Genomic DNA, 55666 nt, shown 5'->3' with positions numbered 1-55666 from the left:
ACCAAATCCGCGCGCGCGGATCACATCGACATGAAGCTCGAAGTCGTCGTCATTCCCGTGTCCGACGTCGATCGCGCCAAGTCCTTCTACACCGGCCTTGGCTGGAGGCTCGACGCCGACGTCTCTGGCAAGGACGGTTTTCGCGTCGTGCAGGTGACCCCTCCAGGCTCGCCTTGCTCCACGATTTTCGGATCGAATGTGACGGCCGCCTCACCCGGTTCCGCTCAAGGCCTCCACTTGGTCGTTACCGACATCGAGATGGCGCACGCGGCTCTTGCCTCCCGCGGCGCCGAGATGAGCGGCGTCTTTCACGACGCCGGCGGCGTCTTCCATCACAAGGGCGCCGACCAGCGGCTGCCAGGACCACATCCCTCCCGGTCGAGCTACGGTTCTTTCGCCTCCTTCTCCGACCCGGACGGAAACGGCTGGCTCCTACAGGAAGTCACGGCGAGACTTCCTGGTCGCATCGACACCAAAGGTGCAGCGTTCACATCCGCCGGCGACCTCGCAGAGGCGCTGCGCAGGGCCGCGGCCGCCCATGGCGAGCATGAGAAGCGCGACGGCGGCAAGCACGACGAGGCGTGGCCAGAATGGTACGCCGACTATCTGGTCAAAGAGCAGTCTGGCCAAACCCTGCCGACGTGACCTCCTGAACGAAAGCCTGCGCCCCAGGCAACCATCTCCGCCCCGAGCATTTCGCAAGAACGCCGGTCCTCTCGGGCCGGCGTTCCCGCTGGCTACCAGCGACACTCGTCCGTCCGCCTCGGTTGACGAGCACCGAGCCGGTGCCGAGCTCATCACCGTGACTAGGAGGTTAGCTGGGAAGGACGGCGCGGAGAACCGTCGCTTGCCTGCAGGCAGCCAACCGCGTTTCGGCACAATTATTCGAGGCTTCCGGATTCCGCGGCGATGCGTCCAAGTTCCGAACGTAGACGCGGAACTGCAAAGTCGATGAAGGTTCGAACTTTCGGAACGGCTGCGCGTCCTTGAGGGGTCAGGATGTGAACTGGCAGCGCAGGTGGCTCCGCCTGATGAAGAACGACTCTTAGGCGACCGTCGCGGACATATTCTGCGACGTGATACGAATAGAGCCGCGTCACGCCCATTCCTTCGGCGGCCGATGCCGCAGCCGCTCGGACGCTGTTGACGAGATAGCGTGGGGTGAAGTGAACGGTTCTTGGGACGGAAGTGCCTTTGGCCGGCGCGAAGCTCCAGGATTCGAGGCCGAAGTTCGAGAAGGCGATCAAGTCGTGGCGGGAGAGATCCGACGGCTCAGTGATTGCGGCTCGACTGTCGAGATATTGCGGCGCGGCGACCACGACGCGGCGAACATCTCCGCCAATGCGCGTGGACATGTGGGTCGAGTCGGCGAGATTTCCGATCCTCAGGGCGAAGTCCACTCCCTCGTCGACCAGGTTCACGAAGCGATCGAGCATCAAAAGCCGAACGGAGACGTTGGCGTTCTCACGAAGGAAGCTGTCGAGGATCGGCCGGAGCACCTCTTCGCCCAGGATGGGCGGCGCCGAAATTGTCAGCGTTCCTCGCGGAGAGGATCGCTCTGAGCCGGCGATCATGTCTGCCTCCTCGAGATCGACAAGCACCCTGCGGCATGCTTCGACATATCTCTGGCCCGCTTCGCTGAGCTTTAGACTCCTTGTCGTTCGGTGAAGGAGCTCCACGCCAACATGTTGCTCAAGCAGACCCAATGCCCGACTGATCGCAGTCGGGGACCGCTTCAGCCTACGAGCGGCGCCCGCCAGGCTTCCTTCTTCAACCGCAGTGACAAAGACCTTCATTGCATCGATACGATCCATTATCTGCTCCTGACCGCTTTAGGCGCCGGCGAGCCGCGCGAAGTTGCCGGTCACGGGCCTTCTACCCAACAAGCAGGTGACGCGCGACCCTTAAGGCCCGATACCATCGTACAATGGACTTCCCCGCTGGACCGATCATTCTGTCCAGGCTTGCTAAGCGAACTGATGATTTTGTCGCCAAGCGCACATTTTGTGATACCATTTTTCGGGAAGTTGGCGACGACCTGGACAGCTCTTTGGGAGAGCACATGTACCGGATGACCTCCACGGTGACGACTTCGAACCTAGGCGATCAGGATCGACCGACAGTCTTCGTCGTTGATGACGACATCTCAGTGCGAGAATCGCTGGAGCTGCTGATTGGCTCCGCCGGGTGGCGACCCCTGCTTTTCGACTCCGCGCATAGTTTTCTCGAAGCACCGGTTCTGGCCTCTCCCTGCTGCCTGGTTCTTGACGTGAATATGCCAGGACTGAACGGCCTCGATCTCCAGAGCATGATTACGATAAGCCGGAGCAGGATGCCGATCATATTCGTGTCCGGTTTCGGCGACGTCCCGACGACCGTGAAAGCTCTCAAAGGAGGCGCGTTGGATTTCCTTACCAAACCGATCGAGACGGTTGCGTTCCTGGAGGCCGTGAGCTCGGCGTTGGAACAGAGCGCGGCCATGTTGCGTGACGATAGCAACCTGCTTGCGCTGCAAGGGTGTTACGAGGCGCTTACCAAGCGCGAACGAGAGGTCATGGTGCGCGTGGTCAAAGGGCTTCTCAACAAGCAAGTGGCATACGAGTTGGATATCAGCGAGATCACCGTCAAGGCGCATCGCGGCCAAGTCATGCGGAAGATGTGCGCCCGAACTCTTCCCGACCTCGTGAACATGGCCGCGCGCCTTCGGCTGGAGGAGCCACCCGAAATTCACTGAAGCGTAAAGCCTCGATCGGCGCGCGGCACAACTTGGTAGAACCCGGCGATAACGGCACAACCGATACCATAGGATAATATACGGCAGGTTGATTAAAACGCACGGTATCCTGAGGGTGCAATCCCGCGAAAAGGATAGATATGAGCGTGGAACTCGTTCGGGTTCTGGAAGCGTTGCCAGGAATGGCTTTTACCGCCCTCCCGGACGGCAGCATCGATTTCATGAACGCCAATTTGGTTGATTTCCTCGGGCTTGGCGAAGCGGTGACGGTTTGGCCACTAGCCGCCTCTCCCGCAGACTTGCGGAACACGAGACAGCAGTGGTACGCGCTGCTGTCCGGACGCGAGCCTTTCGAAATCACATTGCCAATAAGTCACCCCACCGCCGCGTTGCAGGAATTGCATGTCCGCTGCAAGCCATTGATCGACAACGACCGGGTGGAGAGGTGGTACGGCTTGGCGACCGAGGGGGCGGACATCGCATCGCGACCAGAGATGCGACACGGCGCCGCCGCGAAGGCATCGGAAAATCAGACTATCTTGGAAAGTATTCCGGCCGGCATAGGAGTTCTCGATTCGAACGGAAACGTCGAGGCGATCAACGGCCACCTCCTGCAATACTATGGTCGGTCGCTTGATGAACTACGTTCCTGGGGTCGAAGTGATGTCGTCCATCCCGATGACATGCAGGGGTTAACCAAAGCCATTCAACGGGCGGTCGATAAAGGCACCGCCTACGAGGCCGAGGTACGGCTCCGGCGCGCCGACGGCGAATATCGATGGTTCAGGATTGTCGGTTGTCCCCTCGCGGATGAAAGCGGCGCCGTCGCACGTTGGTACGCGCTTCATATCGATATCGATGATCGGCGGAAAGCCGAGGAAGCGCTGCGGTTCAACGAACTGGCATTTCGCAACATCGTTAACGCGATGCCAGTCACCGTATGGACGTGCCGCCCCGATGGCTACTGCGACTTCGTGAACGATAGATGGCTTGAATATGCAGGAATGAATGCCGAACAAGCCGAAGGCTCCGGTTGGGAATCCGTCATTCATCCGGAGGACGCCAGCGATCTCGCAAAGTTTTGGAACGCGTCACTGATATCGGGCCGACCTGCTGATTTCGAAGCGCGAATGCGTGGAAGCGATGGCGCATCCCGGTGGTTTCTCTTTCGCGCAACGCCGCTTCTCGGAGACGACGGTACGGTCGTAAAGTGGTATGGAACCCACATCGATATCGAAGACCGGAAGCGCGCGGAACGAGCACTGGCCGAACGGGAGCGTGAGTCCCGTTTGATCGTCGACGGCATCGCGGGCATGATCGCGATCTTCTCGCCGGATGCCCAGTTGATCGATGGCAATCAGCAGATCCTCGACTATTTCGAGCGTCCGCTCTCAGAGTTGAACGACTGGTCGAGCAACGGCATCACGCACCCGGACGATCTGCAGACCTGCATCGATAGCTTCATGGGTTCAATCGCCACGGGAGAACCATACGACTACGAAACCCGCTTTCTGCGGCACGACGGCACCTGGAGATGGTTCCAGCTTCGAGGGCTTCCCCTTCGCGACGCCGAAGGCAAGATCATCCGTTGGTATGGACTATTGACGGATATCGACGACCGAAAGCGAGCCGAGGAGAAGCTTCGCAGAAGCGAGGCTTTCCTCGCGGACGCTCAACGCCTCAGCAAGACGGGGAGTTTCCTGCTCAATCTCGGCACAAGCGAAGTCACCTGGTCGGCGGAAACCTATCGTATCTTCGAAGTCGATCCGACGACGCCGGTGACGCTCGACATCGTCCTGTCCCGTCTGGATCCCGATAGTCTAGCTACGGTGGAGCAGGTTATCGATCAAGCCAACAGAGGGGCCGGCGACTTCGACTACGACATAACCCTGATAACGCCGAGCCAATCGCCAAAATACGTACGGGTGCTTGCGCATAGTGAGCGGAACAGGGATGGGGATCAGGAATTGATCGGCGCCGTGCAGGACGTCACCGAGAGCCGGAAGGCGGAAGATGCGCTCAATCGGGCGCGATCAGAACTGTCCTACGTAACTCGCGTTACGAGCCTCGGCGTGTTGACCGCGTCAATTGCTCACGAGGTGAATCAACCGCTAGCTGGCATGGTGACCAATGCGGAGACTTGTCTGCGAGTTCTGGCTTCGAATCCTCCAAATCTCGATATCGCGAAGGACACGGCCCGGCGAACGATCCGCGACGCCAACCGCGCTGCCGACGTGATCGCCCGTCTTTGGGAATTGTTTAGCCGCAAACCGCCGCACCTCGAGGCAGTCGACATCAATGAGATTGCCGAGGAAGTCATCGCACTGATATCGAGCGATCTGCAGCATGCGAAAACGTCATTGACGGCCGACTTCGCAAACGATTTGCCGCGCGTGACCGGCGCTCGCGTGCAGCTTCAGCAAGTTATCATGAACCTGCTTCGAAATTCGATCGAGGCGATGCCGGCCGCGGGAGATCGGCCGCGACGAATTCGTTTGAGGACAGAGGGAGGCCTTCGAGAAATCCGGCTCTACATCGAGGATACCGGCGTAGGCTTTGCCCCCCAGGGGGTGGACCGAATTTACGACGCTTTTTACACGACGAAGCCAGACGGCATGGGAATCGGCCTCTCTGTCAGTCGTTCGATTATAGAGAACCATCAAGGCCGGCTGTGGGCTGCACCAAACGCTGACCATGGTGCTACCGTAGGATTTTCGCTCCCGACATCTCCGAGCGGCGACGGGGAAAGTATCGGTCGGTCGGCGGTACCGACGGCAAGTGATATGCGGAGGAATTTATGACTACCAGCAAGAAACATGTCTCGGTCGTCGACGACGACGAATCCGTCCGCGAAGCCCTACCGGATCTCCTCCGCTCGTTCGGTCTGTCTGTGGAAGCTTTTGCGTCCGCTGAGGCTTTTTTGAATTCTAAGTCGCCACAAACCAGCGACGGCATGATCCTCGACGTGGCAATGCCTGGCATGACCGGGCCGGAGCTTCAGCAGGAACTCGGTCGGAGAGGCCAAAGGATTTCTATCATTTTCATAACGGCGATCAGGGATGAGGACGTGCGGGCGAGGTTGATACGCGAAGGTGCCTCGGACTGTCTGTTCAAGCCCTTCAGTGCCGACGAACTTCAGGATGCATTGCGCCTCGCATCGTTGTTAGACTGATCGAGGGTGGCGGACCTGGAATGCCTGCAATCCGACATAGGCGTAGGTACTAAAGTGTCTATTGCCGCGCAGTAGCCGTCAACGGATCGATATTGTAGGCTCTCGCCCGGAAAGTGGGCTTTGAGTGGGCGATGGGGATAAACGTCTTTCAATTCTTCGATGCGCTGCCGGGCATGGCATGGACCATGCTGGAGGATGGCCAAGTCGATTTCGTCAACCGAAGCTGGGTAGAGTTCACGGGGCTGCGACCGGCGTCCGGAGAGTCTTGGCGCTGGGAGGATGCTGTGCACCCGGCCGACGTTGGCGCGGTCACCGCCCATCTGCAGAGCGTTAGACACGCAGAGACACAGGGAACGATCGAAGCGCGGCTTCGGCACGCCGCAGGCGAATTTCACCATTTCCTCATCCAGTGGGCCCCTTTGGAAGACGCTCCCCACGGCGTATTGAATTGGTGCGCGGTCGCGACCAATATTGAACCCGTCGTTCAAAAACGGGAAAGGTCGCAGGCCGCACTCGATTTCCAGCTCGTCGTCGATAGCATCCCGTTACCCGTGGCCGTGACAACACCGACTGGGGAAGTCGAAGGCCTCAACCAACTGACCCTCTCCTATTTTGGGCTAAGCCTCTCGGATCTAAAGGACTGGAAGGCTTCGGAGGTCGTGCACCCGGATGACTTGAAGGAAACCATCGAAGCCCAGATCGCCGCTCACATGGCGGGCACGTCTTACAACGTTGAGAGCCGCCATCTTCGCGCCGACGGAATTTATCGGTGGCATAACGTACTGGGTCTACCGCTGCGGGACAGGTCTGGTGCGATCCAGCGGTGGCTGCATCTGCTGATCGACATCGATGACCGAAAACGGGCCGAGGTAGCTCTCGCAAACAGTGAACGCGAGTCTCGCTTGATTGTCGGCACTATCGCAGGAATGGTCGCGCTCTTTACGCCCGAAGGTCAGTTGAACGGCGCAAATCAACAGCTTCTCGACTACTTCCAACTGCCCCTTGAGGAGGTTGTGAACTGGGCGACCAATGGTATCACGCACCCCGACGACCTGCAGCACTGTGTCGAGACATTTACGGCGTCGCTCAAAACGGGAGAGCCGTATGACTTCGAGACGCGCTTCCGTCGCCATGATGGCGAATTTCGCTGGTTCCAGGTCCGCGGCCACCCGGTCAAAGACAATAATGGCGGGATCGTCCGCTGGTATGGTCTGCTGACTGATATCGATGATCGGCGCAGGGCGGCGGAGGCGTTGCGCGAGCGCGAGATCGAGCTGCAATTGATCGTAAACTCGATCCCAGGCCTCATCATTGTGCTCCGGCCCGACGGGGCTGTGGAGAGCGTAAACGATCAGTCCTTGCGATATTTCGGCTATGACTTCAACGAGCATCAAAAGTGGAAGACCAACGATATCATTCATCCTGACGATCGTGACCGGGGCGTGGCTAGATTCGCCGAGGCAGTCGCCGCTGGTCAATCGTACGAGGTAGTGGAAAGGCTCCGTCGGCACGACGGCGTCTATCGTTGGTTCCAGGTGCGGGGAACTCCCGTGCGCGACCACGAGGGCCTCGTTGTACGATGGTACTTCCTGCTGAATGATATCGACGACCGGAAGCACGCCGAAGTCGCGCTTGCTAACAGCGAGAGGGAATTCCGCCATATCGTCAACATGGTTCCGGGCATGATCATACTTTCGCAGCCTGATGGAACGCTCGACGGGAGCAACCAACAGCTACTGGACTATTTCGGAATCTCTCTCGACGAGGTGCAAGACTGGTCAACGAACGGCATAACTCACCCCGATGACGTGCAAGTCAATATCGATACCTTCCTGGGCGCACTCAAGAGCGGCAATCCTTACGACTACCAAAGCCGTTATCGAAGACACGACGGCGTGTTCCGATGGTTCCAGGTGCGAGGACAGCCACTTCGTGACGCAGAGGGCAAGATCGTCCGATGGTATGGACTACTGACTGACATCGACGATCGCAAGCAGGCCGAAGATGAACTGCGTAGAAGTCAGGCCCTTCTCGTTGCAGGCCAGCGCTTGATCAGGACGGGTACGTTCTCCTGGCATGTCGAAACCGACGAGCTGATCTTGTCCGACGAATGGCTTCGAATCCTCGAATTCGAAAAAGACGAAGTCGTGACGTTTGACCGGATAACGGAGCGGATACACCCGGACGACGTTGCGCTCTTTGCCGGGAAGATCGGCGCCGTACGCGAAGGCGACCAGGACTCGGAATACGAGGTCCGCGTTCTCGCCCGCAACGGCGACATAAAGTACGTTCGCGTCATCGGCGAGGTTATAATTCACCGGAATGGAAATCGGGAATGCCTTGGAGCGATCCAAGACGTGACACAAAGGCGCTTGACGGAGGAAGCGCGCGATCAGTTGCGCACAGAGCTTGCGCGAGTGACCAGCATCCTCAGCCTCGGCCAGATGTCGGCGGCGATCGCGCACGAGGTGAACCAGCCACTGTCAGGCATCATCACGAACGCGAACACCTGTCTGCGGATGCTTGCAGCCACACCGCCCGACATAGAAACGGCCCTTGAGACGGCGCGGCGCACGATCAGGGACGGCAATCGTGCCACCGAGGTAATCGCCAGACTGCGGGCGTTATTCAGTAAGCGCAACATCGAATTCGAAGACGTCGATATAAACGACGCGGTGAGTGAGGTAGTCGCCTTGTCTGCAGGTGATCAGCGACGCAACGGCGTCGCTATTCGAACGCACTTCGCCACCTCCCTTCCCCCCGTCAACGGCGACCGAGTCCAACTTCAACAAGTGATCAACAACTTGCTTCGCAACGCCATTGACGCGGTATCTGGCGTGAAGGATCGGCTGAGATCGGTCGAGATCCAAACCGAGCTCGGCGGTGATGGGCAGATAAGCGTTGCGGTCAGCGACAACGGAATTGGTCTCGACCCAGACGGAGGTACGCGGATCTTCGAAGCGTTCTACACGACGAAGAACAATGGGATGGGGATCGGTCTTTCAGTCTGTCGTTCCATCATCGAGAGTCATGGTGGTCGCCTTTGGGCTGAGCCTAACCAAGGGCCGGGCGTTACCATGCACTTCTCCGTACCGTCCGCCGAAGAGGCAAGCATCACGGCAGCCTCGCAATGAAAAGCTGGAATCTCCCCCCGCTCCGGCAGCTCTGATCCGGTCCACCTCCGCACGACAGTCGAGCAGGCGGGGGAACCACCCGATACAAAGGTGTCGGCCATACCTTGGTGCAATTGTTGCAGAACTCCTTCGATGCGAATTTCCTCCTCGTCAAACAACGCACGAGCAAGGAGGACGCCATGTCCCGAGTAGAGCAAAAAGTCACCCGTCGAACACTGCTTGCAGTCGCGGCGTCCGCCAGTGCAATCGGGGTGTTTCCCAAAGCGTTCGCAGCGACCGGTACGGTATCCGAGCTCCGACCCTTCAAGTTTACCGCGTCCAAGGATCAACTCGCCGATCTCCATCGACGCGTTGCCGCCACCCGCTGGCCGGACGAGGAAAACGTCACAGACGACAGCCAGGGCGTCAGGCTCGACACGATCAAGAAGCTCGCCGCCCATTGGAAGACCCACGACTGGCGAAAGGTCGAGGCTCGGCTTAATTCCCTTCCGCAGTTCCTTACGGAGATAGACGGCCTCGACATTCATTTCATTCACGTCAAGTCGAAGCACGAAAATGCGCTGCCAATAATCATCACCCATGGCTGGCCTGGATCGGTCATCGAACAGATGAAGATCATAAAGCCCCTTACCGATCCTACCGCCTTCGATGGCACCGAAGCCGACGCTTTTCATGTCGTCATTCCTTCCCTTCCGGGCTACGGCTTCTCAGCTAAGCCCAGGGAGACGGGCTGGAATCCGCCGCGCATCGCCAAGGCCTGGGCCGTGCTGATGCAGCGCCTCGGCTATACGAAGTACGTCGCGCAGGGCGGCGACTGGGGCAATGCGGTCACCGAGCTGATGGCTGTGCAGGAGCCAGCGGGCCTCATCGGCATCCACACCAACATGGCGGCCACCGTGCCAGCCGATATCGCCAAGCTGCTGTCATCGGGCGCGCCGGCGCCTGCGAGCCTCTCGGACGACGAGAAGCGGGCCTATGGGCAGCTCGACGATTTCTACAAGAACGGGCTCGGCTACGCGATCGAGATGAACAATCGGCCGCAGACGCTCTACGGCATTGTGGATTCGCCTATTGGACTTGCCTCCTGGATGCTCGATCACGACATCCGCAGCTACCGGATGATCGCTCGTTCCTTCGGCGGCGAGAAGGAAGGCCTTACGCCCGACGACGTGCTCGACAACGTCACGCTCTACTGGTTGACGAATACGGCGATCTCCTCGGCTCGGCTCTACTGGGACAACGCGCATTTCCCCGCCGGCGGCTTCTTCGATCCGCGCGGCATCAAAATCCCGGTCGCCGTCAGCGCCTTCCCGGATGAAATCTATCAGGCGCCGCAGAGCTGGGCCGAAAAGGCCTATCCGAAACTCATCCACTACGGCCGCCCGGCGAAGGGCGGGCATTTCGCCGCCTGGGAGCAGCCGGAGTTGTTTACAGCCGAACTCCGAGCTGCGTTCAAGCCGATCCGCGAAAATATTTAAAACGCACGGCGGCGCGGCAAGCCGCGCCGCGTTTGACACATTAGAGCGGGATTGTTTTAGGTCTGTTCATATCCGGCTTCCTTGAAGTAGTTTTGGCACTCTTTCGGCGAGACGGTTTGAAGGGTTTCTGCCAGCGCGTCGTCGATAGCCTGTCGGGTTCGGGCCTGCGCCTTGCGCAGCCCGTGCTTGATCTTGGCAAAGAGCTTTTCTATCGTCAGAGATCAGAGGCAATACCTTAGTATAGTGTGCTTGGTGCAAGTTTGCGGTAAACTCATCCTGATGGTGAGTACCACCTATGCTTCCAAGTCACTGGACGCGAGGCGCTTCTCACCACGCGTGCTGCAAATACTTTGGCAAGGTTTATCTGCGGACGATACGGCCAGAATTGGCGGAAAATGAACTGGGGCGGTCTACAAAGTCATCAGACTATCCGCTGGGCGGTCGCCTACGGCTTGTTCGGCGCACCTCGCTCAGGAGCGTCGATTGCCTTCGCATTGGCAGCACTCTCGATCACTGGGAACCCCGCTACTGGGGCAACGGCGCTCGCGGCCATGACAACCGCGCAACTTGTCGGAGCCTTGCCAATTGCCCGGTTGGGGCGGGGTGCGAACTCAATCGCATTCTTCAAGGCTCTCATCTTTATTCGGACGGCAGCACTGTTCGCTTGCGCTACAGCGTGTGGAGTGGGCGCGCCGTACGCAGTTTTCATCGCACAAGAACAGGCACTCGAGCAAGAACACCCACTCAGGGGGAGTTCCGTTCGTCTCGGGCATTGATACGCCGGAGATCGGGTTGCACGCGAAGCGCATCAATGAAAACTCGCTGTCTGAAATGATGCCGTAGTTGCGGTCCTCGCTTTAGGCAACCACCGGCCCAGGTGGCGCCCGGTGTCAGTCGTCCAAGGCCGACATTCGACCACATCGCGTCCGACGCGGCCAACGGTACCATCGTCCTCGGCGCTAACGAGGAACCCATCGGCGATCACAAGATCATCTCCAGCTCCTCATGGCCGGCGAATGCACTTGCCCCTCTTCTCAAGGTTATCGAGCGAGGTGGTCGGCCCGAGCCATCAGAGTGGCGACCGCAAGTGCTTCTGCGATCGATCTTACCGTGACGACCCCAGCACAGCCGAACCTGGATCAAGCGCGGGCGGAGTTGCAGCGAGCGGTGACTCCGCCCCTTTCTGGGGCTGGACGGGGCGTCCCCCGTCTCCGTTGACATGCGCCCCCCGGAGTCGCTGATAAACTCTGGTCCCGAAGTTTCGCTCGCCGCCGGAGGCATGATGCGGGTGTTTGGCTGGTACGACCACGAATTCAGTTTCGCGAGACGGATGGTCGATGTTGCGGTCCTCATGGGTCGCAGGTCAGCGGCCGCACAACCTTTGCCCCGCGCCAGTTGCGCTCACCCGGTTTCTTCGAGTCCGACCAAGGGTCCGCACTTGTAACGAAGGAACGGCACCGGCTTAGCGTGGGCGCTCGATCTTGGGATTGCCATCCTGAGAATTCGAACGCCCACCTCTTCCGGGCTGGCCAATCGAGGTACTTACGCCCGTGACCTCGCGCATGAAAGATGTCAGCCACCGCTTCGGCCATTTAAGCGAAGTAGCTTAAACCTAGATTCTCCATGGTGGCGCCTATCAGAGGTACAATCTTTCCGCGAGCGGGAAGAGGGGGCGGGTCCTTGAGATCGCCGCTACAGCCTCTCGGAAGGGATCGACCCCGCCCTTCTTCGGAACAGCTTTAACTAACGACGCATCAGGGTGAAGCATCCAGGCTGACGTCCTCCGCAACCACACCTTCCCATTAAGGATTCGGACGAGGCGCTTGGAGCGTAGTCGAGGGATCTCGAAGATGGAACGGCGTGGATCTGACTGGCGCGAAAGTCAAGCGCGCAGCCTTTCGTGCCGAAGGCGACTCGAGTCGAAGGAAGACCTTTCGCGTCACCGCCGCCGATGGATGCGAATCGGATGCAAACGGCCGGCAGATCACGACACACGAGGCTATGCATGCGGTCGCCCGCATCTCCTTTCAACAGGTGCCGATTCACTTTTGGGGTTTCGCAACGACCAACGTTGGTGGTTCCATCGATGGCAAGTCTGCCCCCCCCCGATGGCGGGATTGAAGTCGGCTCGATGAGCAAATGCCCCAGACACGTGAAGGCGCAAGAGCCTGTTTTGCATTCTGTTTGCCGCTCGCGCGGCCGAAGATCCGCTTGGATCGAGGTCGAGCGCCTTCAACAACTCGGTAGGATTCGATATTGCCACCGTTATAGCTGCACGCAGGGGTATGCCGCTGTGGACCGGGAGCCGCCCCGGCCTTCTTGATCGAGGAGAATCGGCGACAGTGGAGGGTCTGGGCTGCCGGCCGACCTTCGTGACGAGGGTCGCAGCAATCCTTAACAGTCACCGGCATCAGAAAGCTCTGAATCCTTGCCTAACCCTCGCGCTGTGGATCCCCGCGGAAGGTCCCTGTTCCTCTCAGCAGCGACGCCGCGCTTCCCAAGCGATCCGCCGTGTCTCACGATCGTGAGACGAACCAGCCCTTCATTGATGCCGTTATGGTCAGTTGATCTTGGCTCGCGGAACGTGCGACCGGCAATACACTTCCGCAAGGATTCCGCACGCACTGGCGACAGCCCGCACTCCAGGACTCGGTCGCATGCGGCATATTAAAGCCTCAGCGCAACAGCCGCGTCATCACCAAACGATCCAGTTGCGCTTCGCATCGATCGCCGCCTGAGGGGCGGCGCTACAAGCCTCCATAATCGGCCTCCAATGGTCAGGTAAAGTTTCCTATACTCGTAAAGCGAGAATTAGTCAATACAAAATGTTCACTTCATGATCTTGGTGATCGCCACATGATCATTTTGGAAGACAGTTGTCGTTGCGGCGCAAAATGCAATCGGCAGACTTACTGCCGCACCGCACAAAATCCGGATGCAAAGGCGGGCGCAGGCTCCTCATGGGGCGGCAACGCCTACGCCGTTCATTATAAGCAAACGAAAACAACACCCCGAAAGGACTCGTACAATATTGATGACGCGAAAAACACAAAGGATTCGAGATATACTTACAACTCAAAAAAGATGTCAGAATACATGCCGCACTGCACAGTAATACGGAAAATATTCCAGACTTAATCTATGTAGACACGCCCGTCTCCATGCTGTATACTTATAATGGTAATAACGACCCCGAGAGAGAGACGAGAAGAAAGGCAGATCCCAAAAATTCGGAGCAGGAGAAAGGCTATGGTTCGTATCATCGACATACACGAAGTCATTCGGCGAACGGGCTTGTGCAGAAGCACCATCTGGCGGAACAGGAAGGACGAGTGCAGTGACTTTCCCTCCTGTCGAAGACTCTCGAAGCGACGCATAGGCTGGGTTGACCTCCGGATCGACCAATGGATTCTATCGAGACCTGTGCGATCGAGTCGCGGCCGACGGCGCCGACGCCTGATAACCGGCCGGTGGTGATATGGGGCCCCAGCCGATAAGCGCGCGTTGCCCAGTTCGTTGCCCCGAAAAGGGTGAAGCGGTTGGGCGACGCTTAGAACCGGTTGAAATTGTGGCGACCCCTGCAGGAATCGAACCTGCGACAACCTGCTTAGAAGGCAGGTGCTCTATCCAGCTGAGCTAAGGGGCCGTCCGGCGGTCGCGTTTACGGAGCGCGACCGGATGCGGCAGTTCTGGACGAGAAATCTCAATGCGTCCAGGGCTGCGTGCGGGTATAGCGGAAATTATCCGGATAGGCGACAACCTGGCGGACCGGATCCTTCGGCGGGATGACGCGGTATTCGATGCCGTTGCGCTGGGCGTAGGCTTCGGCCAGTTCTTGCGTTTCAAAGGTGAGTTTTACCTGCTGTCGCGTATCGCCGGACGAGGTGTAACCCATCATCGGATCAATCTTGCGCGGCGACTCCTGATCGAATTCAAGCACCCAGAGATGGGTCTTGGCCTTGCCGGACTGCATGGCGGTCTTGGCTGGACGATAGATCTTGGCAGACATGACTGCGCGTCTCCGGCTATGCGGGCATCGCCCGCCTTTGATGGTCTCAATCCCGTTGCCGGGGCACTTGCTTCATCGCTAGTGATAGCGCGAAGAGATGAATTTTGCTTATCCGCGAATCCCCGGCTTTTCAAGAAAAAAGGCAGTGTATGACGCGCCTCGACCCCATCGCGTTGATGAGGCGATGCTTCGGAAACAAGGATATCGGCAGACAGGCCGGTTGCGCAATATTACCGGTCGTCTCATGTTGTGATCACAACCTGATTGCCGCGGCCAGCCCTCGGGACTATTTACGGCTCAGTCAATTTCAGTGGATTTGCACACATGATGAGACGTTCGGCGGAGTTCAATGCCATTGTGATCGGGGCTGGCATTACGGCTTTCTTCTACGTTGCCATCAGCTACGCCCAATATATCGGCCTGCTCGAACGCGGCTGAGGAGCCTCCTCCTGATGCCCAGTTGCCCCCTCAGGGCGGACGGGCGGCCTTTCCCGATTTTATGTATACACCGACATATCAGGCGAAAACTTCGGCCAGAGCTGGATTTATGGGTTGCGACGGTGAAGTGAACCGTGTATCTCCCCGCCACGGCACGGAGTGTAGCGCAGCCTGGTAGCGCATCTGGTTTGGGACCAGAGGGTCGGGAGTTCGAATCTCTCCACTCCGACCATTCAATATCCCGATATTTTTGGATCTTTGACGGCCGCATCGCGGCTCGCACGCTTGCGCGTCGTCACTTCGTCTTCTTCGTGGTCGTGGCGCTGACGATCCTGTCGCCCGGCTTGATTCCGAGTTTGGCGACGATGCCGGCATTGAGTTCGACAACGTATTTCACCTTGCCCATCGAATCGATGATGTCGCGCGAATAAGGCACGGCCTTTTCCTTGATGTGACGGATCGCGCCGGTGTCGTCGGCAAAAAGCATGTCGAGCGGCAGGATGGTGTTTTCCATCCACATGGTGACGCGCCGCGGCTCGTCGAAATCGAAGATCATGCCGGCATCATCGGCCATCGCCTTGCGAAACATCAGTCCGTAGGCGCGCTGATCCGGAGTCGAGGCGATCTCGACAGTAAAATGCAGCAGCTTGCCCGCAGCGGTCTGGATGAGCAGCGGCTCCTTGTCGAATCGCATCTGCTCCTCGGCCAAGGCCGGCAGGGCGACCATGAAAAAAAGCGCCGTGATGGCGCTTCTGATCGCATGAAGAAGAATGAGACCGCGCATATCAATGCGACCGGCTGGCCGGGCTCGGAACGTCGGGATGGATTTCTGCGGCCATCAGGCCCTTTTCGCCGTCGCCGAAGCGGACGAGCACCACCTGGCCGGGGCGAAGCTCCGTCAAACCGAAGCGGCGGAGCGTCTCCATGTGTACGAAGATGTCTTCCGTGCCCTCGCCGCGTGTCAGGAAGCCGAAGCCCTTGGTACGGTTGAACCACTTGACGAGCGCACGTTCCAGCCCGCTCGTCGCGGTGACCTGCACATGTGTGCGCACCGGCGGCAGTTGCGAGGGGTGAACCGCGGTCGACTGGTCCATCGAAAGGATCTTGAACGCTTGGTAGCCGCGCTCGCGGCGCTGGATGAGGGCGACGATGCGCGTTCCCTCGAGGATCGTCTGGTAACCGTCGCGCCGCAGGCAGGTCACGTGCAGGAGGACATCCTGTATGCCGTTGTCGGGCACGATGAAGCCGAAACCCTTGGCGACGTCAAACCACTTGACGACGCCGGTGATTTCAACAAGATCGACCGCCTCTCCCGATAGCTCGTCGAGGTCGGAGTATTCGTTCGATGAAATCCTATCAGCCATTGTCGCCAGCCCCTCGAATACGCGTCACACTGTTACGGTTAACTGATTCTTGAAATCAAGATTAACATCTTGGTAACGGATAAGCGCAAGTCCTAGTTTTCGGTTATTCCCAACTGCACATTTTCCAAAGATGACTTGCCCGAAGCTGACCTCAGCTCGCCGAAAAAGACCAGCCCCAATAAAGGAGTAGATAGAATGCGTTATCTTCACACAATGGTACGCGTCAAAGACCTGGACGCCTCGCTCGCTTTTTACACCACGCTGTTCGGGCTGGAGGAGATTCGCCGCCACGAAAACGAGAAGGGTCGCTTCACCCTGGTTTTCCTGGCGGCTCGCGACGATCTCGACCGTGCACGCAGCGAAAAGGCTCCCTGCCTCGAGCTTACCTACAACTGGGACACGGAAGATTATAGCGGAGGACGCAATTTCGGCCACCTCGCGTATGAGGTCGACGATATTTACGCAACCTGCCAGAATCTGATGGACAACGGCATCACCATCAACCGGCCGCCGCGCGACGGGAACATGGCCTTCGTCCGCTCGCCCGACGGCATCTCGATCGAAATCCTGCAGAAGGGCAGCCCGCTTGCCGCCGCCGAACCCTGGGCCTCGATGGGCAATACCGGCGCCTGGTAAGGCTTTTCGCCGCAAGGCTTTTGCGAAGCTTGCGGCTTTTGCGATTTCGGATCCGGCCGGCGCCTTGACGCTTGCCGCGATCCGGCACCGAAGGCAATCTCCTGATGACTCGAAGCGGAAGATGGCGGTTTTCGCCCGTTTTCCGCATCAACTGGAGACTGTCGCTTGCGTAACATTGAGATGCGGATGCCCCTGACGGGCGCTTTGCTGATCGCCACTTCGGTGCTGGCGCTGTCCGGCTGTGCGTCAGACAAGAAGGCGCTCGACTCTGCGGCAGCGGTTCCAGCGGCGCAAGCCGCGGTACCGCAGCTTGCTCAGGCAGCGCCTGCAAAAAATGCCCCACGCTCAATGTACTCGGACCCCCGGCTCGTCAACGTCTCCGGCGCCCAAGCCGCGCCGCAGGTCGTCGCTGAGGGTCCGAATGCCGCCGTCCCGCCGGCCGATCCGGCGACGGCAGCACCTGCCAATATCGGCGGGCTCGTGCTGCAATCGACCAGGATCAACGCGCAGGCGATGAGCATCTTTTCGGATCATCAGCCGGCGCCGCAGAACAACGGCACGTCCACCGTCATTCAGCCGGAGGCCTATGCGCCGGTTCAAGGTGCAGTACCCGCAAGAAGCAGCGTCTACAGCCAGCCGCCTGCATCGGCACAACCGGCGGAGCCGGTGCTGCCCCAGCAATCCTCGCAGAATGGCAGCACCCAGCCTGCACCCGTTCAAACGGCGTCGTTGGCGACAGACGGCAGTCCGGCCCCGACGATGAACGCGCTCTACAGCGCGCCGAAGCAGAACCTGCTCGGCAGCCTTTCCGGCCTTCTGCACAAGGCTGCCCTGCCCGGCATGACGCGTATCGCGCCGAACGGGCTGCATCTCCAGAACGACAAGGTCGAGGTCAGCTGCTTCAAGCCCGAGCTGCTGAGTGTGATCAAGACGGTCGAAAGCCATTTCGGCCGCCCTGTTATCGTCACTTCAGGTTATCGCGACGAAGAGCATAACCGCCTGGTCGGCGGCGCCGACGAATCGATGCACAAGAGCTGCGAGGCGGCCGACATCCAGATCGACGGCGTGACGAAATCGGATATCGCCGCCTATATTCGCTCGCTGCCGAACCGCGGCGGTGTCGGCACCTATTGCCACACGGATTCGGTCCATCTCGATACCGGCAAAACCCGCGACTGGAACTGGGGCTGCGGCGGCAAACGCGCGCCGACGGCGACCGCAAGAGCGATCTGACGGCCGCGCAATTTTCGCATAACGTTACGAAAGCGCCGCCTCGTCTTGTTAAAGAAACAACTGGCAGCCTATTGATTCAGCTTTAATAATCAGCTCTTCGAACGCACTCGGATTTCCTGTCATTTTTTTGAAAGAAAACCGAATTGCCGCTTGCGGGATTCAAAACGCCTGACTATAAGGGCGCCACCACGAAGGAAGCGCCCTTCGTCTATCGGTTAGGACACCAGATTTTCATTCTGGGAAGAGGGGTTCGACTCCCCTAGGGCGTACCACTTTCTCTCCATATTGAAGCCGTCGCATCCGCTTGCAGAAGTCTGCGCGCGGTCCTATTTTAACGGAGCCGGCCTGCGCCCTTCGTCTATCGGTTAGGACGACAGATTCTCATTCTGTAAAGAGGGGTTCGACTCCCCTAGGGCGTACCAACATCGGACAAAAATGCCTGCGTTTGACCAAGCACTTGTTTGTCTACCCCTGCGACTCACCGGAGAAGTTGCGGAGACGATATCTCAGGGATTGCATTTAACGGTTATCCTTGGAGCTTGATCGCGCTGTTTTGGCTGCATCGCCTCCCCCCGCCACGTTTTTCCACAGGAGCAAAAAAATCGGCGAAAACGATGATTTTTTCGCGTCTTGGCGCTTGCGGCTTTTGAAGGTGCTGACTATAAGGGCGCCACCACGAAGGAAGCGCCCTTCGTCTATCGGTTAGGACACCAGATTTTCATTCTGGGAAGAGGGGTTCGACTCCCCTAGGGCGTACCAATTTCTTCCCTCCGAATTCCTCATCATCAGCTTTTTTGCGCGGCTGTTTTATTTTGCCGGCGCAGCATCGCAGACGCGCAGCTGGATGCGGCGGGCGCCTTGATAATGCTCGGCGCCCAGCGAACCCACCACGTGCAGGCTGGCGCCGCGTGAGTTGAGGAGAAGATTACCAAGTGGCGTATCGGCGGCGCGGAAGGCGATGCCGTCGAGCCGCGATCCGTCCATTGCCTCCATCGTCACCTTTACATGTTTCTCGCCGACCAAGCGCGCGTCGCGCACACGATGTGCCGGCACGGCAAAGAGCGGTTGTGCATGGCCGGAGCCATATGGGCCGGCGGCCTCCAGGCGGTCGATGAGTTCGAGCGTGGCGCCGCTGGCGCCGATCGCACCGTCGATCTTCAGCGTCTCGTTGGCGACGAGGTTCGCCACAGTCCTTGCCGACTTCTCGGTGAAGAAGGTCCTCAGCCTGCCGAGATCGGCGCGCTCGACCGTCAACCCGGCGGCCATGGCGTGGCCTCCGCCCTTGACGAGGATCCCCTCGTCGACGGCAGCCCGCACCATCCTGCCCATGTCGAAGCCGTTGATGGAGCGGCCCGAGCCGGTGCCGCGGCCGGAAGGATCGAATGCGATTGCAAAGGCGGGGCGTTTGAACTTTTCCTTCAGCCGCGCCGCGATCAGCCCGACGATGCCGGGATGCCATTTCTCATGGGCGGTGACGATGACGGAGGCGCCCTCGCCGTCGCCATATTCGGCGAGCGCCTCGGCTTCCGCCTCCTGCAGCATGATGGTCTCCATCGCCTGGCGCTCGCCGTTGAGCTCGTCGAGGCGCTGGGCGATCACGTCAGCCTCCCCGGCGTCGTCGAGCGTCAGCAGCCGGCTTCCGAGTGCCGCATCGCCGATCCGCCCGCCGGCATTGATGCGCGGGCCGATCAGGAAGCCGAAATGATAGGGTGTCACCGGGCCTGCGAGCCCGGCCTTGCGGAAGAGGGCTGCAAGCCCGGCATTGCTCTGGTGGCGGGCAGCGACCAGCCCCTTCACCACATAGGCGCGGTTGAGGCCCTTCAGCGGTACGACATCGCAGACCGTCGCCAGTGCGACGATATCCAGCCATTGCAAGAGGTCGAGCGCGAGGATGCGCTTGTTGCCGGCGGCGCGTAGCAGCCTCAGCGTCGCGACCAGCACCATGAAGACCACACCGGCGGCGCAAAGATGCCCCTGCCCCGAGAGATCGTCCTCGCGGTTCGGATTGACGAGCGCATGGCAGGGCGGCAGCTCATGTGTCACCTGGTGGTGATCGATGACGACGACATCGATGTTGCGGGCGGCGGCGGCGGCCAGCGCCTCGTGGCTGGTCGAGCCGCAATCGACAGTGACGATCAACCGGGCGCCGTTGTCGATCAACTGGTTGATCGCCGCCGGATTGGGGCCGTAACCTTCAAAGACGCGGTCGGGAATATAGATGTTCGCTTTGACGCCGAAATGGCTGAGGAAGCGAAACATTAGCGCCGAGGAGGCCGCGCCGTCGACGTCGTAGTCGCCGAAGATCGCAACGCTCTCGCCGCGCTCGATGGCGCTCAGGAGGCGGGTTGCCGCCTTTTCGCAATCGGTCAGCCTATGGGGATCGGGCATCAGGCTGCGGATCGTCGGATCGAGGAATTCGATCGCCTCGTCCACCGTCACGCCGCGCCCGGCCAGCACGCGAGCGATCAGATCCGGCAGGCCGTGGATCTGCGACATGGCGAGCGCCCGGTTCTGCCCGGCCTGGTCGAGCCGCGCGACCCAGCGATTGTCGAGCGCGGATTTCTCCACGCCGAGAAACGCGCGCTGTACCGGATCAACGAGATCTGCCATGCCACACTCCGCTGACTTCATCTGCTCTTTCTACAGAAGCAGCGGAGATAACATAGCGATGGATTTGCAGACACGGATTTTTACCAGAACACCGCCCAGACGATCACGGCGATGCCGCCCAGCTGCACCAGCATGACCGAAAACAGCGTTAGCAGAATGGCCCAGTTGCGGCCTTCTGTCTGCTCATCGTCGCCGTCAGGCTCATCAGGAGCCTCTTGACGAATTTCACGGTAGGTCGGCTTGAGCATTTCCTCAAGCATATCAGGACGGTCCGGCGGCACCTCGCCCGGGCAGCCATACCCTTTCCCGGCGTGGCTGTCCTTGCTCATGAAATTCTCCACGCAGACGACTCACCAATCTCCGGTTTAATTATATCAATATTTCGGTATTTGTTAATATAGACTTCCGTAAGGGGAGGTTGAAAAAATTACAGAAAAACCGCCCTGTCGAGACGGGGCGGTTCAACGGGTGTCCACACGATCGGGAGGGCTCAGCCGTCCTCTTTCGGCCGCTCGATTCGAATCACCTGCGGCTCGCCGAAGAGATAACCTTCCGACTTGATCGAGGCGACGGCCTTGCGCACCGACTCTTCCATCGTCGCATGGGTGACAAGAATGATCGTCTGGTGGTGCGACGGCGCCAGATGCTGCTTCGAGCGTTGGACGATCGATTCCAGCGAGATGTTGTTTTCGGCCATTCGGGTTGCGACGCTGGCAAAGACGCCGGTGCGGTCGAGCACGGTCAGGCGGATGAAATACCCGCCCTCGTGGCTCTGCATCTGCGCCTTGCGGTAGGGTTCCAGCGCCTTTGCGGGATGGCCGAGCACCGGCACGCGCTGGGCGCCCGGCTGGCTTTTGGCGATATCGGCAATGTCACCGAGCACAGACGAGGCTGTGGCATTGCCGCCGGCGCCGGGGCCGACCATCAGCAGTTCGCCGAGCACGTCGGATTCGATCGCCACCGCATTGGTGACGCCGTCGACCTGGGCAATGACCGAATCGACCGGCACCATGGTCGGGTGAACGCGTTGCTCGATGCCGGTATCGGTGCGCTGGGCAACGCCCAGCAGCTTGATGCGATAACCGAGCTCGGCGGCAGCGTGGATATCCTCGATCGAGATGTTGGTGATGCCTTCGAGATAGATGTCATCGGCGGCGATGCGATTGCCGAAGGCAAGCGTCGTCAGGATGGACAGCTTGTGGGCGGTGTCGTTGCCCTCGATGTCGAAGGCCGGATCGGCCTCGGCATAACCGAGGCGCTGCGCTTCCTTCAGGCACTCGGCGAAGGAAAGCCCCTCCTTCTCCATCTTGGTCAGGATGTAATTGCAGGTGCCGTTCATGATGCCATAGATGCGCGAGACGGAATTCCCGGTCAGCGATTCACGCAGCGCCTTGATGACGGGGATGCCGCCGGCGACTGCCGCCTCGAAATTCAGCAACGCGCCCTTCTCCTCGGCGATCGTTGCGAGCTCGACGCCGTGATAGGCAAGCAGCGCCTTATTGGCTGTCACCACATGGAGACCACGCTGGAGTGCGGCGCGCACGGAAACGTTGGCAGCCCCTTCGGCGCCGCCCATCAGCTCGACGAAGACGTCGATATCGCCCTTTTCAGCAAGCTCTTCCGGCCGGTCGAACCAGGTGACAGTGGCAAGATCGATGCCGCGGTCCCTCGCCCTGTCACGCGCGGAAACCGCGGTAATGGTGATCGGACGCCCGCAGGTGACGGCAAGCTCGTTGCTCTTCTGCTGGATGATGCGGACTAGCGAGGCGCCGACGGTGCCCAAGCCCGCAATGCCGATTTTGAGGGCATCTGCCATAGATTTATCCTGAAATATCTGTGTGGCGGCAGCCGCGGGACGCGGCTGCCTTAGAGTTGGATTAGCGGTGCGCGTTCAGCGAAATGACGTTGTGCATCGTTTCGTCTGCCGTCGACATGAACTTCTTGATGTTGCGCGCAGCCTGGCGGATGCGGTGTTCATTCTCGACAAGCGCCAGACGAACGTAGTCGTCGCCCTGTTCGCCGAAGCCGATGCCCGGGGCAACGGCGACGTCAGCCTTCTCGACCAGCAGTTTGGAAAACTCGAGCGAACCGAGATGACGGAACTTTTCCGGGATCTTCGCCCAGGCGAACATGGTGGCAGCCGGCGGCGGTACGTCGAAGCCGGCCTTGCCGAAGCTTTCGACCATGACGTCGCGGCGACGTTTATAGACATTGCGAACCTCAGCAATGTCGGAGCCGTCGCCGTTCAGCGCATGCGTCGCCGCCACCTGGATCGGCGTGAAGGCGCCGTAATCGAGATAGGACTTGACGCGGGTGAGCGCCGCGATCAGCCGCTCGTTGCCGACGGCAAAGCCCATGCGCCAGCCGGGCATGGAGAATGTCTTCGACATCGAGGTGAACTCGACCGTCATATCCATTGCACCCGGCACTTCGAGAACCGACGGCGGTGGGGCGCCGTCGAAATAGATTTCCGAATAGGCAAGGTCGGAGAGCACGATGATGTCGTGCTTCTTGGCGAAGGCAATGACGTCTTTGTAGAAATCGAGCGTCGCGACAAGGGCCGTCGGGTTCGAGGGGTAGTTGAGGATCAGCGCCAAGGGCTTCGGGATCGAATGCCGGACCGCGCGCTCAAGCGGCGGGAAAAAGCTTTCGTCCGGCTCCACCGACATGGAGCGGATGACGCCGCCCGCCATCAGGAAGCCGAAGGCATGGATCGGATAGGTCGGGTTCGGGCAGAGGATGACGTCGCCCGGCGCGGTGATCGCCTGCGCCATGTTTGCAAAGCCTTCCTTGGAGCCCAAGGTAGCGACCACTTGCGTATCCGGGTTGAGCTTGACGCCGAAACGGCGGGCATAATAAGCGGCCTGAGCGCGGCGCAGCCCCGGAATGCCCTTGGAAGACGAATAACGGTGCGTGCGCGGATCCTGCACGACTTCGCACAGCTTGTCGACGATCGACTGAGGAGTGGGAAGGTCGGGGTTTCCCATGCCGAGATCGATGATATCGGCACCGCCCGCTCGCGCGCTTGCCTTCAAACGGTTGACCTGTTCGAAAACATAAGGCGGCAAACGCCGGACTTTGTGAAACTCTTCCATTTCATTCCCCATGGAAAGGCGGCTTTCGGGCCGCAGTCGAAGTTCGTTCCGTCTCCCGGCGGCTGCGACACGAACTTCAGAATCGCAGCGCCGTATTCATCAGACCCAAAACACGCGGCAAATCTTTGACGGAAAGGCCGCGTAACGCGCATTATCGGGAAAATCTTGTCTTCCGATCCATCCGGAAGGCTTTGCGTCCAAATTGCCTGAAAGGCAAGGTCTATTTGGAGATTTCGGAGAGCGTCTCCGGGCCGTGTTCGGCGGCGAGACGGCGCATTTCCGCGGCCTTGGCCTGATATTCGGCCTCCGAAATCGTGCCGGCCTTGCGCCGGGCGGCGAGTGCGGTCAACTGATGCTGCAGTTCGGCCGCCTGCTCGTCACTCATCTGGACGTTGGCGGCCGTCAGCGGCGCGCCGAAATTCGGATAGCCGTCCGGCGACTTTGCCAGGCCGCCTTCGACCGCATCGCCCTTGGTGGCCGGCATGACGACGGCGGTTGGCGCCGCTCGCTTGGCGGCGGCTGCGGCCTTCTGCTCAGCCGTCAGATTGCATCCGGCAAGAGCCATCGCCGCCGCGGCGCAGATCAATGCGGTGCGGTTGAAGGTTGCGATGCGCCGAATGCCGTTCTTCGTCATGCCTCAAAATCCAGTTCTGACTGCGTCGACTGTTAAATTTGTCGCAGCCACAAAGCAATAGCATGAGCCGGCGCGGGTGGAACTTGTTTTCTCGTTCAATCACGATGTACAACGATTGGATAAAAATAGTGCTGCCGCCGGAGGAAATGGTGACCGACAGCAAGCGGGAGAATGGCGGCCAGAAGAATGGCGGCAAAGCCGGTTTCGATGCGACCGATCTCGATCCCTATCTGTTGAAGGATCCCGAGACCATGGCGATGAATTTCGCCCGGGCGCTCGAAAATCTCGGACAGGCCGCCTCGGCATGGCTTGCGCCGCGCGAACGCGGCGAGATCAGCCAAACCGCCGTCGATCCGATGACCGACATGGTCAAGACGCTTTCCAAGGTCACCGAATACTGGATTGCCGATCCCCGCCGCACCTTCGAGGCGCAGACCCAGCTGATGTCCTCGTTCTTCGGCATCTGGATGCGCTCGATGCAGCGGATGCAAGCTACGCACATGCAGGGCGAGCCTCTGCATGCCGAGCCGGACACCCGCAAGGACAAGCGCTTCTCCGACGAAGACTGGCAGAAGAACCCGTTTTTCGATTTTCTGCGCCAGGTCTATTTCGTTACGACCGACTGGGCGGAGAAGCTGGTGTCGGAGACCGACGGACTCGACGAGCACACCAAGCACAAGGCCGGCTTCTACGTGAAGCAGATCACGGCAGCACTTTCGCCCAGCAACTTCATCGCCACCAATCCCCAGCTCTACCGCGAGACGATCGCAACCAGCGGCGAAAACCTGGTGCGGGGGATGAAGATGCTTGCCGAGGACATCGCTGCCGGAAACGGCGATCTTCGCCTTCGCCAGACCGACATGACGAAATTCGTCGTCGGCCGCGACATGGCGCTGACACCGGGCAAGGTGATCGCCCAAAACGACATCTGCCAGATCATCCAGTACGAGGCTTCGACCGAAACGGTGCTGAAGCGGCCGCTGCTGATCTGCCCGCCCTGGATCAACAAGTTTTATATTCTCGATCTCAACCCGCAGAAATCCTTCATCAAATGGTGCGTCGACCAGGGTCAGACCGCCTTCGTCATTTCCTGGGTCAACCCGGATGCGCGCCACGCCGATAAGGACTGGACGTCCTATGCCCGCGAGGGCATCGATTTCGCGCTCGAGACGATCGAGAAGGCGACCGGCGAAAAGGACGTCAACGCCGTCGGCTACTGCGTCGGCGGCACGCTGCTAGCGGCAACGCTGGCGCTGCATGCCAAGGAGAAGAACAAGCGCATCAAGACTGCGACGCTCTTTACCACCCAGGTCGATTTCACCCATGCCGGCGATCTCAAGGTCTTCGTCGACGAGGAGCAGCTGACAGCGCTTGAGGAGCATATGCAGGCGGCCGGCTATCTCGACGGCTCGAAGATGTCGATGGCCTTCAACATGCTGCGGGCTTCCGAGCTGATCTGGCCTTATTTCGTCAACAACTACCTCAAGGGCCAGGATCCCCTGCCCTTCGACCTGTTGTTCTGGAACGCCGATTCGACCCGCATGGCGGCGGCAAACCATGCCTTCTACCTGCGCAATTGCTATTTGAGGAATGCGCTGACGCAGAACGAGATGGTCCTCGACGGCAAGCCGGTGTCGCTGAAAGACGTCAAGATCCCGATCTATAATCTCGCCACCCGCGAGGATCACATAGCGCCTGCGAAGTCCGTCTTTCTCGGCAGCCAGTTTTTCGGCGGCAAGGTGGAATTCGTCGTCACCGGCTCGGGACATATCTCCGGCGTCGTCAACCCGCCCGACAAGAAGAAATATCAATTCTGGACGGGCGGCCCCGCCAAGGGCGAGTACGAGACCTGGCTCGAGCGGGCAACCGAGACACCTGGATCGTGGTGGCCGCACTGGCAGACCTGGATCGAGACCCATGACAGCAGGCGCGTGCCAGCGCGCAAACCGGGCGGCGATGCGCTGAATGCGATCGAAGAAGCCCCGGGAAGTTATGTGATGGAACGCGCCTGAGAAGGCCCAACGCATCTCTTTTTGAGACGTCGCGAGAAAGAGCGACGCGGCGTAAATAAATTAGAAACCATAATTCGTCATCCTTGCGAGACAGTCGGAAGTCGCGAGTGGTCTAAATTCGGCCCACTTGCGCCTATACCGGCCCCGGCGAAGTGTAGTCAGTCAGTGCCGCCGGCCTGCGTAGCGAGTTTGAAAGACGAGTGTAGTATGGCGTTTGCGGTCGGGACGTTCGATGACGTCACCCCTCTTGGCGGATCTGCCTTTCGTTTGCGCGGATCTCGCGGCTTTCTTTACGGCGTCGTCGGCGCCGGATTTCTGACCTCCACATGGTTGATCGCGACCTTGGCGACAATGCACTCGGTGGCCGTGCCCGTTTCTCCGCCCGACAGATTCACGCAGGTGGCATCCGCGCCGAAGGCCAAACCGGCGACGCCCCACGAACGGCTGATCCATGTCGGCAAGGCTGACCGGCTGGCCGCCTTCGATGCGAAGCCGCAGATCCCGCTGACGGCGAGCCTCATTCAATCCCACGCCGACAAGACTGCCGCCGCCGTAACGGCACTGGCGGCACTTACAAAACACAATCGGCTTGTCATGGCTGCCGAGCAGCCAGTCGTGGCGGCAATTTCGGACAGCGCCAAGTTCCGCAAGGATGATGTGATCACGCAGGCGCCGGTCGATGTCGCCTCGGCAGCGACGGAAGAACACGACGGCGACCGGGTCATCATTCCCTCGAAGGAGGCCGTTGCTGCTGCCGAACTCCCGGCCCTTCTGGCACTTGCCGATGCCGGATCCCGGCAGATCGCACCGGCTCCGGTCGAACCATCAGCATCTCCGGTCCGCACCGCCGCAATTCCCGCCTCGGAACCCGCACCGGTGGCCGTTGCCGCCGCCGACGACGCGCCGCCTTTCGATCTGGTGCTGACGCCCGACGAAGACTCCGTGCCGCTGCCGATGGCGCGTCCCGACGGCCTTATCGGCAAGCCGGCGCCGGTCGCCAAGGGTTCGCAGCGCGCCGGCGAACCTGCACTTGCCTACGCCCAGCCAAACTCGCCGATCGAGGACGACAAGGACGATGCAGTGCCACGCTACGACAAGCCGGTCTTCTCGCCGAAGCTGCGCGCCGGTGTGGCGATCTACGACATCGAGAACAGCACCGTCTATCTGCCGAACGGCGAGAGGCTGGAAGCCCATTCCGGTCTCGGCAAGATGCGCGACAACCCGCGTTTCGTGAATAAGAAGATGCACGGGCCGACGCCGCCGCACACCTATGCCCTCACCATGCGCGAGAGCCTTTTCCATGGTGTCGAGGCGCTGCGGCTGACCCCGCTCGAAGGCGCGGACGCCATCTATGACCGTGTCGGCCTGTTGGCCCACACCTACATGCTCGGCAAAAACGGTGATTCCAACGGCTGCGTCTCCTTCAAGGACTACCGCCGTTTCCTCGCCGCCTACAAGCGCGGTGACATCAAGCAGCTCGTGGTGGTGCCACGGCTGAACAACAAGCCCGCTTCGACGCTCGCCTCGCTGTTTTCATCGCGCAGCTAAGCAATAGGAGAGCGCGCAGCCGCTGGCGTGCCCGCGGGCGCTATTTCAACCAGGTTGCGATTCGCTCCACCGCCTCGGCGATCTCGGCTTCCGAGCCCGCATAAGACAGACGCAGGGTTCGATGTCCTTCCAGCGGATCGAAGTCGAGGCCGGGTGTTGCGGCGACGTCGATTTCCGCGAGCATGCGCTTGGCAAAACCCATGCTGTCATTGGTGAAGCGGGTGACGTCGAGATAGGCGTAGAAGGCGCCGTCCATCGGTGACGCGATCGCAAGGCCGATCTCCGGCAGGCGGCGCATCAGCAAGTCGCGGTTGGCGGCATAGCTCGCCTTATAAAGATCGAGTTCGTCGCCGGCACCGAGCGCGGCCGTGGCGGCGATCTGGGAAAGTTCGGGCGGAGAGATATAAAGGCTTTGCGCCACCCGCTCGATCGGCCGCACCAGGCGCTCCGGCAGCACCATCCAGCCGATTCGCCAGCCGGTCATGCAGTAATATTTGGAGAAGGAGTTGATGACGATCGCCTCGTCGGTCAGCTCCAGCGCGCTGGCCTCCTCGCCGGCGAAGGTCAGCCCGTGATAGATTTCATCGGAGATGAAGGCGATGGAATGGGCCGCGCAGTAGTCCGCGAGCGCTTTCAGCCCATCGCGAGCGGTCACCGTGCCGGTCGGGTTGGCGGGGCTTGCGAGCAGCACGCCTTTCAGCGTCACGCCGCTTTCCTTCTGCGCCGCCTCGAGGCTCTCAGGCGTCAGGGTGAAGTGGGTCTCGGCCGTTACCGGCACTTCGACAACCTTCAAGCCAAGCGCGCCGAGGATATTGCGATATGCGGGATAACCAGGCCTTGCGATCGCCACAGCATCGCCGGCATCGAAGAGCGACAGGAAGGCGAGGTTGAAGCCGGCCGAGGAACCGGTGGTGATGGCGATCCGCTTGGGATCGATCTCCAGGCCGTGGCGATCCTTATAGTGCCGGGCAAGTGCCGATTTCAGCAGCGCCGTTCCCAGCGCATCGGTATAACCGATCCGGCCTTCGGCAAGAGCTGCGCGCGCTGCTTCAAGGGCAGCCTGAGGGGCGGGATGCGAGGGCTGACCGACCGCCATCGAGATAACGGGCTGGCCGGCCGCCCGCCTTTTCGTCGCCTCCGCCAGGACGTCCATGGCATGAAATGGCTCGACTTCGCTGCGTTTCGATATGGAAAACAAGATCGCTTCTCGCTCGGCTACTTCACTGACGGCCTGACAATTGCCGCATTAATCGGCTCATCACAATCCCGCGAGGGTCACGCTGGGATGAAAATTCCTGTTTGAGCAGAACACAACGCACCGTACCTTGACGCGACGCACTCAAGTCCATAACCCGGCGACGGTCTTTTCGACAGAGAGACGACCACATCGCCGTTGACGAGGATATCATGGCCTTTCTTCCGAAAACCTTCACCGCACTGGCACTTGCCGCATCGATCGCCCTTCCGTTTCCGGCGGCAGCGCTCGACGACCAGCAGAAGAAGGAGTTCGGCGAATTCATCAAGCAATACCTGATCGAGAATCCCGAGATCATGCTCGATGTTCAGGATGCGCTGCAGAAGAAGCAGGAAGCCCAGCGGCTGGTGAAGGCCAATATGGCGATCGACGAGAACACGGCCGCGATCTTCGATTCGAAGAACGACGTCACCCTCGGCAATCCCAAGGGCGATGTCACCGTCGTCGAATTCTTCGATTACAATTGCAGCTACTGCCGTCACGCGCTTCCCGACATGCAGGCGATGCTCAAGAAGGACAAGAACGTTCGTTTCGTGCTCAAGGAGTTTCCGATCCTCGGGCCGGATTCGGTCGCAGCCCACAAGGTGGCCGACGCCTTCCGCAAGCTGGCGCCGGAGAAATATGCCGATTTCCATGTCGCGCTTCTCGGCGCCGAAGGCCGCGCCTCCGACGAAACGGCGATCGCGGTTGCAGCTTCGCTCGGCGTCAGCGAGAACAAGATTCGCGCCGAGATGGCAAAGAGCCCGAATGATGGTGTCGTCCAGGCGACCTACCAGCTCGCCTCCAGTCTCGGCATCAGCGGCACGCCGTCCTATGTGATCGGCAACGAACTGGTGCCAGGCGCCGTCGGGCTCGACGATCTCGAAGCCAAGGTCAAGAATATGCGCAGCTGCGGCAAGACCGCCTGCTGAGCACGTGAGCCGCCAGCCGGCCGCCCATCAAATCGCCAAAATCGAAGCGTTTCAACCATGTGGACAAATGTGGCGTGATTCCGCTGGCCAATCCGTAAGGGCTTTCATTCAGCCTTCACGGAGTCTATAGGTTGCCGTCGTACATTTTACGGAACATTCGATGACGCAAACGATTTTCGTCCTGAACGGCCCCAACCTGAACATGCTGGGCAAACGAGAGCCCGGCATTTATGGTGGCAAGACGCTGAAGGACATCGAAGCGGACTGCAAGGCCGCCGGCCGCGAACTCGGCTTCGACATCGATTTCCGTCAGAGCAATCACGAAGGTACGCTTGTGGACTGGTTCCATGAGGCCGACGAAAAGGCCGTCGGCGTTGCCATCAACGCAGGCGCCTATACGCATACTTCGGTCGCGCTGCATGATGCGATCCGCGCTATTTCCATTCCCGTCATTGAACTCCACATATCCAACGTTCATGCGCGGGAAGAATTCCGCCATAAGTCGATGATTGCGCCGGCATGCAAGGGCGTGATTTGCGGCTTCGGGCCTCATAGCTACATCCTGGCGCTTCATGCGCTGAAGAACATCACGGCATAAGAATAAGACAGGGCAACACCATGGCTGAAAAGAAATCGGGTATCGATCAGGCACTGATCCGCGATCTCGCCAATATCCTCAACGAGACGGATCTGACGGAGATCGAGGTCGAGCAGGACGACCTGCGCATTCGCGTTTCGCGTGCAGGCACGCCGCAATATGTCCAGGCGCCGATCGCAGCGCCTGCCTATGCCGCAGCCGCCGCTCCGGCAGCAGCAACTGCGCCGGCCGCCGCTCCCGCCCGCAATCCCGCCAATGTCGTCAGTGCGCCGATGGTCGGCACCGTCTACATGGCGCCGGCTCCCGGCGCGCGTGCCTTCATCGAAGTCGGCGCGACAGTCAAGGAAGGCCAGACGCTGATCATCATCGAAGCGATGAAAACGATGAACCAGATCCCCTCGCCGAAGTCGGGCAAGGTGACCGAGATCCTCGTCGATGACGGACATCCCGTCGAATACGGCCAAGCCCTCGTCGTCATCGAATAGGCCCATGCCCATGATTTCGAAAATCCTCATCGCCAATCGCGGGGAAATCGCCCTTCGCGTGCTTCGGGCCTGCAAGGAGCTCGGCATCGCCTGCGTCGTGGTTCATTCCACCGCCGACGCCGATGCCATGCATGTGCGGCTTGCCGACGAAAGTGTCTGCATCGGCCCGCCCTCCTCGCGCGAGAGCTATCTCAATATCCACCAGATCGTCGCCGCCTGCGAGATCACCGGCGCCGACGCCGTGCATCCGGGCTACGGCTTTCTGTCGGAGAATGCCAAGTTCGCCGATATTCTCGAAGCCCACGGCATCACCTTCATCGGGCCGACGGCGGATCATATCCGCATCATGGGCGACAAGATCACCGCCAAGACGACGGCGCTGGAACTCGGCATTCCCGTCGTTCCGGGCTCGGACGGCGAAGTGAAGACCGAAGAGGATGCGCTGAAGACGGCTGCTGAAATCGGCTATCCCGTGCTGATCAAGGCAACGGCCGGCGGCGGCGGACGCGGCATGAAGGTCGCCAAGAGCGAGGCCGACGTGATCGAGGCCTGGTCGACGGCGCGCACCGAAGCGGCGGCCGCCTTCGGCAACGATGCCGTCTATATGGAAAAATATCTCGGCAAGCCGCGGCACATCGAAATCCAGGTGTTCGGCGACGGCGAAGGCAATGCCATTCATCTTGGCGAGCGCGACTGCTCGCTGCAGCGGCGACACCAGAAGGTCTGGGAAGAGGCGAATTCGCCGGCGCTCAACGTCGAGCAGCGGATGAAGATCGGCCAGGTCTGCGCCGACGCCATGAAGAAGCTGAAATATCGCGGCGCCGGCACGATCGAATTCCTCTACGAGAATGGCGAGTTCTATTTCATCGAAATGAACACCCGCCTGCAGGTGGAGCATCCGATCACGGAAGCGATCACTGGCATCGACCTCGTGCACGAGCAGATCCGCGTCGCCTCCGGCGGCGGTCTTTCGGTGACCCAGGATGAAGTGCATTTTTCCGGTCATGCCATCGAATGCCGCATCAATGCCGAGCACCCGCGCACCTTCGTGCCCTCGCCCGGCACGATCACGCATTTTCACGCTCCGGGTGGTCTCGGCGTACGCATCGATTCCGGTGCCTATCAGGGCTACAAGATCCCGCCTTATTACGACAGCCTCATCGGCAAGCTGATCGTGCACGGCCGCACGCGCGTCGAATGCATGATGCGGCTGCGCCGAGCACTCGACGAATTCGTCGTCGACGGCATCAATACGACGCTGCCGCTGTTCCAGGATCTCGTCTCCAACCAGGATATCGCCAACGGCGACTACGACATCCACTGGCTGGAAGACTACCTCGCCAACACACCGGCGGCATAGGGCGGGAATGGCAGGATCGCGCAGGAAGTCACCAGGCATCACTCCTGAAATCCTCCTGCGCGCCTATTCCATCGGCCTCTTCCCGATGGCCGAATCCGCCGACGACCCGGAAATTTTCTGGGTCGAGCCGGAATTGCGCGGCGTGCTGCCGTTCGACGATTTCCACGTGTCGAAGAGCCTTGCCAAGACGGTGCGCCGAAAACCCTTCGAGATCCGTTTCGATTACGCTTTCGATCAGGTGATCGCGGCTTGCGCGGAAGAGACCTCCGGGCGCCCGAGCACCTGGATCAACAGAACGATCAGATCCCTTTACTCGACGCTGTTCGACATGGGCCATGCCCATACCGTCGAAGCCTGGGACGGTGATGATCTGGTCGGCGGTCTCTATGGCGTCTCGCTGGGCTCGGCCTTCTTCGGCGAAAGCATGTTTTCGCGGCGAACGGATGCCTCGAAAATCTGCCTCGTGCATCTGGTCGAGCGGCTGCGGGAAAAAGGTTTCACCCTGCTCGATACACAGTTCACCACCGAACACCTGAAGACGTTCGGAGCGATAGACGTTCCGAAGGCCGATTATGCCAATATGCTTGCCACGGCGATGGAGTCGCCACACATTAAGTTTTAAGCTCCGAAAGATCAGGCGACGGCGGTTAGCCGGATGCCGCGGCGCCCGGCAGTCGAGTTTATTTGCTCGGAGTCCCGGCGCTCAACAGCGCCCGGACCAATGCCGCCTGGCTGCGGACGCCTGTTTTGTCGAAGATGCGCTGCAACTGGGTGCGCAACGTGTTGACACTGACCCCAAGCTGATCGGAGGCGGCGGCGAGGTCGTGGCCATCGACGATCAGGCGAGCAAGCCGGGTCTGCGCCGGCGAGAGGCCGAAGACCTCCCGCGCGCTCGCAATCCGACGCACCACCGTCTCGGCGTCGTCGAAGGAAACCAGCGCCTTGCCGTCCTCGAGCAGGACCCAGCAGTAGAGCGGAATCCCCGCCGCGTCCTCGCCGAGCGCCACCGACCAGGCCTGCTTCGGCGCGATGTTCAAAGGTCTCTGGCTCTGCAACTCATGGAATGCCAGGCGCACCGCCTCGCGCAGCGCGACGTCGCGATCACGCCGCCGGGCGCGCAAGCGGCCGGCAGCGGCGACGAGCCCCGGATGGCCGCGAATCCGTTCCCGCGCCAGCCGGTTCGTCCAGAGGATTTTTGCATCCGCGTCGACCTCGATCAGCGAGCATCTCGCCTCCTCGACGCTGCTCTCCATCATTACCATGCAGCCGATCTTCCAGGCGCCGCCGATCCGGTGAAGTATCCGCAGTTGGCGCTTGCGATCCTCGCCGGTGTCGCTGCCGATCTGATCGAAGGTCACCCAGGCCATGTTGGCGTCAACGACGATGTTGACTTTTTCCCAGCGGACGCGCCCCTCGAAGGCGTGTTTCTCCGGGAATCGCTCCACGATCTTCTTGATCCGCGCCGCGATCGGGTCCCAACCTTCGTCCACCCGGACGCCCAGCGAGGCGAAGGCTTCCATCCGCCGGGTCTGCGGCGACTGCATCCAATGGCTCGCCAGCGCCTCGAAGTCCCGCTGCAGCCAGGCCTCGGTTTCGGCGCGGATCACCGCCATGATCGACGCCCGGTCAGCCTCGCTGTCGTCCATCTCCCGTTCCCCAGTGACAAGGGATCGCAGCATAGCATGATCGGTCTGTCTGACCATGACGACGCCTCATGCCTTGATGACGCCAGCCAGAAACAGCGTCACGCCGGCGGTCGTTGCGATCAGGCCGAGTAACCGAAGCCCCAAGGGCGGCGGCAGGGTGATCTGATTTCGGTAGTATCGGCCCTCGGCCGCGGCGTCCATCTGTGTGGGGCGGCGGTGGTTCGGCATGTGAGCAGCGACGAGACTCTGAAGATCCATTTGATGCCTCCTGGTTCGGGGCTTCATCTGAAACATTCTCGCACGCATCCGAGCCGTACCCTGTCATGCAGGCGGACGACATCGGGCTCAGAAGATCACGCTTGCCGCTGGGCCTCCCTTTGCACGAAGTAAGGAAATCGAAGACGTCATTGCGATCGTCACGAAGCACCTGCAGTTCGACGAAGGGAAGGTCTGGCGCGTTGGCGGGACGCTTTTTAGCGGGCTGTCGCCTTGGTGCCGTCAGGAGCCGGGACGTCCGAGTTAGCCTTGCAGTCCTTCAGCCAGACGTCGTAGATCGGGTGTTCGACGGCGTTAAGGCCCGGGCTGGCGGCGAACATCCAGCCGGTGAAGATGCGGCGGATCTTGCGGTCGAGGGTGATCTCGTCGACCTCGACGAAACCGTCGATCTTCTGTGCTTCGGCCTGGTCGCGCGAATAACAGGCCTTCGGCGTCACCTGCAGCGCGCCGAACTGAACCGTCTCGTTGACATAGACGTCGAAGGTGGTGATACGGCCGGTGATCTTGTCGAGGCCGGAGAAGACGGCTACCGGATTTTCGATGCGTGCAGCATTCGCCGCAACTGGCGGAAGCAAGGCCGAGAGCGCCAGCAGCGATCCGGCGGCACGCAGCACCCTGTTCCGCGTGAAGAGCTTCATGTGTACCCGTCTCCAGACATTCTTCGTTCGCAGCCGCGGTCAAGCGCGGCCAACCTGCGGGTAAAGGTCAATTGTGGCCAAAAGCCGGGTTTGGGATTGCCCGGTCGAGCCGTCTCAGTTGCCCGGCGTCCAGGCGTCGTAATCGCCGGTGACGCGGGGACGCTCACCCGGAACGGCGATTGAGCCTGGCGGACGGTAAGCCTGCGCAGAACCGGTGAAATTGGGGCGATGCGCCTTCTGCCATTCCTTGGCGACGTAGGTCTCCTTGGACGGCGGAACATCGGTGCGATGATGCATCCAGCCATGCCAGCCCGGTGGAATGGCGGAGGCATCGGCATAACCCTTGTAGATTACCCAACGCTTCGGCAGGCCGTAGGAAGACATGCCGCCTTCGTAATAGACGTTGCCGAATTCATCCTCGCCGACGCGCTTGCCGAAACGCCAGGTCGCAAAACGCGTGCCCATCGTCTGACCGTTCCACCAGGTAAAGGTCTGAACCAGAAGATTCCACATGTCTTTTCCTTGTGCCCGTCAGATGCGAGCCAAACCAGAATTCGTTTTCTCGCTTATGCCGTCGCCAAGCCGAATTGTCCAGCGATTCCACGACAAGCACCGGTCATTTCAAAGCCATCTTGAAGCCGAGATGCGAGGGCTTGAAACCCAGTCTTTCATAGAAACGATGGGCATCCTTGCGGATCGCATTCGAGGTCAACTGCACCAATCGCACGCCGCGGCCTTTTGCCTCGGCAATGGCGAATTCGATCATCCGTGCGCCGATCCCCTGCCCGCGCATATCGGCCCGGGCCTGCACCGCCTCGATGATCATCGCCGAGGAACCGCGGCCGGTCAGCGAGGTCGTCACCATCATCTGGAAGGTGCCCACGACCTCACCTCCGCACTCCGCGACATAAAGCGCCTGGTCGGGCGAAGCCTCGATGGCTGCGAAGGCCCTGAGATAATCGGCAAAGGCGTCGGGATCGATCGTATCGCCATGACCACCGAGCGCATCGGCTGCGAATAGAGCCACCAGAGCCGGCAGATCCTGCGGCCGCGCTTGGCGAACGACAATGTCGGACAACGCGGACGCCATGGACTCAATTCCCTTCGAGCGGTTTTTCGAAAATCAGCGTGGGAATGCCGGATTGCCCGGCCCCGCCATTCTCGTTGCGTCCAACCTCGGTGAAGCCGTGCGCGTGATAGAAGGCGATCGCTGCCACGTTCTGCGGCTCGACTTCGAGACGCATGATTTCCGCATCCGGGAAGCAGCTTTCGAGTTCGGCGAAGAGATCGCGGCCGATGCCCTGGCGTTGCAGCGCCGGCCTGACATAGAGAAGATGCAGCATGACTGTCTTCGCCAGTTCAGGCGACATCGCCGCATACCCCATGCCGCCGATAGTGCGGCCATCGTCGGCAACGAGGAATTCAGCGTCCTTTCGCACCAGGCGCGTCTTCAGTGCGGCGAGAGAAAAGAGCTGGGTGGTGAGCTCATCCACCCTGGCCCTGCCATGCAGACCGTCATAGGTGGCGTGAAAGCTCTCTACCAGCAGGACGCGGACCTTTTCCAAGTCACGCTCGCCGGCCGTGCGGACGAAATACACCGCTTATTCCTCGATGCCGAGCTTCGCCTTGACGAGCGCCTGGACGGCCTGCGGATTGGCCTTGCCACCGGTCGCCTTCATCACCTGGCCGACGAACCATGCGGCCAGGGTCGGCTTCGCCTTGACCTTTTCCACCTGATCGGGATTGGCGGCAATGATCTCGTCCACGGCCTTTTCGATCGCGCCTGTATCCGTCACCTGCTTCATGCCGCGCGCTTCGACGATCTCGGCGGGATCGCCGCCCTCGCTCAGCACGATTTCGAAGAGGTCCTTGGCGATCTTGCCGGAAATGGTTCCAGCCTTGATGAGATCGATGATGGCGCCGAGCTGGACCGGCGAAACCGGTGTCTGCTCGATATCCTTGCCGGTGCGGTTCAGCGCGCCGAGCAGGTCGTTGATCACCCAGTTTGCCGCCATCTTGCCGTCACGGCCTGCAGCCACCGCCTCGAAATAATCGGCGATCGCCTTTTCGGAGACGAGCACCGAGGCGTCGTAGATCGACAGACCGAGTTCGCGCACGAAGCGCTCCTTCTTGTCGTCAGGCAATTCCGGCAGATCGGCTGCGAGCGCGGTGACGAAGGCATCGTCGAATTCGAGCGGTAGCAGGTCCGGATCGGGGAAATAGCGATAGTCGTGCGCATCCTCCTTGGAGCGCATGGAGCGCGTCTCGCCCTTGTTTGGGTCGAAGAGCCGCGTCTCCTGATCGATCTTGCCGCCATCCTCCAGAATACCGATCTGACGGCGGGCTTCGTATTCGATCGCCTGGCCAATGAAACGGATGGAGTTGACGTTCTTGATTTCGCAGCGCGTGCCGAAATCTTCGCCCGGACGGCGGACGGAGACGTTGACGTCGGCACGCATCGAACCTTCGTCCATGTTGCCGTCGCAAGTGCCGAGATAACGCACGATCGAGCGCAGCTTGGTCATATAGGCCTTGGCCTCGTCGGACGAGCGCATGTCGGGCTTGGAGACGATCTCCATCAGCGCGACGCCGGAGCGGTTCAGATCGACATAGGACATGGTCGCGTGCTGGTCGTGCATCGACTTGCCGGCATCCTGCTCCAGATGCAGGCGCTCGATGCCGATCTCGATATCCTCGAACTGGCCCTGGCGGTCCGGCCCGAGCGAAATGACGATCTTGCCCTCGCCGACGATCGGATCCTTGAACTGCGAGATCTGATAGCCCTGCGGCAGGTCGGGATAAAAATAGTTCTTGCGGTCGAAGAGCGAGCGCTTGTTGATCTGGGCTTTGAGGCCGAGACCGGTGCGCACGGCCTGCCTGACGCATGCCTCGTTGATGACCGGCAGCATGCCGGGCATGGCGGCATCGACCAGCGAGACATTCGAATTCTGCGGTTTGCCGAATTCCGTCGAGGCGCCGGAGAAGAGCTTCGAATTGGACAGCACCTGGGCATGGACTTCCAAGCCGACGATGACTTCCCAGTCGCCGGTGGCGCCGGGGATGAAGCGTTTCGGATCGGGCGTGCGGACGTCGACAAGGGTCATCTGATGCTCTTTGCAGGCTGTTCTTTTCCACTGGTGAGGTAAAGGAAATGGCGTGCCGGTGCAAGGCTTTCGCGGAATCGCATGGCAGTTGCCGCCGGCCGCTTCTGCCCGCAGAGAAAGGCCGCTTTGCACCAGGAGCGGCCATGCATTTCATGGACACGAACCGATGGACAAGAGTTTCGACCGCCCCGATTGTCGATACCATAGTGATCTCTATCTTCAGTAAAAATACCTTGGACCGAAAGCTCCCATGGCAAGACTGAAGGAAATCGTGGTTGATTGCGACGTCCCCTCACGGGTTGCTCGTTTCTGGGCGGCTGCGCTCGATGGTTATGAAGTGATGCCTTATGACGATGAGGAGTTGGCCCGCCTCGCCGCGATAGGACTGACGCCCGACACGGACCCGACCGTGATGGTCGATGGTCCCGGAACACGCCTTTGCTTCCACCTTCGCCAAGGAGAACGTCCAGCCCGCAACCGTGTTCATCTCGATATCGCCGCTGACGATCGGGAGAAAGAAGTGAAACGGCTCTTATCCCTCGGCGCGACATTGGTGCGCGAGACGGATGCTTACTGCGTATTGAATGATCCCGAAGGCAATAATTTTTGCGTCACGTCCGATTGTCCGCCATAGGCTTAACCGCATCCGGCGGCATTTGTCAGAATTCCTGCCCGTATCCGCCCTTACCGTCCGAAACCAGCGTTTTCGTCAGCCCGACCGAGGGCACGTCGCGGTCGAGCTTCGGATTATAGGCGACCGAGAGCCAGTGGATGCTGTAGCCGTGTTTCCGGAAGAAGCCGATCGCCTCGTTGTTGCCGGAATGGGTCTGCATCGCCGCCTTCTCGAAACCTCGATCAGCGATCTCCTTTTCGATCCGCTCAAGGAGGGCGGAGCCCAGCCCCTGGCGGGCGAAGACGGGATCGATCCAGAAATCCGAGATGTTTTCGTCCAAACCCTCGCGCGCCGCCCAGCCTGCGACCTGGCCATTCTGCTCGACGACGGTGATAGTCAGCCAGTCGTTTTCCACGAAGTTGCGAAAGGCGTTGCGGGCTGCGTCGATCATCGCGTGCGATTCGCCGATCGCCGCCATCGCCTTTTGCCAGGCCCTCAGCCCGATCTCGCTCAATAGCACCGCTTCGCCGTCGCGGGCATTGCGAATGTGGATCAACGACACCTCCGCGTTATCACGCAACTAGACCATTGAGTCGCCGAATTTACCAGTACCCCCTGGGGGGTGATGGCTGGAAACTGCGGTACTCAGCCGGTTTGATCGGCAAGCACGGTCTTGACCACCATTTCCGCGCTGAATAAAAAACCTTATCGAGGTGTTTTATGTTGAGCCTGTCACAGACCCGGTAAAGGCCCTGCCCGCAAGTCCGCTTGCGCGCATGGGCCCGAAAAAAACGAAGCCCTGACGTTCGAAAGAGCGCCAGATCGTTTTTGTGCGCCCTGCAGGGCGCGATACCGGATCTCAACACATGGACATTTCCCGCACGGAGCAGCGCATCCTGCATCTCATGGCCCAAGGCGGCCGCATCGAAATTTCTCGCGACGACGACAGGAAGATCGAGGCAGTCAGTTGCTTCACCCGCGACGGCTGGCTCTATCCCGGCGTCGATCTCGATCTCTTTCGCAGGCTGAAGCGGCTGAGAGCGATCAAGTCCTCCAGCGGCCAGCCCTACCGGATCACCGAAAGAGGACTGAGTTTGGTCAGGGCGCAATTGAACAACAGGTAATGCACTCAGCCACCCTGACTACGCTCGAACCGGCGCGGTCAGGGTGTCGTCTCAAGCCTTTGCGGAAAGTTCCGACCGCATCGCCGACCATTCGTCGGCCATCGTGCCCGTGCCGCGCGTCTTGCCGGCTCGGCGATACCAGTAATCGGCATTCCAGTCGTCGCCCTCGATGCGATGGCAAAGCGCATGGCCCCAGTCGAACGGCTGTTGACCTTCGTGGCGCTGGCAGATTTCGTGTACCGCCTGCCAATCCGCGCCCATGGTGAAACCGGCGGCAGCAAGACTGTCGATTGCCTCGATCAATCGCGCAAGATCAATGCTCGCCATAAGCTCCTCCTGGTTCCCGTTATCGATCAGCCAGCCGCTTCTTAAGATGCACCTTTTCGAGGTCGACGCCGCTCGTGGAAGAGCCGGATCGTTGGATTCGTTACCACCACTTCGCCGGCGTAAACCGGCCGGCTGCCTGCTCGATGACGTGGGCGGTCTTGAAAAGGGTTTCCTCGTCGAACGGCTTGCCGATCAGTTGCAGCCCGAGCGGCAGGCCCTTCTGGTCGACGCCAGCGGGCACGGCGATGCCCGGCAGGCCCGCCATGTTGACCGTCACCGTGAAGATGTCGTTCAGATACATCTTCACCGGATCGGAAGCGAGGTTCTCATCGGCGACGCCGAAGGCAGACGACGGTGTTGCCGGTGTCAGGATGGCATCGACGCCGGCGTCGAAGGCGAGTTCGAAATCGCGCTTGATCAGCGTCCGGACCTTCTGGGCGCGGATGTAATAGGCATCGTAATAACCGGCCGACAACACATAGGTGCCGATCATGATGCGGCGCTTGACTTCCTTGCCGAAGCCGGCAGCCCGCGTCTTCTCGTACATGTCGACGATATCCTTGCCGTCGACGCGCAAGCCGTACCGGACGCCGTCGTAGCGCGCCAGGTTCGAGGATGCCTCGGCGGGAGCGACGATGTAATAGGCCGGAAGGGCGTATTTGGTGTGCGGCAGCGAGATGTCGACGATTTCGGCGCCGGCATCCTTCAGCCAGGCGATGCCCTGGCGCCAGAGGGTCTCGATTTCCTCAGGCATGCCATCGACACGGTATTCGTTCGGAATGCCGATCCTCATGCCCTTCAGCGACTGGCCGAGAGCTGCCTCGTAATCCGGCACCGGCAGATCGACCGAGGTCGTGTCCTTGGCGTCGACGCTTGCCATCGACTTCAAAAGGATTGCGGCGTCGCGCACGTCGCGGGCGATCGGGCCCGCCTGGTCGAGCGAGGAGGCGAAGGCGACCGTGCCCCAGCGCGAGCAGCGGCCATAGGTCGGCTTGATGCCGACGGTGCCGGTGAAAGCGGCCGGCTGGCGGATCGAGCCGCCGGTATCGGTCGCGGTGGCGCCGGCGCAAAGATGCGCGGCGACGGCTGCTGCTGAGCCGCCGGAGGAGCCGCCCGGAACGAGCTGCTGGTTGGAGCCCGCAGCACGCCAGGGATTGATCACCGGGCCGTAGTGCGAGGTTTCGTTGGACGAACCCATGGCGAATTCGTCCATATTAAGCTTGCCCAGCATGACGGCGCCGTCATCCCAGAGGTTCTGCGTGACGGTCGATTCATAACGCGGCTCGAAACCGTCGAGAATGTGGCTGCAAGCCTGGGTGTGCACACCGACGGTGGCGAAAAGATCCTTGATGCCGAGCGGAATGCCCTCGAGATCGCCTGCCTTGCCGGCAGCGATACGCTCGTCGGAGTTCTTCGCCATGACCCGGGCGAGATCGGGCGTGACCTTTATATAGGCATTCAGATGAGCATTGGCCGCATCGATCGCCGAGATATAGGCCTCGGTCAGTTCGAGTGCGGTGATCTCCTTGGCGCGCAGCTTCTGGCGGGCTTCGGCAATGGTCAGGCTGGTGAGTTCGCTCATCGTATTTTCGCTTCAGATCTGGAAATGGCAACAGGGTCGGAAAGAGGCGTTGAGCCCTATTCGACGACTTTCGGCACCAGGAAAAAATTGTGGTCGGTGACGGGGGCATTGGCGACGATATCGGCGGCCTTGCTGCCGTCGGTCACCGCATCGGTCCGCTTCTTCATCGCCATCGGGGTGACGGATGTCATCGCCTCGACGCCATCGACATTGACTTCGGAGAGTTGCTCGACGAAGCCGAGGATGCCGTTCAGCTCGCCGACCATGCGATTTGCCTCGTCTTCGGAGACGGCAATGCGGGCAAGGTGGGCAACGCGCTTCACGGTGGCAAGGTCGACGGACATGGCATTCTCCGGATAGGATTTTTCCTACCCGCTATAAAGGCCATGTCCGCCCGGTGCAACGGGATTTCGTCAGATCGACAGGCTCTCGGCGGGCTTCAGCGCCTTCACATCAGTCTCCGATCCTTCCATGCCGGCAACGAATTTATCGGCCGTCTGCTCGATGATCGGGAAGGTACCGTAGTGGCAAGGGATCGCGGTCTTGAAGCTGAAATAGCGCCGGCAGGCAAGGGCTGCCACGGCGCCGCCCATGGTGAAGCGGTCGCCAATCGGCACGAGGCCGATATCGGGCTGGTGCAATTCATTGATCAGCGCCATGTCGGAGAAGATGTCGGTGTCGCCCATGGCAAGGATCGAGGCTTCGTCGTCGAAATGCAGCATCAGGCCGTTGGCGTTGCCGAGCGCATGCGAGACGCCGTCCTCGGTGATATGCGCGGAGGAGTGCAGCGCATTGGTGAAGGTCGCCGAGAAGCCGCCGAGCGCGATCGTGCCGCCGGTATTGCCCATCTCGATCTTGTCGACGCCCCTGGAGCCGAGCCAGGCGGCGAGATCGGCATTGGCGAGAACGACGGCGCCGGTTTCCTTGGCAAGCGCCACGGTATCGCCGACATGGTCGCCATGGCCATGCGTCAGCAGGATATGGGTGACGCCTGCCGAAACATCCTTGATATCCTGGCCGGAAAAGGAGGCGTTATAGCTGAGGAATGGGTCGAGCAGGATTTTCGCCTTTCCAGTCTCGATGCGGAAGGCGGAATGGCCGAGCCAGGTGATCTTCATGAAATGTCTCCTTTATTACGCAATGCAAAAGCGGGTTTCGATGGGAAATCCGGATGATCTTGGCCGGATCAGCCTCAATCTCAATCCGCATCTCAATCAGGGAATTGGAGCATGACGTCGTCCGAAAACCGTTCACACTTTTCGGCATCATGCTCTAAGGACATATCTTATGCGGCCGCAAAGAAAAGCAGCGGCGACTTCAATTTCTTTTGACGGGATGAAATGGCGATGACGGTGCTGACGATCGAGGAAATGGCCGAGACGCTTGCCCCGCGGCAGGCGATTGCCGGCCTCGATCTCGGCACCAAGACGATCGGGCTTTCGATGTCCGATCTCGGGCGGCGTTTCGCCACGCCCCGCACGCTGATCCGGCGCGTTAAGTTCACCATCGATGCCCAGGCGCTGCTGGATTTCGCGGCAGCGGAAAAGGTCGCAGGCTTCGTCATCGGCCTGCCGATGAATATGGACGGATCGGTGGGTCCGCGGGTGCAGGCAACGCGCGCCTTCGTGCGTAACATGGAGCAGAAGACAGCCCTGCCCTTCGTCTATTGGGACGAACGGTTATCGACGGTGGCGGCCGAGAGGACGCTGCTTGAAATGGACGTGTCGCGCGCCAAGCGGGCCGAACGGATCGATTCGGCCGCGGCAAGCTTTATCCTTCAGGGCGCGCTCGACAGGCTTTCCTTGCTGGCAAGGTCGGAAGACGAATTCAGCTGACGCGCCTTCCACCAGGCAATGATCGATTGGCGTTTCCGGAAGCCCATGATGGCGAAGACGACAAGGCTGTCGACTGCGATCGCGCGGGCAACGAGCGGCGGGATGCTCTCCGGCGGAATTCCCAATACCTCGCCATACAGCTGGAACGTCAGGTCATGCACCTGCCGCGTCAACATGAAAATGCCGAAGCTCATGTCGTAATAAGAGAGCCAGTACCATCCGCCCAGAAAGACGATAGGGCCGGCCCAGAAGACCAGAAACCACCTCATGCGGCCTCTCCTCCATGCTTGCGCGAGACGGGCAGATCGAGGGAGACCAACCAGGTCGACAATGCCATGGCGCAAAGCACCAGCGTCGGAATTGCGATATCCAGCGCCAGCACTGCGAAAAACATCATCGCCGTTACGAAAAACAAGGCTTTGGCGATTTTGGTTCCCATGGCGTCAACTCGGGGCTCTACTCATTCCATCTCTGCTCGCCACCACACTGTCGGGTTAACTGCGGCCAGGCAACGTAAACCATTTGTTAAGGTTAACGCGGCAGCCGCCCCTGTGGATAAGACAGGTATTAGCCGTAGACGCCGCGCACGACGCGCTTCAGCGCCATCGCCGCCTTCTCCCAATCCTTTGATGTCTTCAGCGACAGACCGGCGCACTGCCCGCCGGCCGAGGCGGCAAGCACGAGGTGCTGGATCGCAGCGATGACGACGGCGTTGACGGCTGTTGCATCGACGCCCTTCGGCGGCGTCAGCGAGCCGCGCATGCGCTCCAGCCAGAGAGCCAGCGCCTTCGAACGCGCTTCCGACAGCCGCCTCACCTGCTCGGTGTTTTCCGATATTTCCCAGGCGAGGATGCGGCGCATCAGCGGATCGTTTCTCAAGGCGTCGAGAAGGAGAAGCGACAGCCGCTCCATCAGGTCGCCATAGGTGAGCAGGAACATGCCGCCGGCGTCTTCCGGAATGCGATCCTTCACCCATGTGCCAAGATCGGCGCCGATCGCCTCGACCAGTCCGTCGAGACCACCGTAATAGCGATAGATCAACTGCTTGTCGCAACCGGCGCGGCGCGCGACCGCATTGATGCCGAAATTCTGGAAGCCTTCCTCGGCCAGCAGGCCTTTGGCGCCGGCAAGGATTGCCCGCTCGGTGGCGCCGCGATCACGCACGCGTCGTTCCGGCTCGCCGCCGGGCTCGGACGAAATTTCAAATTTTGCCGCTTCATCAAGCACGACCGACCCTTCCCCGCTGTCACCAATCGGTGAGTAGCGGGGCGGCATCATCCGATCAATCCTATCCCCTTGGGAAGACTGTGGATATTCCATCCCGGCCAATGATTTGGGGAGAAAAGGATGCAGAAGACTGCATACCGGAGCGATCGGATCTGCTCAGAAATCTCGTCCGGGCGGTTGATCGCGATGGACGAACCCGGCATAGCTGCATTATGAACAATTCTAATATTCTCCGCTAAGGCCCTGCAATGGTGAACTATATCGAAGCCTCTTCCGCGCCCTCGAAGAATACGGGCGCTATTCGGCTTTACGACGCGCAAGCATTCGAGGGTATGCGTAAGGCGTGCCAGCTGACGGCGCGCTGCCTCGATGCGCTGGCCGACATCGTCAAGCCGGGGCTGGTGACCGATGACATCGACCGCTTCGTCTTCGATTTCGGGATGGATCACGGCGCCCAGCCGGCGACACTGAACTATCGCGGCTACACCAAATCGACCTGCACCTCGATCAACCATGTCGTCTGCCACGGCATTCCGAACGACAAGCCGCTGCGCGAAGGCGATATCGTCAATATCGACGTCACCTTCGTGCTCGACGGCTGGCACGGCGATTCGAGCCGGATGTACCCCGTCGGCACGATCAAGCGCGCATCCGAGCGATTGCTCGAGGTTACTTATGAAGCGCTGATGCGCGGTATTGGTGCCGTCAGACCCGGGGCCCGCACCGGCGCAATCGGCGAGGCGATCCAGACCTATGCCGAGGCCGAGCGCTGTTCGGTGGTGCGCGATTTCTGCGGCCACGGCGTCGGCCGGCTGTTCCACGATTCGCCGAATATCCTGCATTACGGCCGCGCCAACGAGGGGCCCGAGCTGCGCGAAGGCATGATCTTCACCATCGAGCCGATGATCAATCTCGGCCGGCCGCATGTGAAGGTTCTTGCCGACGGCTGGACGGCGGTAACCCGCGACCGGTCGCTTTCGGCGCAGTACGAACATACCGTCGGCGTTACCTCGGGCGGCTGCGAGATCTTCACCCTGTCGCCGGGTGGGCTCGATCGCCCCGGCCTGCCGTCGTTTGCCGGGTGACGATCCGATGGCAAAGCGGCCTGTTGCGACATCTTCCGACGACGAGCTGCCTTTCGAGACGCAGGAGCCCATTGCCGCCGACGAACGCTCGTTCTTCGGCGGACGCTCGCAACAACCGTCCGTGCCGAATGCCAAGGCCGCCCTGCCCGCCTCGCTCGCCGGCCAAGAACATTATCACGGCCATCGCGAGCGGTTGCGTGACCGCTTCCGCGAGCTGGGCGACACCGCGCTTGCCGACTACGAAATCCTCGAACTGCTGCTTTTCCGCCTGATCCCGCGGCGCGACACCAAGCCGATCGCCAAGGCGCTGATCGAACGGTTCGGCTCGCTCTCCGGCGTCTTCGGCGCGCCGGCGGCTTTGCTGACGGAGATAAAGGGCGTCGGCGAAGCAGTGGCGCTCGACCTGAAGCTGATCTCGACGATTGCCCACCGAACCCTGAAGAGCGAGCTCAGGAGCAAGCAGATTCTCTCCTCGTGGTCCTCAGTTATAGAGTACTGCCACGCCGCCATGGCGCACGAGACCCGCGAACAGTTCCGCATCCTCTTCCTCGACAAGCGCAACGTGCTGATTGCCGATGAGGTCCAGGGCCGCGGCACGGTCGACCACACGCCGGTCTATCCGCGCGAGGTGGTGAAACGCGCGCTCGAGCTTTCGGCAACGGCGATGATCCTCGTCCACAACCACCCCTCCGGCGACCCGACGCCGTCACGCGCCGACATCGACATGACGAAGGTGATCATCGAGGCGGCCAAGGCGCTCGATATCACCGTCCACGACCACATCATCATCGGCAAGGACGGCCATGTCAGCCTGAAGGGGCTGAAGCTGATCTGAAAAGCGCAGGGGCGGCTGAATCGGCGGTCGTAAAACAATCTGTAACATTGACCGGCTACCGATAGACGGGCGACATCTTTGCGTCGCAAATGATTCCTTTTCCAATCCGGGGCCAGATGATGCTTCAGTACGATCTCGTTGTGGTGGGTAGCGGTCCTGCAGGGCGCCGCGGCGCGATCCAGGCTGCAAAACTCGGCAAGAAAGTGCTTGTCATTGAGCAGGGCAAACGCGTCGGCGGCGTGTCCGTGCATACCGGCACCATCCCCTCCAAAACGCTGCGCGAGACCGCGCTCAATCTTTCCGGCTGGCGCGAACGCGGCTTCTACGGCCGGTCTTACCGCGTCAAGGAAGAGATCAGTGCAGATGATCTGCGCCGACGCCTGCTGATTACGCTCAACCACGAGGTCGAGGTGCTGGAACACCAGTTCGCCCGCAACCGCGTGCAGCATATTCGCGGCAAGGCGAGCTTCATCAATCCATCGACGCTGCAGGTGATCAAGGATGACGGTGAGATTACCCAGGTCACCGGCGCCAGCGTGCTGCTTGCAGTCGGCACGAAGCCGTTCCGCCCCGATTACATACCCTTCGACGGCAAGACCGTTCTCGACAGCGACGAACTGCTCGATATCCAGGAGCTGCCGCGCTCAATGGTCGTCATCGGCGCCGGCGTCATCGGCATCGAATATGCGACGATCTTCAGTGCGCTCGACACGGCCGTCACCGTGATAGACCCGAAGGCGACGATGCTCGACTTCATCGACAAGGAAATCGTCGAGGATTTCACCTACCAGCTGCGCGACCGCAACATGAAGCTGCTGCTCGGCCAGAAGGCCGACAAGGTGGAGACGCTGGAAGGCGGCAAGGTCGAGCTGACGCTCGACAGCGGACGGCGCCTGACGACCGACATGGTGCTGTTCGCCGCTGGCCGCTTGGGGGCGACCGATGCGCTGAACCTACCAGCCATCGGCCTCGAAGCCGACAGCCGCGGCCGTCTCAAGGTCAATCCGGAAACCTTCCAGACATCGGTTGCCAACGTCTACGCCGCCGGCGACGTCGTCGGCTTTCCGAGCCTTGCCTCGACCTCGATGGAACAGGGCCGCATCGCTGCCCGCGTCGCAATCGGCGCGGTCGCCAAGGAACCGCCGAAATATTTCCCCTACGGTATCTATGCCGTGCCGGAGATTTCCACCTGCGGCCTGACCGAAGAAGAGATGAAGGAGCGCGGCATTCCCTATGAATGCGGCATCGCCCGCTTCCGCGAGACCTCGCGCGGTCATATCATGGGCCTCGACACCGGGCTTTTGAAGCTGATCTTCTCGCTGAAGACGCGGCGCCTGCTCGGCGTGCATATCGTCGGCGAAGGCGCCACCGAGCTGGTGCATATCGGCCAGGCGGTGCTCAATCTCAAAGGCACGGTCGAATATTTCGTCGAAAACACCTTCAACTATCCGACACTCGCCGAAGCCTACAAGATCGCCGGCCTCGACGCCTGGAACCGGATGGGCGACATCAAGTCGGAACTCTGAGGGTCTCTCATAGACGGCGGGCTTTCGTGTAAATCCGGCCGTCAAAACGGAGCCGAACGGCATTGCGCATCATTTCGCTGAATGCATGGGGCGGCAGGCTGCATGAGGCCCTGATCGACTATGTCGCGCAGGCCGATCCGGATGTGCTCTGCCTGCAGGAGGTGCTGCGGGCGCCGGGTGCGGATGACCGATGGTCGATCTATCGGGATGCGGGACTGGAGCTGCCCCAGCGCGCCAATCTGTTTGCAGAGATCAGCGCCGCCCTGCCCGGCCACGACGGCTTCTTCTGCCCGACATCGAGAGGCGAGCTGTTTAACGGCGATACTGCCATTACCGCCGAATTCGGGCTGGCGACCTTCGTGCGCAAATCGTATTCGGTCATTACCCAAGGGCTGGACTTCGTGCATGGCAGTTTTTCCGCCAATGGCTGGGGCGAACATCCGCGGCCACGGAACGCCCATTGCATCCGTCTCTTCAGCCATGAGCGCGCCTCTACCGTGACCATCGCCCACATGCATGGCCTGCGCGATCCCGCAGGCAAGGGCGATACGGCGGCGCGCCAGGAACAGGCCGCAGCGCTGGCGGCGCTCATCGAGCGGATCTGGCCGGGCGACGAAGGGCTCGTCGTCTGCGGTGATTTCAACGTATTGCCTGACAGCGCGACCTTTACGATTCTCGCCAGATTAGGGCTTTCGGATCTCGTCACCGGAAACGGCCTTGCAGACACGCGGACCTCCTACTATCTGAAGCAGGGCCGCTTTGCCGATTACATGCTGGTTACACCGGGGGTGAACATTGTCAAGTTCGAGGTGGTCGAGGCGCCCGAGGTCTCCGACCACCGCGCATTGCTGCTCGATGTCGGGTAGTATATTGAAGAAGTTGCCGTGCGAAACGTTTTGCATGCAACGCGCGTTTTTACGCCTTAGTTTGACCTCTTGAATCGCATTGATACGTCATGCCTGATATATGGCTTCAACACTATTTTGCTCCGGCAAAAGCTTCTGAAGAAAGATAGATACTCTTGTCCCATGTCTTGGAAGCTGCGCGTCGACGTTTTCAGCTGATCCTGATCAAGCCGTCGCATTATGACGATGACGGCTACGTCATCCGCTGGTGGCGGGCGATGATTCCCTCCAATTCGCTCGCGGCGCTCTACGGCATCGCCGCCGAATGTGCCGAGCGTCAGGTGCTCGGGCCCGACACCGCGATCGATATCACCGTGATCGACGAGACCAATACGCGGATCGATGTCGCCGGGCTGCTCGCACAGTTCAAGCGCCACGACAATTTCGGCATGATCTCGCTGGTCGGCGTTCAGACCAATCAGTATCCGCGCGCGCTTGATATCGCCCGGCCGTTCCGCGAGGCCGGCCTGCCGGTTTCCATCGGTGGTTTCCATGTTTCCGGCTGCCTGTCGATGCTGGATGGCCAGGCGGTGGGGCTCGACGCCTGCCGTGACATGGGCATCTCGATGTTCGCCGGTGAAGCCGAAGGGCGGCTGGAGATGGTGCTGCGTGATGCGGCCGCCGGCGAGCTGAAGCCGCTTTACAATTTCATGAACGACCTTCCCGGCATCGGCGGCACGCCGGTTCCGTTCCTGCCGAAGGACAATATCCAGCGCACGCTCGGGCTCAGCACCAGCTTCGATGCCGGACGCGGCTGTCCCTACCAGTGCTCGTTCTGCACCATCATCAACGTGCAGGGACGCAAGTCGCGCTTCCGCTCGGCTGACGACGTCGAAAAGCTGGTGCGGATGAACTGGGCGCAGGGCATCCACAAATTCTTCATCACCGACGACAATTTCGCCCGCAACAAGGATTGGGAGGCGATTTTCGACAGGCTGATCGAACTCAAGGAGCGGGACGGCATTCCGCTCGGCCTGATGATCCAGGTCGACACGCTCTGCCACAAGATTCCCAATTTCATCGAGAAATCCCGGCGCGCTGGCGTTACCCGCGTCTTCATCGGCCTCGAAAACGTCAATCCGGACAATCTGACAGCGGCCAAGAAGAACCAGAACAAGATTACCGAATACCGCAAAATGCTGCTCGCCTGGAAGGCGCAGGGCATCATGACGCTGGCCGGTTATATCCTGGGCTTCCCCGCCGACACGCCGGAATCGATCCGCCGCGACATCGCGATCATCCAGGACGAACTGCCGCTCGACGTCATCGAATTCTTCATCCTGACGCCGCTGCCCGGTTCCGAGGACCATCAGGTGTTGTGGAAGAAGGGCATCGAGATGGATGCGGATCTCAACATCTACGATGTCGAGCACGTCTGCACGGCACATCCGAAGATGAGCAAGCAGGAGTGGGAAGACATCTATCACGAGGCCTGGGCGCTCTATTATTCGCCGAAGCACATGAAGACCCTGCTGCGCCGTGCTGTGGCGACCGGGGTACCGCTCGCAAGGCTCGTCAAGGTTCTCGTCTCCTTCGCAACCACCGTGCCGCTGGAAAATGTGCATCCGTTGCAAAGCGGCTTGCTGCGCCTGAAGACGCCGGCGGAGCGGCGCCCGGACCTGCCGCGCGAAAATCCGCTGGTGTTCTGGCCGCGCTTTGCCTGGGAAACCTTCCGAAAACATGCTTCGCTTGCCGGTACGATCATCGGCCTGACGATTTCGGCATTCCTGATCTCACGGGATGCCAAGTCGAAGACCTATATGGATCAGGCCTTGACGCCGGTCGCCGACGATGAGGAAGAGACACTCAGCCTCTTCACCAAGACCGCTGGCGGCACCGCGGCGGTCAACCATATTCGCAAGGTGGCGGAACTGACCCACGGCCGATCTGCCGCGCATTGACCGGCATCTCTTGCAGCGGCGGCTCATACGCTGTCAGCCGGAATCATTGACGACAACGGAGTCGAAGCCTGGAGCTCCGACTTCCGTTACGCTAAGCGACCTGGATTATCTGACTTGTCTCGGCCACTTGCAGTGTGTCGACGAATTCGACGATCTTGACCGGTTTCCCGTCCCTGAAATGGATCTTGTCGACGAATTCCGTATAGAAGCTCGCACCCGATGGGATGTGCCTGACCTCACCCTCGCGATGGGCGAAGACCATATGCTCGTCCTCGTCCACATAGATGCCGACTGTCTTGATATTGGATAGATCCCACACAGTGATGAGTTGCTCTATCACTTGGCGAAAGGCATGCCCGCCGGATTCAGTTGAAAAAGGCGCCAACCGTGTATTGCCGGCCATCCGGAAGGTGCAATCCTCGCCGATCAGCGCCAGCGTGCCCTCGATATCGCCGCGGTCGCGCACAGCGTAGATTTCTTCCACGCATTTCTTCATGTCATGTTTTGCGGTCATTTTCCGGTCCTCCCACCGTCAGCGAAATCTGCATCGAATTATACTTTAACGCAACTATCTGTTGCCGGGAATACAACTCGATAGTGGGAGACCCTCGAGACTGAACGGCCCCGGATAATAGAAAAAGGCCCCGCACGATGGCGAGGCCTTGCAGACTTCAGAACTGAAAAGCGATTATTCGGCGCTTTCGTCAGCCGCCTTCTTCTTCGGAGCAGCCTTCTTCTTCGGAGCGGCTTCCTCGCCTTCGCCGGCGTCGGCAGCTTCGGCCTTGGCGGCAGCCTTCTTCTTCGGGGCGGCCTTTTTGGTCTCAGTCTTAGCCTCGCCTTCTTCCTCGGCGAGCAGCTCTTCCTTGGTCACCTTCTTGTCGGTGACGTCGATTTCGGTCAGCAGGTGATCGATGACCTTCTCTTCGAAGATCGGCGCGCGGATCGACGCGGCGGCACCCGGCTGGCTGCGGAAGAATTCGAGGATCTGCTTTTCCTGGCCCGGATACTGGCGCAGCTGTTCGTAGATCGCACGCTGCATTTCGTCTTCGCTGACTTCGACGCCGGCCTTTTCGCCGATTTCGGAGAGAACGAGGCCGAGGCGGACACGACGCTCGGCGAGCGTCTTGTATTCCTCACGTGCCTTCTCTTCGGTCGTGTCTTCGTCCTCGAAGGTCTTGCCGGACTGGGCGAGGTCGTTGTTCACCTGGCTCCAGATGCCGTTGTATTCGGCATCGACGAGCGAGTTCGGGGTCTCGAACTTGTACATCTCGTCGAGCTGGTCGAGGATCTGGCGCTTCAGCTTCTGGCGGGTCAGCGAGCCGTACTGCGATTCGATCTGGCCGCGAACGATTTCCTTCAGGCGGTCGGCGGATTCGATGCCGAGCTTCGAGGCGAGTTCGTCGTTGATCTCGACAGCGGCAGGTGCTGCAACATCCTTGACCGATACGTCGAAGGTCGCTTCCTTGCCGGCGAGGTTCTTGGCCGGATAGTCAGCCGGGAAGGTCACGGTGATGGTCTTCTCGTCGCCAGCCTTGGCGCCGACGAGCTGGTCTTCGAAGCCAGGAATGAAGCGGCCGGAGCCGAGCACCAGTTCGGCGCCCTGGTCGGTGCCGCCTTCGAAGGCTTCGCCGTCGACCTTGCCGACGTAGTCCATGGTGATGCGGTCGCCGTTCGCGGCCTTGCCGGTCTTGGTCTCGTAGGCGCGAGCGCTTTCGGCGACCTTCAGGACCTGCTCGTTGACTTCGTCGTCCGAGATGTCGATGACTTCGCGTGTGACCTTGATGCCCTTGACCGACTTCAGTTCGATCGGCGGCAGCACTTCATAGGAGAGCGTGAATTCGAAATCCTGCTCGGCGGCGAGGATCTTGTCAGCTTCATCCTTGTCTTCGGTCATGGCGATTTCCGGCTGCGTGGCCGATTTTTCGCCGCGGCTGGACAGGATGGCGGACGGCTGCTCGCGGACGATCTCGTTGACGAGGTCGGCCATGATCGACTTGCCGTAGACCTTCTTCAGGTGAGCAGCGGGTACCTTGCCCGGACGGAAGCCGTTGATGCGAACCTTGTCCTTCACATCGGCAAGACGCTCATTCATCTTGTCTTGCATGTCCTTGGCCGGGATAACGACCTTGATTTCGCGCTTCAGCCCTTCAGCGAGCGTTTCGATAACCTGCATGTCTTCCTACCTTCATTTCGTGGCGGCCGTGCCCAGACGCCGTTCGTTTCAATGAGCACGACGCCGGCCGAGTGCCGCGCGTGGCTTTTCCCAATTCCTGTATCATTCCGCCCAAGGGGGAACGGCACTCGCGGGCTATTCGGGATAACTCTCGGCTGCCCTGCGGCAACCGATTTTAGTCTCCCGCCTGCAAACAGCTTGGTGCGGGTAGAGAGACTTGAACTCCCACGCCTTGCGGCACCAGAACCTAAATCTGGCGTGTCTACCAATTTCACCATACCCGCGTTCACAAAACCGCATGCTTATGCCTGCACATGAGGCCTTCCGGAGCGCGGCGTCTCTATATCACCCGATTTGGTCGAGGCAAAGGAAAAATGAACGGCAAATGACAGGGATTTCCCGCCCGGAAGCCGTCTTCTTCCGAACTGCCGCCGGATCAGTAAAGCGGCTCGTCGTAAACCGGCTTGCCGTCAACGAGAAGACTGCGGATTTGTGCGCCTCCCGCTGGCGAAACGCGCACCGCGATTGCGACATTGCCGTCAGTGCGAACCTCCTCGATCGGCTTGCCCTCGCCTTCGGGAACGTAGTAGCGCTCGATACCGTATTCGACGCGGATGCTGTCGGCCGCGGCCAGTCCGCCACTGTAGAATGGCTGGCTGCGCAGAATCACCGTCTCCGGTAGCGGTGGCAGTCCGTGAAAGGACGATTCGGTCACCGTCCAGAAACCATCCTCCTGCTTCTTCAACCGGACCCATAAAGTCCGCTCGCCGGGCTCGACCGGAATACCGCCGGAAACCGTCTGCACCGGCACCGAGGAAATGTCGTAGTTCAAGACGACATAGTCGCCGCGCAGGAAATCGCGCGGATCGACCGGCGCCGTTTTCAGCAGCACCTCGGCGCCATCGGCGAGGATTGACGCCCGGCTCTGGATGATCGTGCCGAGGATAAGGGTCTGCAGGCCGGCGACGACGATCGCCGAAAGCAGATAGCCCTTTCCGGATTGCAGCCTTGCCATGAACGAGCTCATACGCGCTCCCCCTGTGCATTCGCCGAAAAACGCCGCTCGAGACGGATGACGATCCAGGCAACCAGTGCGACCACGAGACCGGAGAACAGGAAGAGGCTCGACGTGCCGAGGATCGAGCCGACCGTGACGGAAGCGAGATAAAGCATTTCGGCGGCAAACGTGGTGTAGGCGAGATAACGCACCGCACCGTTGTCCCTGCCATGCAGGGCAATCGCCAGCACTGAAGCGGCAAGCGTCGCCAGGCCGAGCACCACCAGCCGCCAGCCGTCCTCGATTTCGAAATGCAGCAGCAGCAAGCCGATCGCAGCGACAAGGAAGCTGTAGAAGGCCGGGGCCGCACCGGCGCTCCTGAGCAGGGAGGTAATCCGCGGGAGCGGCAATGCCGTCAGGACGAAGGCCGCCATGCCGCCGATCGCGAAGGCGAGCGCCACGGCGATTTCCTCATAAAGCGTATAGAGCCAGGCAAGCCAACCGATCAAAAGCAGATAGGCCAGATGGCGGGCCCGCTCGGCGCCGGTATACCGCACCAGCCCGATAATGATCACCGCCATAACCGGCGCCATCCAGGGATCGAGTCCTATCCAATGTGTGTCGTGATTCTCGAGATAGACGGCGAAAGACGCCCAGGAGAGGAAGCCGGCGACGACGGCCACTGCGCCCGAACGGAACAGGATCGCGGAAATCGTCGCAATCGCGAACCAGAGATACATCACCGTCTGCTCATCGCCGGAGAGATGATACATCTGCCCGACCAGCGAGATGGCGCCGCCGAAACTCATCGCGCCGATGATCAGCAAGCCGCTTGCCGCCGCTGTCGCACCGCGGGCGAGCATCCGAGCGGCGGCAATATGCACCACCCAGATCAGGGCAAGGATGACGCCGACGCGGACGAGGCGCGGAATAGCCTCCCAGTTGGAGGCGACGACCAGCAGGATGGCGGCTGCAAGCAGTACCGCCGCCAGCGCCATCAGCACCCGCCCGAGGCTGAAGCTTGCCGGGCGGCTGTCATATTCGGCGAGAAGCGCGCCTGCCGTTTCCTGCCCCAGCAGGCCCTTGCCTACCCAGAGTGAGAGATCCCGCTCCAATCTGCCGCGATACATGCTCCACCCCTCATTTCCGCAACGCCGCTGCGGCGC

Annotated in this window: 53 protein-coding genes, 6 tRNA genes and 1 pseudogene (1 of these 60 only partly in view); 28 read left to right on the top strand and 32 right to left on the bottom strand. The window is 60.4% G+C overall.

Features of this window, described 5'->3' with window-relative positions; genetic code table 11:
- Positions 1-645 carry the 3' portion of a VOC family protein gene (locus J3O30_RS10210; protein WP_207584024.1) on the top strand. 24 nt of this gene lie to the left of the window's left edge, so the window shows 645 of its 669 coding nt (coding positions 25-669); its start codon lies beyond the left edge, outside the window; the stop codon is at positions 643-645.
- 236 nt (positions 646-881) lie between these two features.
- Here the strand turns inward: J3O30_RS10210 and J3O30_RS10205 are convergent, their stop codons facing one another.
- The gene (locus tag J3O30_RS10205) at positions 882-1814 is read right to left on the bottom strand and encodes a LysR family transcriptional regulator (RefSeq protein ID WP_207584023.1); all 933 of its coding nucleotides are present in this window, start codon (positions 1812-1814) and stop codon (positions 882-884) included.
- Between the two features lie 248 nt (positions 1815-2062).
- On the opposite strand from J3O30_RS10205, the gene J3O30_RS10200 reads away from it, so the two are divergent.
- The 5 genes from J3O30_RS10200 (at position 2063) to J3O30_RS10180 (ending at position 10518) form a co-directional block, all read left to right on the top strand.
- Positions 2063-2734 (top strand): response regulator, encoded by a 672-nt coding sequence (locus J3O30_RS10200; RefSeq protein ID WP_026157621.1) that lies wholly within the window; start codon positions 2063-2065, stop codon positions 2732-2734.
- Positions 2735-2874: 140 nt separating this feature from the next.
- A complete protein-coding gene (locus tag J3O30_RS10195; protein WP_207584022.1) occupies positions 2875-5535 on the top strand; it encodes a PAS domain-containing sensor histidine kinase in 2661 nt (886 codons plus the stop codon).
- Positions 5532-5906, top strand: coding sequence for a response regulator (locus tag J3O30_RS10190; protein WP_207584021.1), 375 nt, complete (start codon positions 5532-5534; stop codon positions 5904-5906). Before J3O30_RS10195 ends, J3O30_RS10190 begins: the two co-directional genes overlap by 4 nt.
- A gap of 131 nt (positions 5907-6037) precedes the next feature.
- Complete coding sequence (locus tag J3O30_RS10185) at positions 6038-9040, top strand: PAS domain-containing protein (protein ID WP_207584020.1); 3003 nt, start codon at positions 6038-6040, stop codon at positions 9038-9040.
- Between the two features lie 179 nt (positions 9041-9219).
- On the top strand, positions 9220-10518 hold the full coding sequence (locus J3O30_RS10180) for an epoxide hydrolase (protein WP_207584019.1): 1299 nt from the start codon (positions 9220-9222) through the stop codon (positions 10516-10518).
- Positions 10519-10574: 56 nt separating this feature from the next.
- Here J3O30_RS10180 and J3O30_RS10175 read toward each other — a convergent pair.
- From J3O30_RS10175 to J3O30_RS10160, 3 genes and pseudogenes are all read right to left on the bottom strand, one after another.
- Positions 10575-10730: pseudogene (locus J3O30_RS10175) on the bottom strand (IS630 family transposase); the annotation flags it as partial.
- 3357 nt (positions 10731-14087) lie between these two features.
- Positions 14088-14164 (bottom strand) — tRNA-Arg (locus J3O30_RS10165).
- 57 nt (positions 14165-14221) lie between these two features.
- Complete coding sequence (locus tag J3O30_RS10160; RefSeq protein WP_207584017.1) at positions 14222-14527, bottom strand: ETC complex I subunit; 306 nt, start codon at positions 14525-14527, stop codon at positions 14222-14224.
- A 593-nt stretch (positions 14528-15120) separates the two neighbouring features.
- On the opposite strand from J3O30_RS10160, the gene J3O30_RS10155 reads away from it, so the two are divergent.
- Positions 15121-15197 (top strand) — tRNA-Pro (locus J3O30_RS10155).
- A 63-nt stretch (positions 15198-15260) separates the two neighbouring features.
- Here J3O30_RS10155 and J3O30_RS10150 read toward each other — a convergent pair.
- Positions 15261-15749 (bottom strand): DUF192 domain-containing protein, encoded by a 489-nt coding sequence (locus tag J3O30_RS10150; RefSeq protein WP_207584016.1) that lies wholly within the window; start codon positions 15747-15749, stop codon positions 15261-15263.
- Between the two features lies 1 nt (position 15750).
- Positions 15751-16329, bottom strand: a complete 579-nt coding sequence (locus J3O30_RS10145; protein WP_207584015.1) for a cold-shock protein — start codon at positions 16327-16329, stop codon at positions 15751-15753.
- 195 nt (positions 16330-16524) lie between these two features.
- Here J3O30_RS10145 and gloA point away from each other — a divergent pair, with 195 nt between their 5' ends.
- The 5 genes from gloA to J3O30_RS10120 all read left to right on the top strand — a co-directional run bounded on the left by gloA (position 16525) and on the right by J3O30_RS10120 (position 18957).
- Positions 16525-16965, top strand: coding sequence for a lactoylglutathione lyase (gene gloA / locus J3O30_RS10140; RefSeq protein ID WP_003573436.1), 441 nt, complete (start codon positions 16525-16527; stop codon positions 16963-16965).
- Positions 16966-17130: 165 nt separating this feature from the next.
- A complete protein-coding gene (locus tag J3O30_RS10135; RefSeq protein ID WP_207584014.1) occupies positions 17131-18198 on the top strand; it encodes a D-Ala-D-Ala carboxypeptidase family metallohydrolase in 1068 nt (355 codons plus the stop codon).
- A gap of 197 nt (positions 18199-18395) precedes the next feature.
- A tRNA-Glu gene (locus J3O30_RS10130) sits at positions 18396-18470 on the top strand.
- A 75-nt stretch (positions 18471-18545) separates the two neighbouring features.
- Positions 18546-18620 (top strand) — tRNA-Glu (locus J3O30_RS10125).
- A gap of 262 nt (positions 18621-18882) precedes the next feature.
- Positions 18883-18957, top strand: a tRNA-Glu gene (locus tag J3O30_RS10120).
- Positions 18958-19005: 48 nt separating this feature from the next.
- Here the strand turns inward: J3O30_RS10120 and recJ are convergent.
- The 5 genes from recJ to J3O30_RS10095 all read right to left on the bottom strand — a co-directional run bounded on the left by recJ (position 19006) and on the right by J3O30_RS10095 (position 24537).
- Positions 19006-20808 carry a single-stranded-DNA-specific exonuclease RecJ gene (gene recJ, locus J3O30_RS10115; protein ID WP_207584013.1) on the bottom strand — a complete coding sequence of 601 codons (1803 nt, stop codon included), beginning with the start codon at positions 20806-20808 and terminating at the stop codon, positions 19006-19008.
- Between the two features lie 80 nt (positions 20809-20888).
- On the bottom strand, positions 20889-21137 hold the full coding sequence (locus tag J3O30_RS10110) for a hypothetical protein (RefSeq protein ID WP_207584012.1): 249 nt from the start codon (positions 21135-21137) through the stop codon (positions 20889-20891).
- 161 nt (positions 21138-21298) lie between these two features.
- Positions 21299-22624, bottom strand: coding sequence for a homoserine dehydrogenase (locus tag J3O30_RS10105; protein ID WP_207584011.1), 1326 nt, complete (start codon positions 22622-22624; stop codon positions 21299-21301).
- A gap of 61 nt (positions 22625-22685) precedes the next feature.
- Positions 22686-23903 carry an LL-diaminopimelate aminotransferase gene (locus J3O30_RS10100; RefSeq protein ID WP_207584010.1) on the bottom strand — a complete coding sequence of 406 codons (1218 nt, stop codon included), beginning with the start codon at positions 23901-23903 and terminating at the stop codon, positions 22686-22688.
- 220 nt (positions 23904-24123) lie between these two features.
- Positions 24124-24537 (bottom strand): hypothetical protein, encoded by a 414-nt coding sequence (locus tag J3O30_RS10095; RefSeq protein WP_207584009.1) that lies wholly within the window; start codon positions 24535-24537, stop codon positions 24124-24126.
- Positions 24538-24683: 146 nt separating this feature from the next.
- On the opposite strand from J3O30_RS10095, the gene phaC reads away from it, so the two are divergent.
- Together phaC and J3O30_RS10085 are read left to right on the top strand one after the other, a co-directional pair.
- Complete coding sequence (gene phaC / locus J3O30_RS10090) at positions 24684-26549, top strand: class I poly(R)-hydroxyalkanoic acid synthase (protein ID WP_221116345.1); 1866 nt, start codon at positions 24684-24686, stop codon at positions 26547-26549.
- Positions 26550-26756: 207 nt separating this feature from the next.
- Positions 26757-28097, top strand: a complete 1341-nt coding sequence (locus J3O30_RS10085) for a DUF2778 domain-containing protein (RefSeq protein WP_207584008.1) — start codon at positions 26757-26759, stop codon at positions 28095-28097.
- Positions 28098-28137: 40 nt separating this feature from the next.
- Here the strand turns inward: J3O30_RS10085 and J3O30_RS10080 are convergent, their stop codons facing one another.
- Positions 28138-29295: an aminotransferase class I/II-fold pyridoxal phosphate-dependent enzyme gene (locus tag J3O30_RS10080; RefSeq protein ID WP_207584007.1), complete on the bottom strand. Its 1158-nt coding sequence runs from the start codon at positions 29293-29295 to the stop codon at positions 28138-28140.
- On the opposite strand from J3O30_RS10080, the gene J3O30_RS10075 reads away from it, so the two are divergent.
- The 6 genes from J3O30_RS10075 (at position 29254) to aat (ending at position 33328) form a co-directional block, all read left to right on the top strand.
- Positions 29254-29400 carry a hypothetical protein gene (locus J3O30_RS10075; RefSeq protein ID WP_207584409.1) on the top strand — a complete coding sequence of 49 codons (147 nt, stop codon included), beginning with the start codon at positions 29254-29256 and terminating at the stop codon, positions 29398-29400. The genes J3O30_RS10080 and J3O30_RS10075 overlap by 42 nt on opposite strands.
- 104 nt (positions 29401-29504) lie before the next feature.
- Positions 29505-30263: a DsbA family protein gene (locus tag J3O30_RS10070; RefSeq protein ID WP_207584006.1), complete on the top strand. Its 759-nt coding sequence runs from the start codon at positions 29505-29507 to the stop codon at positions 30261-30263.
- A gap of 160 nt (positions 30264-30423) precedes the next feature.
- Positions 30424-30861 (top strand): type II 3-dehydroquinate dehydratase, encoded by a 438-nt coding sequence (aroQ, locus tag J3O30_RS10065; protein ID WP_007825196.1) that lies wholly within the window; start codon positions 30424-30426, stop codon positions 30859-30861.
- A gap of 20 nt (positions 30862-30881) precedes the next feature.
- Positions 30882-31346 carry an acetyl-CoA carboxylase biotin carboxyl carrier protein gene (gene accB / locus J3O30_RS10060; protein WP_207584005.1) on the top strand — a complete coding sequence of 155 codons (465 nt, stop codon included), beginning with the start codon at positions 30882-30884 and terminating at the stop codon, positions 31344-31346.
- 4 nt (positions 31347-31350) lie between these two features.
- The gene (gene accC / locus J3O30_RS10055; RefSeq protein WP_207584004.1) at positions 31351-32706 is read left to right on the top strand and encodes an acetyl-CoA carboxylase biotin carboxylase subunit; all 1356 of its coding nucleotides are present in this window, start codon (positions 31351-31353) and stop codon (positions 32704-32706) included.
- Positions 32707-32713: 7 nt separating this feature from the next.
- Positions 32714-33328 carry a leucyl/phenylalanyl-tRNA--protein transferase gene (aat, locus tag J3O30_RS10050; RefSeq protein WP_207584003.1) on the top strand — a complete coding sequence of 205 codons (615 nt, stop codon included), beginning with the start codon at positions 32714-32716 and terminating at the stop codon, positions 33326-33328.
- Positions 33329-33386: 58 nt separating this feature from the next.
- On the opposite strand, the gene J3O30_RS10045 is transcribed toward aat, so the two are convergent.
- The 7 genes from J3O30_RS10045 to gatB all read right to left on the bottom strand — a co-directional run bounded on the left by J3O30_RS10045 (position 33387) and on the right by gatB (position 38370).
- Positions 33387-34409: a helix-turn-helix transcriptional regulator gene (locus J3O30_RS10045; protein ID WP_207584002.1), complete on the bottom strand. Its 1023-nt coding sequence runs from the start codon at positions 34407-34409 to the stop codon at positions 33387-33389.
- Positions 34410-34418: 9 nt separating this feature from the next.
- Positions 34419-34610, bottom strand: a complete 192-nt coding sequence (locus J3O30_RS10040; RefSeq protein ID WP_207584001.1) for a hypothetical protein — start codon at positions 34608-34610, stop codon at positions 34419-34421.
- A gap of 215 nt (positions 34611-34825) precedes the next feature.
- A complete protein-coding gene (locus J3O30_RS10035; RefSeq protein ID WP_164009333.1) occupies positions 34826-35266 on the bottom strand; it encodes a DUF2155 domain-containing protein in 441 nt (146 codons plus the stop codon).
- Positions 35267-35380: 114 nt separating this feature from the next.
- Positions 35381-35779 carry an NADH:ubiquinone oxidoreductase subunit NDUFA12 gene (locus J3O30_RS10030; RefSeq protein WP_207584000.1) on the bottom strand — a complete coding sequence of 133 codons (399 nt, stop codon included), beginning with the start codon at positions 35777-35779 and terminating at the stop codon, positions 35381-35383.
- Positions 35780-35882: 103 nt separating this feature from the next.
- Positions 35883-36356: a GNAT family N-acetyltransferase gene (locus tag J3O30_RS10025; RefSeq protein WP_207583999.1), complete on the bottom strand. Its 474-nt coding sequence runs from the start codon at positions 36354-36356 to the stop codon at positions 35883-35885.
- 4 nt (positions 36357-36360) lie between these two features.
- The gene (locus J3O30_RS10020) at positions 36361-36864 is read right to left on the bottom strand and encodes a GNAT family N-acetyltransferase (RefSeq protein WP_207583998.1); all 504 of its coding nucleotides are present in this window, start codon (positions 36862-36864) and stop codon (positions 36361-36363) included.
- A gap of 3 nt (positions 36865-36867) precedes the next feature.
- On the bottom strand, positions 36868-38370 hold the full coding sequence (gene gatB / locus J3O30_RS10015; protein ID WP_207583997.1) for an Asp-tRNA(Asn)/Glu-tRNA(Gln) amidotransferase subunit GatB: 1503 nt from the start codon (positions 38368-38370) through the stop codon (positions 36868-36870).
- A 250-nt stretch (positions 38371-38620) separates the two neighbouring features.
- On the opposite strand from gatB, the gene J3O30_RS10010 reads away from it, so the two are divergent.
- Positions 38621-39004, top strand: a complete 384-nt coding sequence (locus tag J3O30_RS10010; RefSeq protein ID WP_207583996.1) for a VOC family protein — start codon at positions 38621-38623, stop codon at positions 39002-39004.
- A gap of 25 nt (positions 39005-39029) precedes the next feature.
- Here the strand turns inward: J3O30_RS10010 and J3O30_RS10005 are convergent, their stop codons facing one another.
- A complete protein-coding gene (locus tag J3O30_RS10005; protein ID WP_207583995.1) occupies positions 39030-39539 on the bottom strand; it encodes a GNAT family N-acetyltransferase in 510 nt (169 codons plus the stop codon).
- A gap of 310 nt (positions 39540-39849) precedes the next feature.
- Here J3O30_RS10005 and J3O30_RS10000 point away from each other — a divergent pair, with 310 nt between their 5' ends.
- Complete coding sequence (locus tag J3O30_RS10000) at positions 39850-40107, top strand: YjhX family toxin (RefSeq protein ID WP_207583994.1); 258 nt, start codon at positions 39850-39852, stop codon at positions 40105-40107.
- Positions 40108-40158: 51 nt separating this feature from the next.
- Here the strand turns inward: J3O30_RS10000 and J3O30_RS09995 are convergent, their stop codons facing one another.
- From J3O30_RS09995 to J3O30_RS09980, 4 genes are all read right to left on the bottom strand, one after another.
- Positions 40159-40434 carry a hypothetical protein gene (locus tag J3O30_RS09995; protein WP_207583993.1) on the bottom strand — a complete coding sequence of 92 codons (276 nt, stop codon included), beginning with the start codon at positions 40432-40434 and terminating at the stop codon, positions 40159-40161.
- 100 nt (positions 40435-40534) lie between these two features.
- On the bottom strand, positions 40535-42016 hold the full coding sequence (gatA, locus tag J3O30_RS09990) for an Asp-tRNA(Asn)/Glu-tRNA(Gln) amidotransferase subunit GatA (RefSeq protein WP_207583992.1): 1482 nt from the start codon (positions 42014-42016) through the stop codon (positions 40535-40537).
- Positions 42017-42072: 56 nt separating this feature from the next.
- Positions 42073-42360, bottom strand: coding sequence for an Asp-tRNA(Asn)/Glu-tRNA(Gln) amidotransferase subunit GatC (gene gatC / locus J3O30_RS09985; RefSeq protein ID WP_049734290.1), 288 nt, complete (start codon positions 42358-42360; stop codon positions 42073-42075).
- Positions 42361-42429: 69 nt separating this feature from the next.
- Complete coding sequence (locus J3O30_RS09980; RefSeq protein ID WP_207583991.1) at positions 42430-43134, bottom strand: metal-dependent hydrolase; 705 nt, start codon at positions 43132-43134, stop codon at positions 42430-42432.
- A gap of 228 nt (positions 43135-43362) precedes the next feature.
- Between J3O30_RS09980 and ruvX the strand changes: the two genes are divergently transcribed.
- Positions 43363-43851: a Holliday junction resolvase RuvX gene (ruvX, locus tag J3O30_RS09975; protein WP_207583990.1), complete on the top strand. Its 489-nt coding sequence runs from the start codon at positions 43363-43365 to the stop codon at positions 43849-43851.
- Here the strand turns inward: ruvX and J3O30_RS09970 are convergent.
- The 3 genes from J3O30_RS09970 to J3O30_RS09960 form a co-directional block, all read right to left on the bottom strand.
- Positions 43794-44120, bottom strand: a complete 327-nt coding sequence (locus J3O30_RS09970) for a DUF6105 family protein (protein ID WP_207583989.1) — start codon at positions 44118-44120, stop codon at positions 43794-43796. The genes ruvX and J3O30_RS09970 overlap by 58 nt on opposite strands.
- Positions 44117-44290, bottom strand: coding sequence for a hypothetical protein (locus J3O30_RS09965; protein ID WP_207583988.1), 174 nt, complete (start codon positions 44288-44290; stop codon positions 44117-44119). Before J3O30_RS09965 ends, J3O30_RS09970 begins: the two co-directional genes overlap by 4 nt.
- Positions 44291-44418: 128 nt before the next feature.
- Positions 44419-45129 carry a TetR/AcrR family transcriptional regulator gene (locus tag J3O30_RS09960; RefSeq protein ID WP_246762743.1) on the bottom strand — a complete coding sequence of 237 codons (711 nt, stop codon included), beginning with the start codon at positions 45127-45129 and terminating at the stop codon, positions 44419-44421.
- 197 nt (positions 45130-45326) lie between these two features.
- Here J3O30_RS09960 and map point away from each other — a divergent pair, with 197 nt between their 5' ends.
- The 5 genes from map (at position 45327) to J3O30_RS09935 (ending at position 51330) form a co-directional block, all read left to right on the top strand.
- Entirely contained in the window at positions 45327-46163 is an 837-nt protein-coding gene (gene map / locus J3O30_RS09955; RefSeq protein ID WP_207583987.1) for a type I methionyl aminopeptidase, read from the top strand.
- Between the two features lie 7 nt (positions 46164-46170).
- On the top strand, positions 46171-46998 hold the full coding sequence (gene radC / locus J3O30_RS09950) for a DNA repair protein RadC (RefSeq protein ID WP_207583986.1): 828 nt from the start codon (positions 46171-46173) through the stop codon (positions 46996-46998).
- Between the two features lie 119 nt (positions 46999-47117).
- Positions 47118-48524 (top strand): Si-specific NAD(P)(+) transhydrogenase, encoded by a 1407-nt coding sequence (gene sthA, locus J3O30_RS09945; protein ID WP_207583985.1) that lies wholly within the window; start codon positions 47118-47120, stop codon positions 48522-48524.
- 62 nt (positions 48525-48586) lie between these two features.
- Positions 48587-49390 (top strand): endonuclease/exonuclease/phosphatase family protein, encoded by an 804-nt coding sequence (locus tag J3O30_RS09940; protein WP_207583984.1) that lies wholly within the window; start codon positions 48587-48589, stop codon positions 49388-49390.
- Positions 49391-49545: 155 nt separating this feature from the next.
- Positions 49546-51330 carry a radical SAM protein gene (locus tag J3O30_RS09935; protein ID WP_207583983.1) on the top strand — a complete coding sequence of 595 codons (1785 nt, stop codon included), beginning with the start codon at positions 49546-49548 and terminating at the stop codon, positions 51328-51330.
- Between the two features lie 91 nt (positions 51331-51421).
- Here the strand turns inward: J3O30_RS09935 and J3O30_RS09930 are convergent, their stop codons facing one another.
- The 5 genes from J3O30_RS09930 to J3O30_RS09910 form a co-directional block, all read right to left on the bottom strand.
- Positions 51422-51844 (bottom strand): nuclear transport factor 2 family protein, encoded by a 423-nt coding sequence (locus tag J3O30_RS09930; RefSeq protein WP_207583982.1) that lies wholly within the window; start codon positions 51842-51844, stop codon positions 51422-51424.
- Between the two features lie 174 nt (positions 51845-52018).
- Positions 52019-53503, bottom strand: coding sequence for a trigger factor (gene tig / locus J3O30_RS09925; protein ID WP_207583981.1), 1485 nt, complete (start codon positions 53501-53503; stop codon positions 52019-52021).
- Between the two features lie 199 nt (positions 53504-53702).
- Positions 53703-53787 (bottom strand) — tRNA-Leu (locus tag J3O30_RS09920).
- Between the two features lie 152 nt (positions 53788-53939).
- Complete coding sequence (locus J3O30_RS09915; protein ID WP_207583980.1) at positions 53940-54530, bottom strand: GDYXXLXY domain-containing protein; 591 nt, start codon at positions 54528-54530, stop codon at positions 53940-53942.
- Positions 54527-55630 (bottom strand): DUF2157 domain-containing protein, encoded by a 1104-nt coding sequence (locus tag J3O30_RS09910; protein ID WP_207583979.1) that lies wholly within the window; start codon positions 55628-55630, stop codon positions 54527-54529. The genes J3O30_RS09915 and J3O30_RS09910 overlap by 4 nt, the downstream gene beginning before the upstream one ends.
- Positions 55631-55666 lie beyond the last annotated feature (36 nt).

The organism is Rhizobium sp. NZLR1 (assembly GCF_017357385.1).
Classification (GTDB): Bacteria; Pseudomonadota; Alphaproteobacteria; order Rhizobiales; family Rhizobiaceae; genus Rhizobium.
This window is presented reverse-complemented; position numbering and strand designations above follow the sequence as displayed.

What these genes read in the sequence shown, in the direction of transcription:
- J3O30_RS09960 (WP_246762743.1), bottom strand. Translation starts at nt 45,129, where the DNA reads ATGATGCCGCCCCGCTACTCACCGATTGGTGACAGCGGGGAAGGGTCG.
- J3O30_RS10095 (WP_207584009.1), bottom strand. Translation starts at nt 24,537, where the DNA reads ATGACGAAGAACGGCATTCGGCGCATCGCAACCTTCAACCGCACCGCA.
- accB (WP_207584005.1), top strand. Translation starts at nt 30,882, where the DNA reads ATGGCTGAAAAGAAATCGGGTATCGATCAGGCACTGATCCGCGATCTC.
- J3O30_RS10035 (WP_164009333.1), bottom strand. Translation starts at nt 35,266, where the DNA reads ATGAAGCTCTTCACGCGGAACAGGGTGCTGCGTGCCGCCGGATCGCTG.
- J3O30_RS10045 (WP_207584002.1), bottom strand. Translation starts at nt 34,409, where the DNA reads ATGGTCAGACAGACCGATCATGCTATGCTGCGATCCCTTGTCACTGGG.
- J3O30_RS10010 (WP_207583996.1), top strand. Translation starts at nt 38,621, where the DNA reads ATGGCAAGACTGAAGGAAATCGTGGTTGATTGCGACGTCCCCTCACGG.
- recJ (WP_207584013.1), bottom strand. Translation starts at nt 20,808, where the DNA reads ATGGCAGATCTCGTTGATCCGGTACAGCGCGCGTTTCTCGGCGTGGAG.
- J3O30_RS10070 (WP_207584006.1), top strand. Translation starts at nt 29,505, where the DNA reads ATGGCCTTTCTTCCGAAAACCTTCACCGCACTGGCACTTGCCGCATCG.
- phaC (WP_221116345.1), top strand. Translation starts at nt 24,684, where the DNA reads ATGGTGACCGACAGCAAGCGGGAGAATGGCGGCCAGAAGAATGGCGGC.
- map (WP_207583987.1), top strand. Translation starts at nt 45,327, where the DNA reads ATGGTGAACTATATCGAAGCCTCTTCCGCGCCCTCGAAGAATACGGGC.
- J3O30_RS10150 (WP_207584016.1), bottom strand. Translation starts at nt 15,749, where the DNA reads ATGCGCGGTCTCATTCTTCTTCATGCGATCAGAAGCGCCATCACGGCG.
- J3O30_RS10000 (WP_207583994.1), top strand. Translation starts at nt 39,850, where the DNA reads ATGGACATTTCCCGCACGGAGCAGCGCATCCTGCATCTCATGGCCCAA.
- gatB (WP_207583997.1), bottom strand. Translation starts at nt 38,370, where the DNA reads ATGACCCTTGTCGACGTCCGCACGCCCGATCCGAAACGCTTCATCCCC.
- radC (WP_207583986.1), top strand. Translation starts at nt 46,171, where the DNA reads ATGGCAAAGCGGCCTGTTGCGACATCTTCCGACGACGAGCTGCCTTTC.
- J3O30_RS10105 (WP_207584011.1), bottom strand. Translation starts at nt 22,624, where the DNA reads ATGGCAGATGCCCTCAAAATCGGCATTGCGGGCTTGGGCACCGTCGGC.
- gatC (WP_049734290.1), bottom strand. Translation starts at nt 42,360, where the DNA reads ATGTCCGTCGACCTTGCCACCGTGAAGCGCGTTGCCCACCTTGCCCGC.
- J3O30_RS10110 (WP_207584012.1), bottom strand. Translation starts at nt 21,137, where the DNA reads ATGAGCAAGGACAGCCACGCCGGGAAAGGGTATGGCTGCCCGGGCGAG.
- gloA (WP_003573436.1), top strand. Translation starts at nt 16,525, where the DNA reads ATGCGTTATCTTCACACAATGGTACGCGTCAAAGACCTGGACGCCTCG.
- J3O30_RS09915 (WP_207583980.1), bottom strand. Translation starts at nt 54,530, where the DNA reads ATGAGCTCGTTCATGGCAAGGCTGCAATCCGGAAAGGGCTATCTGCTT.
- J3O30_RS10195 (WP_207584022.1), top strand. Translation starts at nt 2,875, where the DNA reads ATGAGCGTGGAACTCGTTCGGGTTCTGGAAGCGTTGCCAGGAATGGCT.
- J3O30_RS10205 (WP_207584023.1), bottom strand. Translation starts at nt 1,814, where the DNA reads ATGGATCGTATCGATGCAATGAAGGTCTTTGTCACTGCGGTTGAAGAA.
- sthA (WP_207583985.1), top strand. Translation starts at nt 47,118, where the DNA reads ATGCTTCAGTACGATCTCGTTGTGGTGGGTAGCGGTCCTGCAGGGCGC.
- J3O30_RS09995 (WP_207583993.1), bottom strand. Translation starts at nt 40,434, where the DNA reads ATGGCGAGCATTGATCTTGCGCGATTGATCGAGGCAATCGACAGTCTT.
- J3O30_RS09970 (WP_207583989.1), bottom strand. Translation starts at nt 44,120, where the DNA reads ATGAGGTGGTTTCTGGTCTTCTGGGCCGGCCCTATCGTCTTTCTGGGC.
- J3O30_RS09965 (WP_207583988.1), bottom strand. Translation starts at nt 44,290, where the DNA reads ATGGGAACCAAAATCGCCAAAGCCTTGTTTTTCGTAACGGCGATGATG.
- J3O30_RS09910 (WP_207583979.1), bottom strand. Translation starts at nt 55,630, where the DNA reads ATGTATCGCGGCAGATTGGAGCGGGATCTCTCACTCTGGGTAGGCAAG.
- J3O30_RS09930 (WP_207583982.1), bottom strand. Translation starts at nt 51,844, where the DNA reads ATGACCGCAAAACATGACATGAAGAAATGCGTGGAAGAAATCTACGCT.
- J3O30_RS10160 (WP_207584017.1), bottom strand. Translation starts at nt 14,527, where the DNA reads ATGTCTGCCAAGATCTATCGTCCAGCCAAGACCGCCATGCAGTCCGGC.
- J3O30_RS10025 (WP_207583999.1), bottom strand. Translation starts at nt 36,356, where the DNA reads ATGGCGTCCGCGTTGTCCGACATTGTCGTTCGCCAAGCGCGGCCGCAG.
- aat (WP_207584003.1), top strand. Translation starts at nt 32,714, where the DNA reads ATGGCAGGATCGCGCAGGAAGTCACCAGGCATCACTCCTGAAATCCTC.
- J3O30_RS10075 (WP_207584409.1), top strand. Translation starts at nt 29,254, where the DNA reads ATGAAATGGCTCGACTTCGCTGCGTTTCGATATGGAAAACAAGATCGC.
- J3O30_RS10180 (WP_207584019.1), top strand. Translation starts at nt 9,220, where the DNA reads ATGTCCCGAGTAGAGCAAAAAGTCACCCGTCGAACACTGCTTGCAGTC.
- J3O30_RS09980 (WP_207583991.1), bottom strand. Translation starts at nt 43,134, where the DNA reads ATGAAGATCACCTGGCTCGGCCATTCCGCCTTCCGCATCGAGACTGGA.
- J3O30_RS10185 (WP_207584020.1), top strand. Translation starts at nt 6,038, where the DNA reads ATGGGGATAAACGTCTTTCAATTCTTCGATGCGCTGCCGGGCATGGCA.
- ruvX (WP_207583990.1), top strand. Translation starts at nt 43,363, where the DNA reads ATGACGGTGCTGACGATCGAGGAAATGGCCGAGACGCTTGCCCCGCGG.
- J3O30_RS10190 (WP_207584021.1), top strand. Translation starts at nt 5,532, where the DNA reads ATGACTACCAGCAAGAAACATGTCTCGGTCGTCGACGACGACGAATCC.
- J3O30_RS10145 (WP_207584015.1), bottom strand. Translation starts at nt 16,329, where the DNA reads ATGGCTGATAGGATTTCATCGAACGAATACTCCGACCTCGACGAGCTA.
- J3O30_RS10040 (WP_207584001.1), bottom strand. Translation starts at nt 34,610, where the DNA reads ATGGATCTTCAGAGTCTCGTCGCTGCTCACATGCCGAACCACCGCCGC.
- J3O30_RS10030 (WP_207584000.1), bottom strand. Translation starts at nt 35,779, where the DNA reads ATGTGGAATCTTCTGGTTCAGACCTTTACCTGGTGGAACGGTCAGACG.
- accC (WP_207584004.1), top strand. Translation starts at nt 31,351, where the DNA reads ATGCCCATGATTTCGAAAATCCTCATCGCCAATCGCGGGGAAATCGCC.
- J3O30_RS10085 (WP_207584008.1), top strand. Translation starts at nt 26,757, where the DNA reads ATGGCGTTTGCGGTCGGGACGTTCGATGACGTCACCCCTCTTGGCGGA.
- tig (WP_207583981.1), bottom strand. Translation starts at nt 53,503, where the DNA reads ATGCAGGTTATCGAAACGCTCGCTGAAGGGCTGAAGCGCGAAATCAAG.
- gatA (WP_207583992.1), bottom strand. Translation starts at nt 42,016, where the DNA reads ATGAGCGAACTCACCAGCCTGACCATTGCCGAAGCCCGCCAGAAGCTG.
- J3O30_RS10200 (WP_026157621.1), top strand. Translation starts at nt 2,063, where the DNA reads ATGTACCGGATGACCTCCACGGTGACGACTTCGAACCTAGGCGATCAG.
- J3O30_RS10100 (WP_207584010.1), bottom strand. Translation starts at nt 23,903, where the DNA reads ATGGAAGAGTTTCACAAAGTCCGGCGTTTGCCGCCTTATGTTTTCGAA.
- aroQ (WP_007825196.1), top strand. Translation starts at nt 30,424, where the DNA reads ATGACGCAAACGATTTTCGTCCTGAACGGCCCCAACCTGAACATGCTG.